General features: G+C 62.1%; 54 protein-coding genes (1 of these 54 running past the window's edge). 39 read left to right on the forward strand and 15 right to left on the reverse strand.

The features are described from left to right. Positions 1–104 precede the first annotated feature (104 nt). Positions 105–533 (reverse strand): carboxymuconolactone decarboxylase family protein, encoded by a 429-nt coding sequence (locus HWX76_RS11820; RefSeq protein ID WP_050017712.1) that lies wholly within the window; start codon positions 531–533, stop codon positions 105–107. A 172-nt stretch (positions 534–705) separates the two neighbouring features. On the opposite strand from HWX76_RS11820, the gene HWX76_RS11825 reads away from it, so the two are divergent. From HWX76_RS11825 to HWX76_RS11850, 6 genes are all read left to right on the forward strand, one after another. Continuing rightward, entirely contained in the window at positions 706–1680 is a 975-nt protein-coding gene (locus HWX76_RS11825) for a helix-turn-helix domain-containing protein (RefSeq protein WP_124631774.1), read from the forward strand. 268 nt (positions 1681–1948) lie between these two features. After that, positions 1949–2848 (forward strand): LysR substrate-binding domain-containing protein, encoded by a 900-nt coding sequence (locus HWX76_RS11830; protein WP_012337288.1) that lies wholly within the window; start codon positions 1949–1951, stop codon positions 2846–2848. Positions 2849–2999: 151 nt separating this feature from the next. Further along, positions 3000–3785 (forward strand): SDR family oxidoreductase, encoded by a 786-nt coding sequence (locus tag HWX76_RS11835; protein WP_012337289.1) that lies wholly within the window; start codon positions 3000–3002, stop codon positions 3783–3785. Between the two features lie 515 nt (positions 3786–4300). Continuing rightward, positions 4301–4498 carry a hypothetical protein gene (locus HWX76_RS11840; RefSeq protein ID WP_012337290.1) on the forward strand — a complete coding sequence of 66 codons (198 nt, stop codon included), beginning with the start codon at positions 4301–4303 and terminating at the stop codon, positions 4496–4498. Beyond that, a complete protein-coding gene (locus HWX76_RS11845) occupies positions 4495–4809 on the forward strand; it encodes a hypothetical protein (protein ID WP_012337291.1) in 315 nt (104 codons plus the stop codon). Before HWX76_RS11840 ends, HWX76_RS11845 begins: the two co-directional genes overlap by 4 nt. 11 nt (positions 4810–4820) lie before the next feature. After that, positions 4821–5375: a nuclear transport factor 2 family protein gene (locus tag HWX76_RS11850; protein WP_012337292.1), complete on the forward strand. Its 555-nt coding sequence runs from the start codon at positions 4821–4823 to the stop codon at positions 5373–5375. Between the two features lie 75 nt (positions 5376–5450). Here HWX76_RS11850 and folE read toward each other — a convergent pair whose 3' ends face one another. Then, positions 5451–6086 (reverse strand): GTP cyclohydrolase I FolE, encoded by a 636-nt coding sequence (folE, locus tag HWX76_RS11855; protein WP_012337293.1) that lies wholly within the window; start codon positions 6084–6086, stop codon positions 5451–5453. Positions 6087–6270: 184 nt separating this feature from the next. Between folE and HWX76_RS11860 the strand changes: the two genes are divergently transcribed. Then, on the forward strand, positions 6271–7248 hold the full coding sequence (locus HWX76_RS11860; protein WP_012337294.1) for a nitronate monooxygenase: 978 nt from the start codon (positions 6271–6273) through the stop codon (positions 7246–7248). Positions 7249–7335: 87 nt separating this feature from the next. Here the strand turns inward: HWX76_RS11860 and HWX76_RS11865 are convergent, their stop codons facing one another. Together HWX76_RS11865 and bktB are read right to left on the reverse strand one after the other, a co-directional pair. Continuing rightward, the gene (locus tag HWX76_RS11865) at positions 7336–7548 is read right to left on the reverse strand and encodes a hypothetical protein (RefSeq protein ID WP_012337295.1); all 213 of its coding nucleotides are present in this window, start codon (positions 7546–7548) and stop codon (positions 7336–7338) included. Between the two features lie 38 nt (positions 7549–7586). Further along, positions 7587–8768 (reverse strand): beta-ketothiolase BktB, encoded by a 1182-nt coding sequence (bktB, locus tag HWX76_RS11870; protein WP_050017708.1) that lies wholly within the window; start codon positions 8766–8768, stop codon positions 7587–7589. A 354-nt stretch (positions 8769–9122) separates the two neighbouring features. Between bktB and HWX76_RS11875 the strand changes: the two genes are divergently transcribed. From HWX76_RS11875 to HWX76_RS11905, 7 genes are all read left to right on the forward strand, one after another. Beyond that, positions 9123–11054, forward strand: coding sequence for an AMP-binding protein (locus HWX76_RS11875; RefSeq protein ID WP_176015850.1), 1932 nt, complete (start codon positions 9123–9125; stop codon positions 11052–11054). A 5-nt stretch (positions 11055–11059) separates the two neighbouring features. Next, positions 11060–12271, forward strand: coding sequence for an acyl-CoA dehydrogenase family protein (locus HWX76_RS11880; RefSeq protein WP_012337298.1), 1212 nt, complete (start codon positions 11060–11062; stop codon positions 12269–12271). Positions 12272–12349: 78 nt separating this feature from the next. Continuing rightward, the gene (locus HWX76_RS11885; RefSeq protein WP_012337299.1) at positions 12350–13510 is read left to right on the forward strand and encodes an acyl-CoA dehydrogenase; all 1161 of its coding nucleotides are present in this window, start codon (positions 12350–12352) and stop codon (positions 13508–13510) included. 20 nt (positions 13511–13530) lie between these two features. Further along, positions 13531–14268 carry an enoyl-CoA hydratase gene (locus tag HWX76_RS11890; protein WP_012337300.1) on the forward strand — a complete coding sequence of 246 codons (738 nt, stop codon included), beginning with the start codon at positions 13531–13533 and terminating at the stop codon, positions 14266–14268. A gap of 81 nt (positions 14269–14349) precedes the next feature. After that, positions 14350–15144: an enoyl-CoA hydratase/isomerase family protein gene (locus HWX76_RS11895; protein ID WP_012337301.1), complete on the forward strand. Its 795-nt coding sequence runs from the start codon at positions 14350–14352 to the stop codon at positions 15142–15144. Positions 15145–15199: 55 nt separating this feature from the next. Then, a complete protein-coding gene (locus HWX76_RS11900) occupies positions 15200–15979 on the forward strand; it encodes an SDR family oxidoreductase (RefSeq protein WP_012337302.1) in 780 nt (259 codons plus the stop codon). 21 nt (positions 15980–16000) lie between these two features. Beyond that, positions 16001–16993: a nitronate monooxygenase gene (locus tag HWX76_RS11905; protein ID WP_012337303.1), complete on the forward strand. Its 993-nt coding sequence runs from the start codon at positions 16001–16003 to the stop codon at positions 16991–16993. A gap of 86 nt (positions 16994–17079) precedes the next feature. Here HWX76_RS11905 and HWX76_RS11910 read toward each other — a convergent pair whose 3' ends face one another. From HWX76_RS11910 to HWX76_RS11935, 6 genes are all read right to left on the reverse strand, one after another. Beyond that, a complete protein-coding gene (locus HWX76_RS11910) occupies positions 17080–18219 on the reverse strand; it encodes a LuxR C-terminal-related transcriptional regulator (protein ID WP_012337304.1) in 1140 nt (379 codons plus the stop codon). A 300-nt stretch (positions 18220–18519) separates the two neighbouring features. Further along, a complete protein-coding gene (locus HWX76_RS11915; RefSeq protein WP_012337305.1) occupies positions 18520–19296 on the reverse strand; it encodes an enoyl-CoA hydratase-related protein in 777 nt (258 codons plus the stop codon). A gap of 43 nt (positions 19297–19339) precedes the next feature. Then, positions 19340–20104: a glucose 1-dehydrogenase gene (locus HWX76_RS11920; RefSeq protein ID WP_012337306.1), complete on the reverse strand. Its 765-nt coding sequence runs from the start codon at positions 20102–20104 to the stop codon at positions 19340–19342. A gap of 38 nt (positions 20105–20142) precedes the next feature. Continuing rightward, a complete protein-coding gene (locus HWX76_RS11925; RefSeq protein WP_012337307.1) occupies positions 20143–21396 on the reverse strand; it encodes a CoA transferase in 1254 nt (417 codons plus the stop codon). Between the two features lie 2 nt (positions 21397–21398). Beyond that, on the reverse strand, positions 21399–21875 hold the full coding sequence (locus HWX76_RS11930; protein ID WP_012337308.1) for a MaoC/PaaZ C-terminal domain-containing protein: 477 nt from the start codon (positions 21873–21875) through the stop codon (positions 21399–21401). A gap of 31 nt (positions 21876–21906) precedes the next feature. Then, positions 21907–23088 carry an acyl-CoA dehydrogenase family protein gene (locus tag HWX76_RS11935; protein WP_176015851.1) on the reverse strand — a complete coding sequence of 394 codons (1182 nt, stop codon included), beginning with the start codon at positions 23086–23088 and terminating at the stop codon, positions 21907–21909. 378 nt (positions 23089–23466) lie between these two features. Here HWX76_RS11935 and HWX76_RS11940 point away from each other — a divergent pair, with 378 nt between their 5' ends. The 15 genes from HWX76_RS11940 (at position 23467) to HWX76_RS12010 (ending at position 38679) form a co-directional block, all read left to right on the forward strand. After that, complete coding sequence (locus tag HWX76_RS11940; RefSeq protein ID WP_012337310.1) at positions 23467–23832, forward strand: OB-fold domain-containing protein; 366 nt, start codon at positions 23467–23469, stop codon at positions 23830–23832. Positions 23833–23892: 60 nt separating this feature from the next. Beyond that, positions 23893–25044, forward strand: a complete 1152-nt coding sequence (locus HWX76_RS11945) for a thiolase (protein ID WP_012337311.1) — start codon at positions 23893–23895, stop codon at positions 25042–25044. 92 nt (positions 25045–25136) lie between these two features. Next, positions 25137–25937, forward strand: a complete 801-nt coding sequence (locus HWX76_RS11950) for an enoyl-CoA hydratase/isomerase family protein (RefSeq protein WP_012337312.1) — start codon at positions 25137–25139, stop codon at positions 25935–25937. Positions 25938–25948: 11 nt separating this feature from the next. Beyond that, complete coding sequence (locus HWX76_RS11955; protein WP_012337313.1) at positions 25949–26755, forward strand: enoyl-CoA hydratase/isomerase family protein; 807 nt, start codon at positions 25949–25951, stop codon at positions 26753–26755. Between the two features lie 17 nt (positions 26756–26772). After that, on the forward strand, positions 26773–27588 hold the full coding sequence (locus tag HWX76_RS11960; RefSeq protein ID WP_012337314.1) for an enoyl-CoA hydratase/isomerase family protein: 816 nt from the start codon (positions 26773–26775) through the stop codon (positions 27586–27588). A gap of 40 nt (positions 27589–27628) precedes the next feature. After that, positions 27629–28483, forward strand: coding sequence for an SDR family oxidoreductase (locus tag HWX76_RS11965; protein WP_041492307.1), 855 nt, complete (start codon positions 27629–27631; stop codon positions 28481–28483). Between the two features lie 3 nt (positions 28484–28486). Then, entirely contained in the window at positions 28487–29629 is a 1143-nt protein-coding gene (locus tag HWX76_RS11970) for a CaiB/BaiF CoA-transferase family protein (protein WP_012337316.1), read from the forward strand. Positions 29630–29674: 45 nt separating this feature from the next. Then, on the forward strand, positions 29675–30874 hold the full coding sequence (locus HWX76_RS11975; protein ID WP_176015852.1) for an acyl-CoA dehydrogenase family protein: 1200 nt from the start codon (positions 29675–29677) through the stop codon (positions 30872–30874). After that, positions 30795–32060, forward strand: coding sequence for an acyl-CoA dehydrogenase family protein (locus tag HWX76_RS11980; RefSeq protein WP_244137966.1), 1266 nt, complete (start codon positions 30795–30797; stop codon positions 32058–32060). Before HWX76_RS11975 ends, HWX76_RS11980 begins: the two co-directional genes overlap by 80 nt. Before the next feature lie 31 nt (positions 32061–32091). Further along, positions 32092–33258 carry an acyl-CoA dehydrogenase family protein gene (locus tag HWX76_RS11985; protein ID WP_012337319.1) on the forward strand — a complete coding sequence of 389 codons (1167 nt, stop codon included), beginning with the start codon at positions 32092–32094 and terminating at the stop codon, positions 33256–33258. 16 nt (positions 33259–33274) lie between these two features. Further along, positions 33275–34081 (forward strand): enoyl-CoA hydratase, encoded by an 807-nt coding sequence (locus HWX76_RS11990; RefSeq protein ID WP_012337320.1) that lies wholly within the window; start codon positions 33275–33277, stop codon positions 34079–34081. A gap of 19 nt (positions 34082–34100) precedes the next feature. After that, the gene (locus HWX76_RS11995; protein ID WP_012337321.1) at positions 34101–34970 is read left to right on the forward strand and encodes a MaoC/PaaZ C-terminal domain-containing protein; all 870 of its coding nucleotides are present in this window, start codon (positions 34101–34103) and stop codon (positions 34968–34970) included. Between the two features lie 54 nt (positions 34971–35024). Continuing rightward, positions 35025–36233: an acyl-CoA dehydrogenase family protein gene (locus HWX76_RS12000; RefSeq protein WP_050016529.1), complete on the forward strand. Its 1209-nt coding sequence runs from the start codon at positions 35025–35027 to the stop codon at positions 36231–36233. Between the two features lie 9 nt (positions 36234–36242). Then, the gene (locus HWX76_RS12005) at positions 36243–37376 is read left to right on the forward strand and encodes an acyl-CoA dehydrogenase (RefSeq protein ID WP_050016531.1); all 1134 of its coding nucleotides are present in this window, start codon (positions 36243–36245) and stop codon (positions 37374–37376) included. Positions 37377–37449: 73 nt separating this feature from the next. Then, on the forward strand, positions 37450–38679 hold the full coding sequence (locus HWX76_RS12010) for a cytochrome P450 (RefSeq protein ID WP_012337324.1): 1230 nt from the start codon (positions 37450–37452) through the stop codon (positions 38677–38679). 68 nt (positions 38680–38747) lie between these two features. Here HWX76_RS12010 and HWX76_RS12015 read toward each other — a convergent pair whose 3' ends face one another. From HWX76_RS12015 to HWX76_RS12025, 3 genes are all read right to left on the reverse strand, one after another. Continuing rightward, a complete protein-coding gene (locus tag HWX76_RS12015; protein WP_012337325.1) occupies positions 38748–39698 on the reverse strand; it encodes an IS481 family transposase in 951 nt (316 codons plus the stop codon). Positions 39699–39844: 146 nt separating this feature from the next. Continuing rightward, positions 39845–40504 carry a TetR/AcrR family transcriptional regulator gene (locus HWX76_RS12020; RefSeq protein ID WP_041492362.1) on the reverse strand — a complete coding sequence of 220 codons (660 nt, stop codon included), beginning with the start codon at positions 40502–40504 and terminating at the stop codon, positions 39845–39847. A gap of 471 nt (positions 40505–40975) precedes the next feature. Continuing rightward, entirely contained in the window at positions 40976–41281 is a 306-nt protein-coding gene (locus tag HWX76_RS12025; protein ID WP_157062246.1) for a hypothetical protein, read from the reverse strand. Positions 41282–41853: 572 nt separating this feature from the next. On the opposite strand from HWX76_RS12025, the gene HWX76_RS12030 reads away from it, so the two are divergent. The 4 genes from HWX76_RS12030 (at position 41854) to HWX76_RS12045 (ending at position 48719) form a co-directional block, all read left to right on the forward strand. Beyond that, entirely contained in the window at positions 41854–43545 is a 1692-nt protein-coding gene (locus tag HWX76_RS12030) for a DUF1302 family protein (protein ID WP_226248655.1), read from the forward strand. A gap of 17 nt (positions 43546–43562) precedes the next feature. Beyond that, positions 43563–44912: a DUF1329 domain-containing protein gene (locus HWX76_RS12035; protein ID WP_041492363.1), complete on the forward strand. Its 1350-nt coding sequence runs from the start codon at positions 43563–43565 to the stop codon at positions 44910–44912. 246 nt (positions 44913–45158) lie between these two features. After that, positions 45159–46223 (forward strand): YCF48-related protein, encoded by a 1065-nt coding sequence (locus HWX76_RS12040; RefSeq protein WP_012337331.1) that lies wholly within the window; start codon positions 45159–45161, stop codon positions 46221–46223. Positions 46224–46235: 12 nt separating this feature from the next. Continuing rightward, complete coding sequence (locus HWX76_RS12045; protein ID WP_176015853.1) at positions 46236–48719, forward strand: MMPL family transporter; 2484 nt, start codon at positions 46236–46238, stop codon at positions 48717–48719. A gap of 126 nt (positions 48720–48845) precedes the next feature. On the opposite strand, the gene HWX76_RS12050 is transcribed toward HWX76_RS12045, so the two are convergent. Together HWX76_RS12050 and HWX76_RS12055 are read right to left on the reverse strand one after the other, a co-directional pair. Beyond that, positions 48846–49628 carry an SDR family oxidoreductase gene (locus HWX76_RS12050; protein ID WP_012337333.1) on the reverse strand — a complete coding sequence of 261 codons (783 nt, stop codon included), beginning with the start codon at positions 49626–49628 and terminating at the stop codon, positions 48846–48848. A gap of 17 nt (positions 49629–49645) precedes the next feature. Then, complete coding sequence (locus tag HWX76_RS12055) at positions 49646–50671, reverse strand: NAD(P)-dependent alcohol dehydrogenase (RefSeq protein WP_176015854.1); 1026 nt, start codon at positions 50669–50671, stop codon at positions 49646–49648. A gap of 137 nt (positions 50672–50808) precedes the next feature. Here HWX76_RS12055 and HWX76_RS12060 point away from each other — a divergent pair, with 137 nt between their 5' ends. The 6 genes from HWX76_RS12060 to HWX76_RS12085 all read left to right on the forward strand — a co-directional run. Next, on the forward strand, positions 50809–51558 hold the full coding sequence (locus HWX76_RS12060) for an electron transfer flavoprotein subunit beta/FixA family protein (RefSeq protein WP_012337335.1): 750 nt from the start codon (positions 50809–50811) through the stop codon (positions 51556–51558). Between the two features lie 2 nt (positions 51559–51560). Then, entirely contained in the window at positions 51561–52493 is a 933-nt protein-coding gene (locus HWX76_RS12065) for an FAD-binding protein (RefSeq protein ID WP_175803796.1), read from the forward strand. A gap of 171 nt (positions 52494–52664) precedes the next feature. Further along, on the forward strand, positions 52665–54023 hold the full coding sequence (locus tag HWX76_RS12070; protein WP_050016537.1) for an aromatic ring-hydroxylating dioxygenase subunit alpha: 1359 nt from the start codon (positions 52665–52667) through the stop codon (positions 54021–54023). Next, on the forward strand, positions 54023–55732 hold the full coding sequence (locus HWX76_RS12075; RefSeq protein WP_012337338.1) for an FAD-binding protein: 1710 nt from the start codon (positions 54023–54025) through the stop codon (positions 55730–55732). Before HWX76_RS12070 ends, HWX76_RS12075 begins: the two co-directional genes overlap by 1 nt. 16 nt (positions 55733–55748) lie before the next feature. Next, positions 55749–56735 carry a thiamine pyrophosphate-dependent dehydrogenase E1 component subunit alpha gene (locus HWX76_RS12080; protein ID WP_176015855.1) on the forward strand — a complete coding sequence of 329 codons (987 nt, stop codon included), beginning with the start codon at positions 55749–55751 and terminating at the stop codon, positions 56733–56735. Next, on the forward strand, positions 56732–57671 hold the 5' portion of the coding sequence (locus tag HWX76_RS12085; protein ID WP_012337340.1) for an alpha-ketoacid dehydrogenase subunit beta. 53 nt of this gene lie beyond the right edge of the window; 940 of the gene's 993 nt are visible here — the first part of the coding sequence; its start codon is at positions 56732–56734; its stop codon lies beyond the right edge, outside the window. The genes HWX76_RS12080 and HWX76_RS12085 overlap by 4 nt, the downstream gene beginning before the upstream one ends.

Here is a 57671-nt window from a genome sequence, read left to right on the forward strand (position 1 = left end):
CCCCGGATCATGACTGCGACTGGGGGCGAGAATCATGCCGGGCCTGGCTGGCCAAAGCCCCGATTATCGGGACGTGAAGATAGTAACGGGGCTGCGATGTCGGCTCACAGTAATCCGCGTTCTTCCGAGGTGCGCGTGGTCGTGTCGATGCCTAGTTCCCGCAGCGTCTCGAGTACGGCCGTGGTGGCGGACGCGACGGCCGGGAAGCCCGCATACGGCAGCGCCTGAATAAGCACACCTTCCAGTTCGCGTGCACTCAGGCCGTTGCGCACCGCGATGCGGACGTGATTCTTGAGTTCGAGCGTCTGCCGGCTGGCAATGAGGATGCCGAGCGTCACGAGACTGCGCTGCTTGCGCTCGAGCTTGTCGTCGCCCCATACGTCCGCGAACGCGTAATTGACGGCAAGGCGTGAGATATCGGCGCCGAATCCGGCCGACTCGCTTGCGGCGCGCAAGCCGGCGGCCTTGTCTTCACCCATGATTTCGCCGAATACCTTCAAACCATAGGCGTGCTTGTCTTCCAGGCTTTTCATTTGCGTCTCCTGTTTTGCCGCGATGGCGCGGCTTTTGATGGCGGCTAGTGGCTACGCCGTTCTTTCCGGTGGCAATGATGGCGATGATGCGTGCTAAGATCGCCGCGAAAGAGGATCGAATTCTGCATATAAGGGGATCGAAATTCGCAAACCTGCCGTTCCGCGTGAGCCGGTGAAGGACGTTGCTGCGCTCGTACTGCCTGGCAGCTACCTGTCGAGCGTGAGCGCGCTGGTAGACGGATTTGCGCTGATTGCGCGACACGTGTTTACGCAATTCGCGCCGCCGTACCGGCACAAGATGAAGACGCAGGTGCGACTGTTGAGTGCGACTGCGGGCGGCCTGGAATTCGCAGGCGGGCGAAAGATGGATTGCGACGGCGACTTGCTGGACGGCGCCGAGTACAGCATCGTTTTTATCCCGGCCTTTGCAGTGGCCAGCGAAGAGTCGCTCGCCACGCTGCTCGATCACGCGCAGCCGGTAACGGAGTGGCTGCGTTGGCAACGTGCCAGGGGCGCGGTATTGGCGGCCAGTGGCACTGGGGTATTGCTCCTCGCGCAGGCAGGCGTTCTCGACGGCGGGCCTGCTGCTGTCCCGAACGTGCTCAGGGGCTTTCTGCGGTCACGTTATCCGAAGGTGCGCGTGGCTGCGGGCGCCACGATTGCCGAGCACGACGGCGTATATACCTGTGCCGTACCGGCAAGCGAATGGCAACTCGTCGCGCGCCTCGTTGATCGTGCGATTTCACCGCATACCGCTCAATGGCTCGCATCGATGACAGGAACGGATGGCGCGCGCGACGAAGGCCGCGTGTCGAGCAATGATCCACTCGTAAGCAGCGCGCAGTTCTGGCTCGCACAGCGTTTCGCTCGTGACTTCAAGATCAGCGAACTGGCGGACGTTCTGGCAGTCAGTCACGCCACGTTGCTACGGCGCTTTACGCGAAGCCTCGACATGACGCCGCGGGACTATGCATGTTCATTGCGTATCGAAGCAGCGAAGCGAATGCTACGCAATACGCAGGTCTCCATCGAGCGGATCGCTGTCATGGTGGGCTACTCGGATGTGCGCGCGTTTCGCAACACCTTTCACAAACACGTTTCGATGAGTCCGTCTGCCTATCGTCGGCACGGCGCGGGCAACGAATAAGCGGGCAGGCATGCAGACCGAAAGTGTGCCGTGCGAGAAGGCGCACCTCGGCCGCCACGCCGGCCAATCCGCTTTCCCACGCTAGCGCGCCACCCTTGCAGGCGAAGGTAACGAGACCGCTCCATGGCTTGCCCTGCTTGACGGGGCTCGCACGGCCCGACCGGCCGGGGCATGCGTTCGAAAATGTGAGCAGGGTTCGCACCTAGTGCACCGCTATGGGACAAAGGCGGTATTCTGGCGGCATCCGATATCGAAGTCATATCACGTCATGGAATTGCGGCATCTCAGACACTTCGTGGCAGTTGCGGAGACCCAGCACTTCGGGCGTGCGGCCGCACGTCTCGGTATGGCGCAACCGCCGCTCAGCCAGTCGATCATGCGGCTGGAAGAACAGCTGGGCATCCAGCTGCTCGAACGCACGCCGCGCGGCGTTTCCCTCACTCCCGCCGGGGCCGCGCTGCTCGCGGAAGCCAAGCCGCTCATCGCGCAAGCGGAATTGGCCGAGCGGCGCGTGCGCCAGGCCGCCGACGAATTGGCTAGCCTGAGCGTGGCTTTCGTGCCGATGTGCGCGCTACGCATCATGCCGCTCGCCATTCAGGCGCTGCGCAGGCAATGGCCGGGTGTCGATGTCCGATTGATCGAGCGAGGCAGTGCGCTGACTGTCGCGAGCGTGAAAAACGGTAGCATCGACCTCGGCGTGGTGGTCACCAGCGCGGCGGACGTGTCGGGCCTGGAGAGCGTGGTCATCGAGCGTCTGCGCATCGTGGCCGCGGTTCCCGCGAAGTGGCCCGTCGCGGCGCAGCGGTCGATTCGCATTGCGGATCTTGCCCGATATCCGCTGATCATATTTCCACAACAGATGTCGCAACCGCTGTTCGCTGCATTCGAAGCCGCTCGACGCGAGGAGGGTCTGTCGCCGCGCGTGACTCAGCAAGCCCGCCACCCCTATACGATGCTCAACCTTGTCGCGCACGAACTCGGCGTCGGATTGATGCTGGACTCCGCGCGATACCTGCCGGTAGAAGGTGTCGCCTACGTGGACATTGAAGACGTTCCGGCCTCCAGCGAAATGGAAGTCTCGCTTGTGTGGGCGGATCGGCCGCAAAAGTCCTGGCACCGCTCGATGCTCGACATCATGCGCGAAATCGCACTGCCGACCGGGGTGTGATGCAAACCGTTGCACCGTCGTACTGACTGCGTTCTCGTTGCTCCTGACGTCGTTCGTTTTCGCGTTAACTTGACACCCGAAAAGCGGGTGTTTACGTTTACGAATGTCGTTCGAAAATAAACCGCTCGCTCGGCGAGCCAAAGGAGGCGCAGTGAGTACGAATGTGGCGAGTCTATTCAGTCTTGATCAGAAGGTTGCCGTGGTGACAGGGGCAGGTTCGGGCATCGGCCGAGAAACGGCGTTGCTGCTCGCATCCGCAGGCGCGGCTGTGGTGGCGGCGGATCTGAACGAGGAGGCGGCGCAGGAGACGGTCAAGCAGATCGAACTTTCCTCCGGTAAGGCGATCGCGGTCAAGGTGGACATCGGCAATGAATCATCAATTCTTGCGATGTACGAAACCGTACAGGCAAAGCTTGGGCGCCTTGATGTTCTCGTCAACAATGCAGGCATCTACCCCAAGACGCATTTCGTCGAAACGTCGGCGGAGAAGTGGGACAAGGTTCTCGGCGTGAACCTGCGCGGCACCTTTCTTTGCATGCGCGAAGCGATCAAGCGGATGCAAGCCACGGGGAACGGCGGTTCCATTGTCAATATTTCGTCGGTGGCTTCGCAGCAGCCCGTGATTTTCGATAACGGCGATTACGGTGCATCGAAGGCGGGCGTCAACAATCTCACCAAGGTCGCCGCTCTCGAATTCGCAGGAGACCGAATTCGCGTGAATGCAGTGCTGCCCGGCGGCGTGGCGACCGAGGGCGCGGCTGAATCGACCAAGGCGCATCAGGCAACTGGGCCGATTACACAGCCCGGCCGTATGCCGCTTGGGCGCATTGGCCTGCCCTCCGATATCGCGCGTGCCGTGCTGTTCTTCGCATCGCCGGCGTCGGACTATGTCACCGGCCAGCTGCTGGCCGTCGACGGCGGCTTCCAGGTTTCCTGACCGCCCATTTGCCGCCCGTTGTTTGCGCCGCGACACCGCGTCGGCGCAACTGCTTCGGGCGGCTCATCGCTTCCCCCGTTTGACGATAGGCCGGTTGCGCGCACGTAGCCGTATGCACAGCGCACGTCCGTTCGCGTTCTTGATGCCAGCCTTCGCGGGTGAAATGGCTCGCGGCCTCGACCACGATCGCTTTTTCGGATTTAAGTTGCGGGCCCTACCTGAGGGCAACGCAGCAGTACATCTCGACGGTGGATCGTTCCGATATCCGCGGGTTGAACATCGCATTACAACTGTTCGCCGAAGGCGCACGACGCTACCTGGTGCCGCAATAGCCGCAGGCGATGCCCCGTGGCCGATGCTGACATGCGAGCCTTTGACTGCAGGCGAGTCTAGTGAAAACACCGAGGCAGTTAATTGAACGAGTTGTTGCATAACGGTTTGGTGTCACCTACGATGTCCACATAGAGGCGCTGTACAAAAAGCCCGAAGAACTTGAGTCTGATCGGAGACATGCGATGTACCTTCTCGACAGCGATTTGCGTGGTCCTATCGCGGACTACACGTTCCACTATCGTCGTCAGTTTGCCGGCAAGAATGCTCCCCCGTTGGACAATCCGGATCGCGCGAAGCAATCGGACCGGGGAACGTGTGAGCCGGGCGCGATAGTGCCCCGCATCTTCGGCAAGACGCGCAGGGAGGGACAGGCACGATGAGAACGCTACCTCGCGAGAGCAACCGGGAAGCGCGCAGGGTATGGCTGCCGCTCGTGCTTCTGTCGATCCTGGCCGGTGCAGTCTGGATGCTACAGCGCGATCTGCAGATGGAAGAGCTGGGCCGTTCCGCGCTATTCGACATCGTAATGACGTTTGCCGTGCTCGGTGTGACGGGATTCGCGGGCATCGCTGGATGTGCGATCGCGAATCGCGTGCGGGGCCGCGAAAACGACTCGTCGACAGGCGAGGGTTATTGCTTCGTCGGTGCGGTGATCGGCACCGTGGCGTTTTTTGTCGCCATGATCTACTAACGATAGAAGCCATGAACGATGAGTTGAGAGCACGTGTGGAAGCGCTGTTGGACAAACAGGCCATACTTGAATGTGTGCACCGGTATTGCCGCGGGATCGATCGCATGGATCGTGAGTTGACGCTGTCGGCCTACCACCCCGACGCAGTCGACGACCACGGTGCATTCGTTGGCAATCCAGAGGAATTCGTCGACTGGGCCTTTGCTTACCATAGTGAGCATCAGCTATCGCACCACCACATGGTATTCAATCACTGTATCGAGTTGAGGGGCGAAGAGGCATACGGGGAAACGTACTGGCTGTTCTTCGGGGAGAACCGCGTCAAGCCGGACACAATTGCGGTGGGGCGCTATATCGACCGCTTCGAAAAGCGTAATGGTGTCTGGGCGATTGCCGATCGCGTTTGCGTTTCGGAGGCGATCAATGAACTTACACCAGCTGAAGTGCCTGCTGCCTGGCGCGAAGTTCTGATGAGCAATGCAGTCAGTTCACGAAATGGTGAAGACGTCTCTTACGCGCGGCCTCTCACGACGCGCCAGCCTAGCGAAGTCCAGGGATTCGCATAAGTGTCATAAGGCGCTTGCGGAAAATCGATCGGGAAGGTCTGAAAGCCAGTGTCGGCGAGGAGCCGACACTGGCTTTCAGCTATTCGGCAACGGCATGATCGTGCTGTGGCCCACGATCGACAGAAATTCGCGGCGCGTGGCGGGATCGTCACGAAACGCACCCAGCATTCGGCTGGTCACCAGCGACGCGCCGGGCTTATGCACGCCCCGTGTGCTCATGCACTGATGCGCGGCTTCGAGAATGACGGCGACCCCCTTTGGCTTCAGCACGGTGTTCAACGCATCGGCGATTTGAACGGTCATCTTCTCCTGAATCTGCAGGCGCTTTGCATAGACATCGACGAGGCGCGCGAGTTTGGAGATGCCCACCACATGGTGATCCGGCAGGTAGGCGACATGTGCGCGCCCGATGATCGGCACCATATGGTGCTCGCAATAGCTTTCGAAGCGGATGTCCTTCAGCACGACCATTTCGTCGTAGCCGTCCACTTCGGAAAACGTCGTCGCGAGAATCTGAATCGGGTCGGTTTCGTAGCCTGCGAAGAATTCGCGATACGCGCGCGCGACGCGCGCCGGTGTTTGAACGAGACCTTCTCTTCCGGGGTCGTCACCCGCCCATCGAATGAGTGTTCGAACTGCTTCTTCCGCCTCATCCAGAGTCGGGCGGGCCGGCGCTTGGGCAGCGTCGATCTCGGTGTCACGTTTGTTCATAAACTCTCCTGATCCTCCATGCATCGCGCAATCCGTCGCGTCACACATATGTGTCGCGCTCTTGTTGGGCAACGTGAATGAAGTGTATATAATTGCACGTAGTTCGTAAATGTAAACGGGCGGCGCGTGCTCGACAAGCGACGTGCTGGAAAGGCAGGTTGCCCTTACCTCGGAGGATCATGACGTGAAGACGCGGATTACAGAGCTGCTCGGGATTCGATATCCCATCGTTCAGGGAGGCATGATGTGGGTCGGCCGCGCGGAACTCGCCGCTGCCGTCTCCAACGCCGGGGCGCTGGGCACCATTACCGCACTGACGCAACCTACGCCCGAGGCACTGCGCAACGAGATTGGCCGTGTTCGATCGATGACGGATCAGCCTTTCGCCGTGAACCTCACCATACTGCCGACGATCAAACCGGTTCCGTACGATGAATACGTGCACGCGATCGTGGAGAACGGCGTGAAGATCGTCGAGACGGCGGGGCGCAATCCCAAGGCGTACATGCCCGCGTTCAAGGCAGCGGGAATCAAGGTGATCCACAAATGCACTTCCGTGCGTCATGCGCTGAAAGCGGAGGCGCTGGGATGTGACGCAGTGAGCGTGGACGGCTTCGAATGTGCCGGCCATCCCGGCGAAGACGACGTCCCCAACCTCATTCTGTTGCCGGCTGCAGCCGCGAAACTGCGTATTCCGATGATTGCATCGGGCGGCATTGCCGACGCACGCGGCATGGTCGCGGCACTCGCGCTCGGCGCGGATGGGATCAACATGGGCACGCGATTCATGGCCACGCAGGAGGCGCCGATTCATGAGAACGTCAAGCGCAGACTGGTCGAGAACGACGAACGCAACACCGCATTGATTTTCCGCACGCTGAAGAACACCTCGCGCATTTTCAGGAATTCGGTCGCGGAGAAAGTGCTCGAACTCGAGCACAAGGAAGGTGCGACGTTCGCGGATCTCAAACCGCTCGTGAGCGGCGAGCGCGGCAAACGCATGTACGAGACCGGGGATACGGAAGACGGCACGTTCCCGGCCGGTCTCGCGATCGGGCTCATCGACGATATTCCCACCTGCGAGCAACTCGTGAGCCGGATGGTCGCCGAGGCGCGCGCGCTCATTCACGGTCGCCTGGCCGCGTTCGCGGAAGAACGCTGAGCGTCGTCGGCGTGTTTGGAATACGCCTGCATGTACGCGGAGATCCGACACGCGCTTGCAGGCGGCTTGTATTGAACGGCCGTGAACTCAGTCGAAATGGCGACGGTGCTGATCGCCTGGCCGCTCGACGTGAGGGGGCAGCGGCCGGGCCACGTCATGATGCGTCTGCGGCAGCGCATGCATCGGCGAAACCCGTTGCTTTGCCGGCAAGGACGATGGAGTCAGTGCGAAACTCACGTGCGTCGAACGTCGTGCCGGCAGCACTTCAATGGCGAAGCCGTCCTTCGTGCTGCGCGTCATGCAGCACGAAGGACGCTTCCCGCAGCTCGCGCGCGGTGTCAAATGCGTTCGAAGATCGCAGCGATGCCCTGACCCCCGCCGATGCACATCGTCACGAGCGCATAGCGGCCACCGCAACGGTGCAATTCGTGAATCGCTTTCACGGCAATGACGGCGCCGGTTGCGCCTATCGGATGGCCGAGCGAGATACCCGACCCGTTCGGATTGACCTTGGCGCTGTCGAATTCCAGTTCCTTCGCAACGGCGCAAGCCTGTGCTGCGAAGGCTTCGTTCGCTTCGATGACGTCGAGATCGGCCACCGTCAGGCCAGCGCGCTGCAACGCCTTGCGAGTCGCAGGCACCGGGCCAATGCCCATGTACTGGGGATCGACGCCCGCATGTGCCCAGGAAACGAGTCGCGCAAGCGGGCGAAGACCCCGTTGTTCGGCGGTGCGACGCGCCATCAGCAGCACTGCCGCGGCGCCATCGTTGAGGCCGGACGCGTTACCGGCTGTCACCGTGCCGTCCTTCTCGAATGCCGGGTGCAATTTGGCGAGATCCGCGACGCTCGTGCCGGGCCGCACGTGCTCGTCGGTATCGAAAACGCTCTCGCCCTTTTTCGTTCGGAGCGCCACGGGCACGATTTGCTCGCGGAAGTGGCCATCATGGATGGCTCGGGCGGCGCGCCGGTGCGACTCGACGGCGAGCTGATCCTGATCGTCCCGCGAAACACCATACTTTTTCGCGACGTTCTCGGCAGTCACACCCATATGGCAAGCGCTGAACGGGTCGGTCAGCGCACCGACCATCATATCGATCAGACGGATATCGCCCATGCGCGAGCCCCAACGCGCGCTAGTCGCAACGTACGCTGCCCGCGTCATGCTCTCGGCACCTGCGCCGATGGCAATTTCAGTATCGCCGAGCGCGATAGCCTGTGCGGCGGAAATAATGGCCTGGAGGCCAGAGCCGCACAGCCTGTTGAGTGTCAACGCCGGAGCGTCCGCGCTGACGCCGCCCTCGAGCGCGGCGACGCGCGCCAGGTACATGTCGCGCGGATCGGTATGGATCACATTGCCGAATACCACGTGACCAACATCCGCGCCGGGCAGACTTGTGCGATCGAGCAACGCGCGCACGACGGTCGCGCCTAGCTGCGTGGGAGGAATACTCGCGAGCGCACCGCCGAAATCCCCTATGGCGGTACGAACGGCCGCGGTGACGACAACCTCGTCAGACATGATGGCTCCTTGATTCGGCGATCGACAATGATCAGTGTATGATGTTTAGAAATATGAATACCGTTCATAAAGTAGCGTATTTTTGGTCTGGTGTCCACGTGATTGTGCGGTGCGCAATGGGGTGACCGTGTCACGTATTTCGTTGGACATGCGCGCCGGAACCCGTGGTCGGCATCAGGCAATCTCGGTGGGTGAAAACGGATGGACGCGAGTTCGATTTCGCGCTATGTTTGTTCAAAATTACGATTGACGTTCAATTATTGGCGATTCGTGGCCCGCAGGATTTCCGTCGGATGGAAGCGGATTCGAGCGCTTGCGGGACGTGGCTTGCCAGATGACAACAGGACGATCTAGATGGATGCAGGTAAGGCTTCGCACGATGCCCTGATGGATGTACCGCTTCGCCCGATACGCCTTGGCAGCATGGATGCCAACGTCGAGCGAAGGCCCGATGGGAGCGTGGTGTATGAACTGAAGGAGGCGCTCGAGCCTTATCCGCTCCGCTTGACCGAGCGGCTCGAACATTGGGCGCGCGTTACACCAGAGCGCGCGTTGCTTGCACGGCGCACGCCGGACGGCAAGTCATGGGAGTCCCTCACCTATAAGGAGGCGCTCGACGGTGCACGCGCACTGGGGCAGGCGCTGCTCGATCGAGGTTTGTCTCCGTCTCGTCCGTTGATGATTCTTTCGGATAGAAGTTTCGAGCACGCGCTCTTCGCGCTCGCCGCGTTACACGTCGGGGTTCCTTATATTCCGGTGACGCCTGCGTATTCGCTTTTATCGCAGGACTTTGCGAAGCTCAAGCAACTCGCGACCGTGTGCACGCCTGGCCTCGTCTTCGCGGATGACGGCGCTCTGTATGGGCGCGCATTGCGCGAGGTGTTCGGCGACGTTGAATGTGTCGTCGCCGGTCCGTTGCCGGAGGGACGAGCGGGTTCGCGCATCGCGGAATGGCTGACGACGCCTGTCACGGCCGAAGTCGACAAGGCATTCGAGGCGGTCGGCCCGGATACCGTGGGCAAGATCATGTTCACGTCGGGAACGACGGGCACGCCGAAGGGAGTCATTTACCCGCAGCGGATGTTGTGCAGCAATCGACAGCAGGTCGCGCAAGTGTTCGCATTCCTTCAGGACGGGCCGCCGGATCTCGTTGATTGGCTTCCATGGCACCACACCTTCGGCGGGACGCACAACTTCGGCATGGTGCTGTACGGTGGGGGGACTTACTACCTCGACCCTGGCAAGCCGACGCCGGAGGAAATTGGCCCGACGGTGCAGGCATTGCGGGAGATCGCGCCGGTGGTCTACCTCAACACGCCGCAGGGGTTGGCCGCACTCATTCCGCATCTTCAAGCCGACAAGGCCCTGCGCGAAAAATTCTTCAGCAAGCTCGCGCTGATCTACTACGGCGGCGCAAGTCTGCCGGAGTACATCTGGGCCGAGCTCGACGAACTCGCCGTGCGCACGATAGGCCAGCGCGTGCTCATCATGTCGGGCATTGGCAGCACGGAGGCGGGCCCCACGCCGTTGTCGGCAGCCTGGGATCCGCGGCGCGAGGCGATTGCGGGATTGCCTGTGCCGGGTGTGAAGGTGAAGGTGGCGCCGGTCGGAGCCAAGCTGGAAATCCGCTTCCTTGGCGACTGCGTTACGCCGGGGTATTGGAAAGATCCCGAGCGCACCGCTGCGGCGTTCGACGAGGAGGGCTATTTCCGTTCCGGCGACGCCGCAACGTTCATCGACCCCGACCGCCTCGAACTCGGCCTGCGCTTCGACGGCCGCATTGCCGAGAATTTCAAACTGTCCACGGGCACATGGGTCAACGTTGCCGAGTTGCGTCTGCATGCGCTGAAAATTTTCGCACCGTACGCGCGCGACGTCGTTATTGCGGGGCACGACCGTGACTACGTGACCGCACTCGTATTCCCCGACGTGGAAGCGTGCCGCGGGCTTTGCGACGACCTTCACGATCCGGCGCCTGGTGCCGATCAGATCGTCAACAGTCGCGGCGTGCTGGCCCACTTCCAGACGTGCGTCGACATGCTTGCGTCGCGTGCTGGGGGCAGTTCCGCCCGAATCGCACGCATCGTGCTCGAGAGCGAGCAGCCCACGCTCGACAACGGTGAACTGAGCGCGAAAAGTGCGATCAGCCAACGCAATGTGCTCGAGCGGCGTCGTGGCGTCGTGGAAGAGCTATATCGCATGCCGCCGACGCCACGTACGCTCGTCGGCAACGTAGCGGCAGCCGACGCAAATCGAGTTCAACGTACCGAAAACGCTGGAAGCTAAACACTATGGATTTTCGCGTAGACCCTGCGGACATTGCGTTCCGTGAAGAAGTCCGGGCATTCCTCAAAGATCACCTGCCGGCTGACATGGCATTCCGTGGGCAGCAGGGCTTTCTCGCAGGCGACGACGATTCTCAGCGCTGGACCCGTATTCTGCATGAAACACGCGGTTGGTCGGTGCCGCATTGGCCCGTTGCCGACGGCGGCACGGGCTGGACCGCGATGCAGCGCTACATCTTCGAGGAAGAATGTTATCTGGCCGGTGCTCCCACGCAGAATCAGGCGGGTGTATCGCTCGTCGGCCCGGTGATTTGCGAGTTCGGCAACGAAGAGCAGAAGCGGCGATTTCTTCCGCCTATTCAGCGCGGCGAGGTGTTCTGGGTACAGGGTTTTTCGGAGCCGGGCTCGGGTTCCGATCTCGCGTCGCTGCGTACGACGGCGGTTCGCGATGGAGACCACTACATCGTCAACGGACAAAAGATCTGGACGAGCCTCGGCGCCTATGGCCAATGGAACTTCGTACTGGTGCGCACGGATAGCGAAGCGAAGCCACAAAAGGGCATATCGTTCCTGCTGCTCGACATGGCATCGCCGGGCGTTACGGTGCGGCCCATCGGGTCGCTCGACGGCTGCCATCACCTGGCCGAAGTGTTCTACGACAACGTGCGCGTGCCTGCTGAAAACCTGATCGGCGAAGTGAACAAGGGCTGGGGATATACGAAGTTCCTGCTGTTCAACGAGCGCGCGTTCCTCGGCGCCGAAGCGCCGGCGCTCAAGCGCTATCTGCGCAAGATCCGGCACTACGCGTCGCGTGAGCGCATGGCGGGCAAGCCATTGATCGAGGATCCGACGTTTGCGATGCGCCTCGCGCAGCATGAACTCGAGGTTCGCGCAATCGATATGGCAGTGCAGAAGATTCTGCATCAGGGGATAGACGAGCGCAGCGGTGGCATGGCAATCGGCTCCATGCTGAAGGTGCGAGGCTCGGAGCTTCATCAGAAGCTCACGGAGATGCTGCTGGAAGTGATTGGTGACTACGGTGCCGTGTTCTATCCGGATCCGAATGAAGACCATGCACTGCGCGACATGTCGTTTATCGGACCCGACTATGCGCCCGGCCTCGCTGCCGAGGTTTTCTATCGGCGCGCTTGCACGATCTATGGCGGGACGGCCGAAATTCAGCGCAACATCATCGCGAAGGCGATGTTCGACCTGTGACGCCGCGTCGAGTCACGACTATCCGTCGATCCCCATTGCGGGCGATCGTATCAATTGCCGGTACAAAGAGGGTGCAGCATGGACTTTGAGTTGAGCGACGAACAGCGGATGTTGCAAGAAAGCGCGCAACGCTTCGTGCAAAAGAGCTATACGTTCGAACATCGCCGTCATCTGGCTACGCAAGGCGGCGGCTTTTCGCGCAAGACGTGGCACACGCTCGCGGAAATGGGCTGGTTTGGCATCGCGGTGCCGGAGGAGATGGGCGGGCTCGGTTTCTCGCCGGTGGAAAGCGCCATCGTGGCCGAGCAGATCGGGCGCGCACTGGTGTTGGAACCCTACGTGATGTGCGGTGTGCTTCCGGCGTCGATCGTGATGCGATGTGGCCGCGAAGGGCAGCGCGAAACGATTCTCGGTGAGATCGCCTCCGGAGAGGCCGTCTACGCGGTCGCGCATAGCGAACGTGACGCGCGCGGCCAGCTGCATTACGTAACGGCCACGGCGAACCAGACGTCAGACGGCGCCTGGCGTCTCGACGGTTACAAGACGCTCGTGGTCGGCGCGCCGGTCGCCGATCGCCTGCTCGTCGTCGCTCGCACCGGGGGGGCGGTCAGTGACACGGGCGGCATCGGCGTGTTTCTCGTCGATCCAGAACAATCCGGCGTGACGCTCAAGACGTATGAGCTGCTCGATGGCACACCGTCGGCCGACCTGCTGCTCGAAGGCGTGATGGTCGCGCAGTCCGATGTCGTCGGCGACGCTGGTCGTGCATTCGAAGGATTGCAGGGCGCGGTTGACGAAGCGATCGTCGCGCTCTGCGCCGAGCTCGTGGGCGATATGGAAGACGCCATCGAACTCGCTTCCGAATACCTGAAGACGCGCAAGCAGTTCGGCGTTGCAATCGGCACCTTCCAGGCACTGCAACACCGGATGGCCGACATGGCGATCGAGGCAATGCAGGCGCGAGCAACCCTGCATCGTGCATTGGCCGCGCTCAGCGAGGACAGTGAAAAGCGAAGCGTTGAAATTTCGGGCTGCAAGGCGCAGACCACTCGCAGCGCGAAGTTCGTCACGCAGCAAGGCATCCAACTGCACGGCGGCTACGGCATCACCAACGAATACAAGGTGGGCCATCATTATCGCCGCCACCTCGTGCTCGACACGTTGTTCGGCAACATGGACTATCACCTGAATCGCTATGCCCGGCAGATCCAGCGCGAGGCCTTGGCTGCAGCTGCGTGAACCCCTATCGAGGCACTGACATGGACGCAAAGCGAGCCGATTTGCTGGACCTGACGCAAGAGGGCGTGGTTCTCACGCTGACACTGAATCGGCCCGACGCCCGCAACGCGTTGAACCTTGCGTTGACTGAAGCGCTCGTCGACGCAATCCACCGGTTCGAAGCCGACGAAAGCCTGCGTGTGCTCATCGTCACGGGCGCCGATCCGGCCTTTTGCGCGGGACTCGATCTGAATGACTTCTCCGCCCCCGATGCGCCGCGTGCGCGAGTCGCGGAAATGATCGATATGTGGGCGCGCATTAGCAAGCCCGTCATCGCGGCTGTGAACGGCGCCGCCGTCACCGGCGGGCTCGAGCTTGCGATGGGGTGCGATTTCATCATCGCGTCGGAGCGCGCACGCTTTGCCGACACGCACACGAAAATTGGCGCACTTGCCGGTGGTGGAATGACTGCGCGGTTGCCGCATATCGTGGGCTCAAGGTGGGCCAAGCAGTTCAGCTTCACGAGCGAGCCGATCGACGCGGCCACGGCATTGCGCATCGGCCTCGTCAACGAGGTGCTTGCGCACGATCAGTTGATGGAGCGTGCCGCGGCGGTAGCGAATACGATTGCGAGCCGCGATCCCGATCTCGTCGCAACAGTCAAGCGCGTGATCGATCAGGGTGCACTGGCAACGCTCGAAGAAGCATTGCGTATCGAGAAAGAGGCTTTGGCGGAACGAAGGCAACGCGGCGGCATGGCGTGGCAGGTGCAGAAGTAGCCGACCTTCCAGACAAACCGCATAACGCGGGCGCAGGCTCGCCCGCTCATCCAGCGACTTCGCCCCAAGTTGGCTACCAACATGACAAATCTCTACGGCCTTCCAGACGATATTCAGGTGAAAGCCGACGGCGGCTTGCGCATCATCACGCTCAACCGGCCGGCCGATCTGAACGCATCGACATCGGAGATGCTTTTCAGCTATCCGAAGCTATTCGCCGCGCTCGCTGAAGATGCCGATGCACGCGTGGCCATTTTCACCGGCGCGGGGCGGGCATTCAGCGCGGGCGGAGACATGAACCACTTCGTCAAGACGCTCGACGACGCTGATTTTGCCCGGCGCGTTCAAGAGAACGCGCGCCAGACCATACACGGTTTCATCGACGTACCGATCCCGATCATCGCGGCAGTCAACGGCCCCGCGGTGGGTTGGGGCGCGACGATGGCTACGCTGTGCGACATCGTGCTGATGTCCGAGAAGGCGTTTCTGGCCGAGCCGCATATCAACATCGGTCTCGTCGTCGGCGATGGAATTTCCGTGGCGTGGCCGCTCTACACGAGCCTTCTGCGGGCGAAGGAGCTGATCTTCACCGGCGATCGCATCACTGCGCACCAGGCGGTTGAATACGGCCTCGCCAATCGCGTCGTGGAGCCCGGAAAGCTGATGGACGAGGCGTTGGCGCTGGCCGAAAAACTGCTCAAACAACCGCGTCAAGCGCTGCGCGAAACCAAGAAACTGATGAATCTTCACCTTCATCGCAGCGCGGCGCAGATGCTCGATACGCCGCTTGCGCGGCAACTTGCTGCGACGCTCAGCAACGAGCATCACGAGATCGCATCGGCTTTCATCGCCCAGCAGAAACGCAACAAGGACTGATTCTGCCCGGCGATCCTTTTTCATCGGCACACCGCCAATTTTGTGTGGAGTACACATGCGCTCTTCGCTTTTCGACTTGACTGACAAGGTCGCCATCGTCACCGGATCGAGTCGTGGCATCGGGTACGCCAGCGCGCTCGGCATGGCCGAGCATGGTGCGAAAGTCGTTATTTCGGGCCGCAATGGCGACGTCTGCGAAACTGCCGCGCAAGCGATCAACGAAAGGATCGGCAGCCGCGCGGCCATGCCGTTTGCCTGCAACATCGGGCGGAAGGCAGAGCTGCAAAATCTCGTGGATGCAGCGAACGGCGAGTGGGGCAGAGTCGATATCGTGATGGCCAATGCAGCAATTCATCCGTGGGTCGGGTCCGTCCTCGACCTGCAGGACGAGACGTTCAACAAGTTCATGCAGGTCAACGTGCAGAGCAATATCTGGCTCGCTCAGATGACCATGCCCGGCATGATCGAGCGCGGCTATGGCCGCTTCATTTCTGTAGCCTCGGTGGTCGGCCTGTTCGGCGACCCCGTGACGGGAACGTATGGGCTCACCAAGGCCGCGGACATGCAACTGGTGCGAAATCTCGCGACTGAATTCGCCGCGAAGGGCATCACGGCCAACTGCATCGCGCCCGGAACCTTCAAGACCGAAATGGCGCGTTCGCAATGGGAGGATGACGCGATGGTCGAGTGGTACCGTGGCCGCAATCCTTCGCAACGCTTCGGCGAGGTTGAGGAGATCGCCGGGCTTGCCGTCCTGCTGGCTTCACCGTCGGGTGGCTATATCAACGGTCAGACGATCGCGGTGGACGGCGGCCACACGATCTCGTTTCGCTAACCTGAACCAGGAGTCGGCAACGTGCGCCCCCAGATGCTCAAGACGCGAATTACCGATCTGCTCGGCATTCGTCACCCCATTCTTTGCGGCGGTCTCGGGCCGCGGGTGTCAGACGCCCGATATGTTGCCGCCGTCGTCAACGCGGGCGGAATGGGGTTCATTGTCGGTGCCGGCTTTCCCGATGCTGACGAATTTCGCGACGAGTTGCGCACCTGTCGAGAACTCAGCGGCGCGAAGCGATTTGGCGTCAATCTCTACATATCGCGGCAAGCGGGCGGCATGGAGCGTGTCAAGCAACAGATCCGCATTCTGATCGAAGAGGGCGTCGTTTGCGTCGAGACGGCCGGCGCGAGCCCGGAAGCGATCGTACCGCTACTGAAGGAAGCGGGCGTCAAGGTTCTGCACAAGGTGCCCGCCGTGCGCTACGCGCATACGGCGATGCGCATGGGTGTCGACGGTGTGATCGTCGTCGGTAACGAATGCGGCGGCCATCCCGGCATCTATCAGATCGGCAGCATCGTTCAGGCCGCGCAGGCGCCGCGGGAAATTGACTTGCCCGTGGTGATAGGCGGCGGCATCGGTACCGGGCGGCAACTCGCGGGTGTTCTGGCGATGGGGGGCGATGCTGTCATCATGGGCACGCGCATGCTGGTTGCCGAGGAGCTGTGGATTCATCCGGATGTCAAGGCGAAGGTCGTTGAGGGCGACGGCAGCGAGAGCGTCGTGGTCAAGTCGGCGATTCGTGATCACCACCGCGTGCTGCGCAACGAGAGCGCCGAGGCGGTTCTGGAACTCGATCGCGCGCAGGTGACCGAGTTTGAGCGCTTCCGTCCCCACGTGATGGGCGCGCTTGCACACGAGGCGTACGTGACCGGCGACACCCGCAAGGGCATGATCGACTACGGCCATGCGGCGGTCTTTGCCGATGCGGTCAGGAGCGTCGAGGCAATCTTCGACGAGATGATCGACGACGCGGTGGCATCTGCGAATCGGCTCAACAAGCTCATGACATAGACGGCGTCATGGCGAAGATCGAGCGCCGCGGAATCGGGATCATTGGACAGTCCCTGATTTCATCGCCGTGAGCGCGACCCCTACCATTAGGCCGCGAGGGTTGCGACGCTGGTGAGGATAAGACGGACGAGATCCGCCTGTCGTCGGGCGCCTGTCTTGGCGAAGATCTGCTTGGAGTAGGTCCGGACGGTTTGCTCGGTCAGGCCAAGGGCCTGGGCGGCCTCGACCAGCGTACGTCCATGGCAAAGCTGCACGGCCAACTCCGCCTCCGTGCGCGAAAGCCCGAGCAGGGCCATCAGCTGGCGTTCGGGCGCCGTCCGTTCCATACGCGAGTCGCTGATGTGAACGGCGAGCGCAGGCGCGCTGTTGCTGATGCAACGTAATGGCCCGTCGACGCTGCGTACCAGCAACCCCAAATGCGGATGCCGCGGAAGCCGCATCGCGCGGCAGAACGTGCGGGCCCCGGCAGCCAGGCCCGACTGGATCAGTGCCTCGAACTCCTTGTTGGCCTCGCCCGAGGCAATTTGCAGCTGCTCACCGCGGATGGTGAGAACCGGATTTTCCGCCATGACGCGGGTGGCAACGTCATCGACATCGATCACCTTGGTGAGGCGGTCGAGGATGATGGTACCGATCGCAAAGTGGTTGACGGCATCCCGGTAGACGCTGCGCTCGATCTCCTTTCTCGTCAGCGTCGCGAACAGTTTGAGGGCGCTGGTCAAATGCGGAGCGATTGCGCGAATCAGTGCGCTTTCTTCATCGGCGAACGGCGGCGCGGGCTCCTTGCGAGCCACGCTCAACCATGCACGCATTCCGCCCGGCTCGGCCACGTACAGGATGATCATGCGGTCCATACCGGCGGGCTGCAGAAATTCTCGATAGAACCGGTCACCCGCTGCGCCAGCGCTGGCCAGCAGATCCTCGAGCAGATAGTGCTCACCGGGCTGCATCGCGAGGTAGGGAAGTGGGTCGAGCTTTGCGTAGGCATCCTGATAGCGCCGCCCGTGAGGCGAGCAATCCCAGTCGGCGTCCTCGATACCGATGATTTCCGCCGGCGCGGGCGCCACACCGTGGAAGGCCAGATTTGCATAGCCGCATTGCAGGCGCCGTCTGATCTCGCGCAGAAATATGCGCCATGGTTCGGGTTCCAGCGGGCCTTCATATATCAGGCGCAGCAATGCGTCGTAGTCTGCGCTCGGCTGCGCAGGATCGTGGATCGGGTCCATAGCTTTCCTTCGAGCGCGTACACATTGCCTCCCATATGGGAATGTCAACCGCGCGCCGGTTAGGCCAATATCGGAAGCATCAACACGGGTATCAATAACAGAAAGACGGCACGTGCACCGATCAGTTGCCGCGCAACCAGGACCGGATGGACATTCGGACCGCCGGCGGCGCGGAATAGGGCGCGCCGCGGTCTCCCCGCGTGATCTGCCCGTGCGTCGGGATCGCTGCACGAGCACAAGGTTTGAAATGCGTTGGGATGGCGACGGGTTACCCACCTGTCGCCATGTTGTTGCCTTATCTTATTTCACGTACTTGCGGAACTCCGGCTTGCGCTTTTCGCGGAACGCATTGCCGCCTTCCTTCGACTCGTCCGTGTCGTAATACATCGCGAGCGCCTGCATCGCGAACGCGCCGATGCCGCGAATATTCTCGGTGTCGATATTGAACGAGCGTTTTGCCAGCGCAATGGCGGTGGGGCTCATCTGCAGAATCTCGTCGCACCACTTCTTCGTTTCCGCATCGAGTTGCTCGGGCGGCACGGCCGCATTGATGAGGCCCCAGTCGAGCGCTTCCTTGGCACTGTATTTCCGGCACAGATACCAGATTTCGCGCGCGCGCTTCTCGCCGATGATGCGTGCGAGGTACGCGGTGCCGAAACCCGGATCGACCGAGCCGACCTTCGGGCCGACCTGACCGAAGATCGCGGTTTCCGACGCAATGGCGAGGTCGCAGATCGTCACGAGGACGTTGCCGCCGCCGATCGCGTAGCCATTGACACGTGCGATGACCGGCTTCGGAATGTCGCGGATGATGCTTTGCAGTTCCTCGATCGGCAGACCCACGGTGCCGCGCCCGTTGTAGCCGTCGCCGGACTGGTCACCACCCGTGCAGAACGCCTTTTCGCCCGCACCCGTGAGCACCACGACGCCGATATCCTTGTTCCATCCGGCGAGACCGAAGGCCTTGATGAGTTCTTCGCAGGTATTGGCGTTGAATGCGTTGTAGACGCTGGGGCGATTGATGGTGATCGTCGCGACACCATCCGCCTCCTTGTAGATAATGTCCTTGAATTCCATGTCGTATTCCGATGTGGGTTGTTGAAGAGGTCCGACGCGATGATTAGCCGGCCATCGTCAGACCGCCGGAGACGCTGATGACTTGGCCGCTGATGAAAGCGGCGTCGTCGCTTGCGAGGAAGGCCACCGCGCCGGGGATGTCGCCAGGCTCGCCCATCCGGCCGAACGGTACGGCCTTGACGAGCGCGGCCTTGATGCGCTCGCCTTTCTCGCCTTGCGCGAGATTGTCGAGCAGCGGGGTGGCGGTGGGGCCGGGGCAGACGACGTTGACGGGAATCTGCTGGCGGGCCATCTCGCGCGCCATCGTCTTCGTGAATGCGATCAGGCCGCCTTTGCAGAACGAGTACACCGCTTCCATCGAAGAGCCCACGCGCCCGGCATCCGACGAAATGTTGACGACGCGGCCACGACCGCGTTCGGCCATGCGCCGCAGCACGGCATGGTGCATGTTCAGCGGACCGTACAGATTGATCGCAACGACTTTGTCCCAGAACGGTTTCTCGGTTTGCAGGAAGAAAGCCCCCATGTCCCAGCCGGCGTTGTTGACGAGAACGTCGATCGGACCAAGTTCCTCCTCGACTTTTGCTACTGCGGCATGCACGCCTTCGTGATCCGTGATGTCGACGCGGTACGCACGCGCCTTGCCCCCTGCCGCCTCGATTTCCGCCGCGACACGCGCAGCGCCTTCTTCGTTCAGGTCGAACAGCGCGACCGTCGAGCCTTCCTCGCCGAATCGTTTGCTGATCGCGGTTCCGATCCCGCCCGCGGCGCCGGTGACGACGACGACCTTCTCCTTGAGCCCCTTCATTGATTCCCTCCGTGATGTGCGACGCGCATGCGCGCCAGTTAGTCTTTGCTCAACGCTTCGGTGGCGGTTTCGCTTTTTCCCGTGGCACGGGCAACGAGTGCGCTGGCTTCGCTTGCGCTATAGCCGGCCTCGATGAGCACTTCGATGCTGTGCTCGCCGAGATTCGGCGGCAGATAGCGAACGTTGCCGGGCGACTCGGAGAAGTGCACCGGGATCGACGTCATGACCATTTCACCCTCGGTCGGGTGGTCGACACGCTGAAAGAAGCCGGTCTCCTTGAGGTATGCATCGTGCATCAGGTCTTTGAGGTCGCGTACGGGGCCGTGCGGCACGTCCGCCGATGCGAAAATTGCATTCCATTCCGCCGTGGTCTTGTTGCGGATGGCATCGCCGACGATGCGGTACAGCTCGTTGATGTTGCGCATGCGCTCGGTCATGTGGCAGAAGCGCGGATCGTCGAGCAGGTGCGCCGCATCGATCGCGCATAGCACGCGGCGCCACTGATCGTTGTTTACCGCGAGCAAGCAGATGTGGCCGTCTTTCGTCGCATAGGGCCTGCGATACGGCGAAAACATGCGGGGATAGCCAAGACCCGTACCATCATTGGAGCCGAGCGCGCCTTCCCAAAGATGCTCGAAGAGATTGAACTGCAGCATCGTCTCGAACATCGGCACGTGGACGAGTTGACCGACGCCGGTGCGCTCACGATGGAAAAGCGCCATGCTGATCGACGACGCCAGCACGTAACCGCAGAACTTGTCGACGATCACCGTAGGGAAATAGCGCGGTGAGCCGTCGATGTCGCGGTTCATCGCGGCAATGCCGCTTTCGCCCTGGATCACGTCATCGAACGCGGGGCGATCCTTGTAGGGGCCATCGATGCGGTAACCCGCGCCCGACGCGTACACGATGCGTGGATTTCGCGCGCGCACGGCTTCGTAGCCGATGCCGAGGCGCTCGGCCGCGCTCGGTCGCATGCTGTGCACGATGACATCGGCCGTCTCGACAAGCTTGAGCAGCGCTTCGCGGCACTCGGCCTGCTTCAGGTTCAGCACGATACTGCGCTTGTTGCGGTTCATGATCGTGTAGAACACGGCCATGTCAGGGTTATGGCCGGGGCCGTTCTTGCGGTTCTGATCGCCGTCGGGCGGTTCGATCTTGATGACATCCGCGCCCATGTCGCCGAGCAATTGCGTGGCGACCGGACCGAGCACGTTGATGGTCAGGTCGATCACGCGAACACCGGCTAACGGGCCCGTGGCCCGTTCAAGGGGTTGTTGTGGATTTTCCATGCTCAGGCCTTGTACTCTTTTCCCTTCACGAGCCTGAGCGGCGTGTACACCATCACTTCTTCGCCGTCCTGCTTGATCACGCGGTTACGCGTGCGTACGAGGCCAAGTCCGGGGCGCCCTTTGCTGGGTCGGCATTCGATGACTTCGCATTCGACATGAATCGTATCGCCGACATAGGTTGGACCCTTGATATCCAGCTCCATGTTCAGGAACGCGAAGCCGACGCCCTGCATGGTGGCCTGTGTGAGCAGCCCTTCCATGAGCGTAAACACGAGCGCGCCCGGCGCGACGCGACCCTTGATGGCGGACTGCTCCTTCAGGAACTCGGTGTTGGTGAACAGCACTTCCAGCATGCCGGTCACGGAAACGAAGTTCACGACGTCCGTTTCGGTAACGGTCCGGCCCACCGTCTTGAATTTGCGTCCGACGGGCAGATCCTCCCAGTGGATACCCAAACCAACCGTTTCAATTTCTTCCATTGCCTGTTCCTCGGTGATTGTCGCTCGCTCGTCAGCCTGGCTGTCGCTCTTGGTTCTTCCTGATACGGCCCAGCACGTTGTCCGCGACGATATTGCGCTGGATCTGGTTGGTGCCTTCGATGATCTGCACCACTTTCGCGTCGCGGAAATAACGGTTGATCGGATACTCGTTGGAGATGCCTGCCGCGCCGAACAACTGCACGGCGTCGGTCGCGACTTTCATCGCGACATCGGATGCGAACATCTTCGCCATCGCAGCCATTGGAGCGAGTTCACGTCCGCTCACACCCGCGTCGACCAGTGACGCGGTGCGATAGACGAGCTGGCGCGCGGCTTCGGTCTGCGTCACCATGTCGGCGATCATCCAGCGCACGCCCTGGAAGTCGCTGATGGCCTGGCCAAACGCGACGCGGTCCTGAATGAATTTGACGGCGTGATCGATCGCACCCTGTGCGATGCCGACCGCACGTGCCGCGACAATGGGGCGGCTGGTGTTGAGTGCTTCCATCGCCACCTTGAATCCCTGGCTGCCTTCCGGCCCGAGACGATCATCCGCACGGATGAAGGCGTCGTCGAAATAGAGCGGGCACGACGGCACGCCTCGCGCGCCCATCTTGTCTTCTTCGTTGCCGATGGTGAGGCCCGGTGTGTGGCGATCGACGATGAAGAGATTGATGCCCAGCGGCTGACCTTGCTCATCGAGCGTCTTCGCGGCGACGAGAATGAAGTCGGCAATATGCGAATTCGTGCACCAGATCTTCGAACCGTTCAGTACATAGCCGCCGTTCTTGCGACGCGCCGTGGTGCGGATGCCGGAGACGTCGGAGCCGCTTTGGGCTTCGGTAATGGAGAGTGCGCCACGCAAGTCGCCGCAAGCGAGACCAGGCAAAAGGCGTGCCTTCTGCTCTTCCGTGCCGCCTTCGAGAATGGCGCCAAAGGGCGTCCATTGCACGACCAGCAAATAGCCGGTGTTGTAGCAAACCCGCCCGAATTCCTCGACGGCGATACAGGCGGACATCACGCTGCCGGCCCCGCCATAGGCTTCCGGAAAGGGCAACGTGAAGAGGCCGAGCTCCTTCAGCAGTGCGAATATGTCGTGCGGATATTCGGCGGTGCGATCGATCTCGTCGGCGCGCGGCGCCACGCGCTCTCTCGCGACGCGACGGATGAGATCACGGATCTGTATCTGGTCGTCTGTCAGTTCGTATGTCACTTGGAGCTCTCTTGCTGGCGGTTTTCCGGGCCGGCCCCGGATTCGTCTTATGGCACGGGCAACCGTCGCCCTCGCCGTTCACAGCCGAATCATCCGGCGCCTTCATAATATCGAACAATGTTCGGTAAAGTAAACGACGTGGTTGGCAGCCGTCAAGCGCTGAAACCGCTCGGCGCGGGTTTGTACGAGGTGTGTACGGAATTTCGCTGCGATGTAGTGTCAGCCTTATGGGGCGGGGCGCGGCATGCGTTTGTAGCCGTTGACAGGGCGCCCATGGTGCGTTTAGTATTTAGAACAGTGTTCGGGTATATGTTCAATTTGGTCTGGCGAGGCGGCTCGATTCGACGGAGCCCGGCAAAACGATTGGAGGAGCGGGGAATGGAGTCTCTTTGTCCTGAAGTCGACTATCAGAAATTTCTGGCCGAGGGCCGCTTGATGATTCAGCGCAGCCAGAGCAGCGGCCGCTATGTGTTCTATCCGCGCGTTGCCGAGCCGGTGACCGGCGCGCGGGATCTCGAGTGGGTCGAAGCCTGCGGAAAGGGCACGGTTTATTCCACCACGGTCGTGCGCCAGAAGCCGCCCACGCCGAGCTACAACGTCGCCGTGATCGACCTGGAAGAAGGTGTGCGCATGCTGAGTTGCGTGGAGGGCATCGAGCCGGAGGCGGTGTGCATCGGCATGCCCGTGCAGGCGAAGATCGTCTACCGGGGGGATGCGGCGCTGCTCGTGTTCGAACCGGCCTGACGCCCGCTAACCTGCAACCGGCTATCAAGCGCCGGTCGCTTCTGATGAAAGGTAGATCGAATGGAATTCAACTTGCGCGGGCGTACTGCATTGGTGGCGGGCGCCACCTATGGGATCGGGGAAGCACCCGGCCTGTCGTCGATGGACCTTGCCGCGCGTGCGAGCGTCGATGCGCTGGCCCAGGTCGGACTCACGCCGGGCGATGTCGACGGGCTGTTCGTGTGCACGCCGGACGACATGCTCTCCGGCCTGACGTTTGCCGAATACCTCGGTATTAACCCGAAGTTCACCGACAACAACCGAAGCGGCGGCTCGGCCTTTGAAATATACGTGCACACGGCCGCCATGGCGCTGTGTACGGGCCAGATCGACGTCGCGTTGATCGCCTATGGGAGCAACCAGCGCAGCGCGGCGGGCAAACTCGTGCAGTCGTCGCGGCCTTCGCCGTGGGAGACCCCGTACAAACCGATGAATCCGGTGTCGTCGTATGCGCTTGCGGCGGCGCGACACATGCACCAGTTCGGCACGAAGCGCGAGCATCTGGCCGAGGTGGCGGTGGCGGCGCGCAAGTGGGCGCAACTCAATCCGGACGCATACATGCGCACGCCCTTGTCGATCGACGACGTGTTGGGTGCGCGTCTCGTATCCGACCCGCTTTCCGTACGCGATTGCTGCCTGGTGACGGATGGCGCGGCAGCTGTCGTCATGGTGCGTGCCGACCGCGCGCGCGACCTGACCGGCAAGCCGGTGTATCTGCTCGGCGCGGCCTCGGCCACCTCGCATCGCGAGATCGCGAGCATGCCGGATCTCACGGTGACCGCCGCGGCGCAATCGGGCCGGCGCGCCTATGAAATGGCGGGCGTGAACGCAAGCGATATCGACATTGCGATGCTTTACGACGCATTCACGATCAACACCATTCTGTTCCTTGAAGACTTGGGGTTTTGCCCCAAGGGGGAAGGTGGCCGCTTCGTGGCCGACGGCGCCATTGCGCCGGGCGGCCGGCTCGCGGTGAACACCAATGGCGGCGGCTTGTCCTGCGTTCATCCCGGCATGTATGGGCTGTTCCTGATCGAAGAGTCGATGCGGCAACTGACGGGCCGCGCCGGCGAGCGGCAGGTCTCCGGCGCGAAGCTGGCCATCGCGCACGGCAATGGCGGCGTACTCTCGAGCCAGGCCACGGTGATTCTCGGCACCGAGGAAACGCTTTAAGACAGGCTGCCCGTCAGGGCCGTTGCCAATAGCAGTGCATGAGATCGGAGCAAGCGCCAAAGCGCCAACTCCGATCGACAGGAGACAGACAGATGAGCGAAGAGACCGGCAGCGATGCGGCTGAGATCGTCCAGATCCGGCAGGACGGCGCAATTGCAATCGTCACACTGAACTATCCCCAGCGGCGCAACGCGTTTTCTCTGAAGATGCGCGAAGCGTTGTACGCGCAACTTTATCGCCTGATGCATCACGAAGAAAGCTGCCGTGCAATCGTATTGACCGGCGCAGGCAATACATTTTGCGCGGGCGGGGATATCTCGGAGATGCAGGCGCGCAAGGTGCTCGAATACCGACAGCGCAACGAGTTGCCACTCGATATCTTCAGACTGATGGTCGAAGGCCCGAAAGCGGTTGTCGCGGCTGTCGAAGGTTTCGCATTTGGTGCCGGACTCTCTCTCGCCGCGGCTTGCGACTACGTCGTTACATCGTCTGCTGCGCGATATGCGAGCGCGTTCGTCAAGGTCGGGTTGCTGCCCGATACCGGCCTTTACTGGTCGCTGTCGCAACGCGTGGGTGGAGGCCTCGCACGTGAGCTCATGCTGAGTGCACGGGAGTTCGACGGTGCCGAAGCCGGCGAGACAGGCTTTGCCAATCGGGTCGTCGAGCCCGGCGAGGCGTTGAACGCGGCATTGAAGGTGGCGCAGCAGTACGCGGAATTACCCTCGGTGGCCACCGCGTACCTGAAGGCCGCGCTCGCAACCGGCATCCGCACGCTCGACGAAGCCATCGAAGCCGAAGTCAACATGCAGCCCATCCTGCGCCGTAGCCGCGAACACCAGGAGGCCGTGAGCGCCTTCATGGAAAAGCGCAAGCCGGTCTTCGTGGCCGACTGAAGGGAACCAACATGAGCGAAAGACAAGCGGTAGAGACCGAACCGGCATCGCTGATCGAGGTGACCCGCGAGGGGCCGGTCGCGATCGTGACATTGAACAATCCGCGTCGCCGCAATGCGATGGGCCGCCATATGCGCCAGTTGCTGCGCGACACGATCCACCGCCTGATGATTGATGACCCTGAATCGCGTGCGATCGTCCTCACGGGTGCGGGCGAGCATTTTTGCGCGGGTGCGGACATCTCCGAGATGACGAAGCGCACGATCCTGCAAAGTCGCGAGATTCTGGCGGAATCGTGCGCGGTTGTGCGCGACATGCTGGCGGGGCCGAAGCCCGTCGTGGCGGCGGTGGAAGGCGTGGCCTTCGGCGCCGGACTGTCGCTCGCGGTAGCGACCGATTATGTGGTCGCGGCGTCGACCGCGCGCTTTTGCGCCGCGTTTCTGCGCGTCGGCCTGATTCCGGATACCGGCATTCTGTGGACCCTTCCGAAGCGCATCGGCATGGCCCGCGCGCGCGAGATGCTGTCGCTTGCCACGGAGATCGATGGCAATCAGGCCGCCGCGATCGATCTGGCAAACGAAGTGGTCGAGTCGGGCGCGACGCGCGCCAGGGCAATCGAAGTTGCACTGGGCCTCGCGGCATTGCCGCCGCTCGGCGTGGCGCTGCTCAAGGAATCGCTCACGAACGCAGCGACCACGATGGAAGGCGCGCTGCGAGCCGAGATCGACTATCAGCCGATTCTGCGTCGGTCGAAAGACCATCAGGCGGCCTGCAAGGCATTTATGGAAAAGACTCAGCCGGTCTTCACCGGTGAGTGAGCGCGGAGATCCAGCCGATGAGTAACGAGCAGAAGGAAACGGCCGCGGGTGCGGACGAGATCGTTCAGGTCCACCGTGAAGGGGACGTGACCGTCGTCACGATGAACTATCCCGAGCGACGCAATGCGTTCTCCATGAGGATGCGGCTGGCGCTGACCGATGTCTTTCAGCGGCTGATGAACGACGACCCGGACACGCGCGCCATCGTGCTGACGGGTGCCGGCGGTCATTTTTGCGCGGGAGGCGACCTGTCCGAAATGCATGGGAGCACGCCCCCGTTGCTGGCATTGCGGGAGCGCATCGCGGTGGGCGTGCGGCTCTTCAAGCTGATTTATACGGGCACGAAGCCCGTCGTCGCGGCAGTCGAAGGCTCCTGCTATGGAGCGGGCGTCTCGCTGGCGGCGGCATGCGACGTCGTGGTCAGCGCCGACACGGCGAAATACTCATGTGCGTTCGGCAAGGTCGGCCTGCTGCCAGATACCGGAATTCTGTGGACGCTGCCGCAAAAGGTAGGCGGCGGCAAGGCGCGTGAATTGATGCTCAAGGGCGACGTCATCGATGCAACCACGGCGCGGCGGATCGGCCTCGTCAGCGAGCTGAGCGCGAGCGGACACGCGCGCGATGCAGCGATCGCGGCCGCGGCCCGCTTTGCGAGCTATCCGCCGGTGACGCTGGCGCTCCTGAAGGCGAGCCTCGTCAATGCGGGCAACTCGATCGAGGACGCCTGCCGTCTGGAGACCGATCTCAACCCGCTGACGCGTCAAACCAGCGATCACGTCGAAGCCGTGAAGGCCTTCATGGAAAAACGCAAGCCGGTTTTCACGGGCGAGTGAAACCGCCGTTCCTTTTGCCTCTACTGGAAGTTCAATGCGAATGTTTACGTCTGACCTGCTGAAGAACAAACGGATCCTGATCACGGGCGGCGGCACGGGACTCGGCAAGAGCATCGGCCGACGCTATCTCGAACTGGGCGCCGATCTCGTCATCTGCGGTCGCCGCGAGGAAGTGCTCAAGTCGACGGCCGACGAATTTCGCGGCCACGTGCCAGGCGCACGCGTGACGACCGTCCAAGCGGACGTGCGCAACGCCGAATCCGTCGAGGCAATGATGGATACGATCTGGCGAGACGGTCCGCTCGACGTGCTGCTGAACAATGCGGCGGCCAATTTCATCGCACGCACGGAGAGTCTCTCGCCGCGCGCGGTGGATGCCGTGCTCGACATCGTGCTGCACGGCAGCTTCTATTGCACGATCGCGGCGGGCAAGCGCTGGATCGACGCAGGCCACGCGGGCAACGTGATCAGCACGGTGTCGACTCCCACGATGACGGGCTCGGCCTTTACCGTGCCCTCCGCCGCGGCGAAGGCGGGTGTCCTGGCGATGACCCGAAGCCTCGCGGTCGAGTGGGGCCCGAAGGGGATTCGACTGAATGCAGTGGCACCCGGGCTGTTCCCGACGCCCGGCGCGTGGGAGCAGCTGTATCCGCCCGGCTCGCAGGTCGAACCGCAGGAGCGCTCCGTTCCGCTGCGGCGCTTCGGCGATCACTCGGAACTCGCCGATCTATACGCCTATCTGGCGTCGGACGGCTCCGGCTACATCACCGGCGACATGATCGTGATCGACGGTGGCCGCTGGATGCAGGGCGTTGGCGGGCCGACCTTCCGTGCCATGCAGGATTGGACCGAAGAACAATGGGACGCCATGCGCGCCCATGCTCGCAAGGGCTGAACGATGGGTCCTCTACACGGAATTCGAATTGTCGAGCTGGCCGGCATCGGGCCGGGCCCCATGGCGGCGATGCTGCTCGCCGATCTGGGCGCGACCGTGTTGCGCATCGAGCGTCGCCAACCGGTCAAGCTCGGCATCGAGCGCCCGTTGCGCTTCAACCTGCTGCTGCGTAACCGCAAGACGATCGCGCTCGACCTGAAGGACCCGGAGGCCGTGGAACTCGTGCTCTCCCTCGTGGAGCGGGCGGATGCCTTGATCGAAGGCTTCCGCCCGGGCGTGACGGAACGCTTGGGGCTCGGTCCGCAGATTTGCCTCGAACGCAATCCGAAGCTGGCCTATGGGCGTATCACGGGATGGGGTCAGGACGGCCCGCTTGCGCAGTACGCGGGGCATGACCTGAACTACATCGCGATTACCGGCGTGCTCAACGCCATCGGTCGCCGCGATCAGCCGCCGTCGATTCCGCTTAACCTGATCGGCGACTATGCGGGCGGTTCGCTGTATCTCGCGATGGGGCTCCTCTCGGCGATTATTCACGCGCGTAACGGCGGCACGGGTCAGGTCGTGGATGCCGCGATCGTCGATGGCACGGCCAATCTCGCCACCACTTTCTTCGGCATGCAGGCCGCCGGAATCTGGCGCGACGGGCGAGGGACCAACATCACGGACTCCGGATCCCACTTCTACGATGCATACGAATGCGCGGACGGCAAGTGGATCACGGTCGGCCCCATCGAGGACAAGTTCTATCTCGAACTGTTGCGCCTGCTCGATATCGACCCGCGAACACTAGGTGTGCAACTCGATGAAAAAAATTGGGCAGCCGCGCGTGCGTTGTTTGCGCTGAAGTTCAAGAGCCGCACGCGCGACCAATGGACGACGCTGCTGGAGCATTCGGACGCGTGCTTTGCGCCCGTGCTGTCGTGGACGGAGGCGCCCGAGCACGCGCATCTGAAGGCGCGCGGCACGTTCATCGAAGTCGACGGCATCGTGCAGCCGGCTCCGGCGCCGCGCTTTTCCGCCACCGTGCCGGCGAAGCCGACGGCGCCCGAAGCGCCCGGCGCCGCAACGGTCGACGCCGCGCTCGCCGCGTGGCTCGAACCGGATCTGATTGGCAAGCTGAAGGAAGCGGGAACGCTGGCCTGAACGGCACACGGCAGGCATGCCGGACAAAGACGAGACGAGACACTCATGGATCTGCGATATACCGACGAAGAGCTGGCGTTCCGCAACGAGGTGAGAGCGTTCTTCAAGGAAGCGCTGCCGGGCGACATTCGACGCAAGGCCAGCTTGGGGCAGCGCTACTCGTCGGCCGACCTGCGCCGCTGGCAGCGCATTCTCCACGAGCGCGGCTGGGCGACGCCGGCGTGGGACAAGGCGTGGGGCGGGACGGGCTGGAGTGCCGTGCAGCAATACATCTTCAAGGAAGAGTTGCACATGGCGCCAGCGCCCGAGACGCTGTCGTTCAACGTGAACATGATCGGTCCGGTACTGATCGCGTTCGGCAGCGACGAGCAGAAGCGCCACTTCCTGCCACGCATCGCGAGCCTCGAATACTGGTTCTGCCAAGGTTTTTCGGAACCCGGCGCGGGTTCGGACCTGGCGGCGCTGCGCACCCAGGCGGTTCGCGACGGCGACCACTATGTCATCAACGGGCAGAAGCTCTGGACCTCGACGGCGCATCACGCCGACTGGATGTTCTGTCTCGTGCGCACGGATTCGAGCGGAAAGAAGCAACAGGGCATCACCTACCTGTTGATCGACATGAAGACGCCCGGCCTCACGGTGCGCCCGATCGTCACGATAGACGGCCACCACGAGACCAACGAGGTGTTCTTCGACAACGTGCGTGTGCCGGTCGCCAATCGCATTGGCGAGGAAAACAAGGGCTGGGACTACGCGAAGTACCTCCTCGGCAACGAGCGCAGCGGGATTGCGCGCGTGGGCGTTTCCAAGATGCGCGTGCGCCTCGCAAAGGACCTCGCGAAGCGCGTGCCGTGCGGCGACGGCGTGCTGTGGGACGACCCGCGCCTTCGTGAGCGGATCGCGGCGGTGGAAGTCGAGTTGAAAGCGCTCGAAATGACGCAGATGCGCGTGATTGCCGAAAGCAGTGCGCGAGACGACCACGTGCCGGACCCGAAGACGTCGATCCTCAAGATCAAGGGTTCGGAGCTCCAGCAGCTTTCCGCCGAACTGCTGCTCGAAGTCGCGGGCCCGGATGCGCTGCCGCTCGACGTCGATTTCCTGCGCGGTCTTGGCGACGCGGTTCGCGAGCCCGAATGGGCACTCACGATCGCGCCGAACCATTACTTTGCGCGTCACGTTTCGATTGTGGGCGGCTCCAACGAGATTCAGAAGAACATTCTCGCCAAGTCGGTATTGGGACTTTGAGCGACGGTCGAACAGCGGAGAAGCATGGGCTATGGACTTTGATTTCACCAATGAGCAACGCATGCTCAAGGACAGCGTCGAGCGCCTCGTCAAGGACGGGTACGGCTTCGAGCAGCGCGCGAAGTACCTGGCGGAGGCCGACGGCTTCAGTCGTGCGCAATGGGCGCGCTATGCGGAAATGGGGCTGCTGGGCCTTTCATTCGACGAGGCGTACGGCGGCAGCAACTGCGGCCCCGTTGAAACGATGATCGTGATGGAGGCGTTGGGCCGCGGTCTCGCGGTCGAGCCGTACCTGGCCACGGTCGTACTGGGCGGCGGCTTGGTGCGCATTGGCGGCAACGCTGCGCAACGCGAGGCGATTCTGCCGAAGATCGCGCAGGGCGAGCTGCTGATGGCCTTCGCGCATGGCGAAGCGCAGGCGCGGTACGACCTGGCGGACGTGGCGACCACCGCGCGGCGCGAAGGCGACGCATGGATCATCGACGGCGCGAAGCGCATCGTGCTGCACGGCGACAGCGCTGATCTTCTCGTGGTGTCGGCGCGCGTGTCGGGCAGCAGGCGCGAGCGTGACGGCATCGGACTGTTCGTGGTCAGGGGCGACGCGGCGGGCGTGACCCGCCGCGGATATCCGACGCAAGACCGGCTGCGCGCGGCCGACATCGAATTGTCGGGCGTGCGCGTTCCGGATAGCGACGTACTGGGCGTCGCGGGTGCCGCATTGCCGCTGATCGAAACGGTCGTCGCGCACGCGATTGCCGCGGTGAGCGCGGAAGCCGTCGGCGCGATGGCCGCCGCGCACGAAGAGACCGTCGAGTATCTGAAGGTCCGCAAGCAGTTTGGCCAGCCGATCGGTTCCTTCCAGGCCCTCCAGCATCGCGCCGTCGACATGCTGGTCGCGGTCGAGCAGGCACGCAGCATGGCGCTCTTCGCAACCATGATGGCCGACGAGCCGGATGCGGCGGAACGCGACCGCAGCATGGCCGCGTCGAAAGTGCAGATCGGGCGCTCGGGCCGCTTCGTCGGCCAGCAAGGCGTGCAATTGCACGGCGGCATCGGGATGACCGAGGAGTGCAAGGTCGGCCATTACCTGCGACGCCTCAGTGTCATCGATATCCAGTTCGGCTCGACCGAGCATCATCTCGCCCAGCTCGCCGATGCCGGCGGGCTGATCGACGCAGCAGCGTGAGCCGCGCCAGCCAAGTAAACGGAAACCACTCATGAGCCGAATTTCCACTCCCGACCCGTATCAGGAACTGCGCGACGCGCTGCGTGATCTCTCGAAAGAATATCCCGATGAGTACTGGCGCCGCATCGATCACGAACGGGTCTACCCGGAGGCGTTTGTCGACGCGTTGACCAAGGCGGGCTGGATGGCCGCGCTGATTCCTCAGGAGTATGGTGGTTCCGGGCTCGGACTGACCGAGGCGTCCGTGATCATGGAGGAGATCAACCGCAACGGCGGCAACTCCGGGTTCTGTCACGGCCAGATGTACAACATGAACACGCTGCTGCGTAACGGCTCCGAAGTGCAGAAACGCAAGTACCTGCCGAAGATCGCGAGCGGGGAACTGCGCCTGCAGTCGATGGCCGTGACCGAGCCGACCACGGGCACGGACACCACGAAGCTGAAGACCACCGCCGTGAAAAAGGACGGCCGTTACGTGGTCAATGGTCAGAAGGTGTGGATATCGCGTGTCCAGCATTCGGACATGATGATCTTGCTCGCGCGCACCACGCCGTTGTCGGACGTGAAGAAGAAGTCGGATGGACTGTCTTGCTTCCTCGTGGATCTGCACCACGCCATCGGCAATGGCCTGACCGTGCGGCCGATTCCGAACATGGTCAACCACGAGACGAACGAGCTGTTCTTCGACAATCTGGAAATCCCGGAAGAGAACCTGATTGGCGAGGAAGGCAAAGGCTTCAAGTACATCCTCGATGGTCTGAACGCCGAGCGCGCGCTGATCGCGGCCGAGTGCATCGGCGACGGCTACTGGTTCGTCGATCGCGCGTCCAAGTACGCGAGCGAACGTATCGTGTTCGACCGCCCGATCGGCATGAACCAGGGTATCCAGTTCCCGATCGCGGAGGCGTATGTCGACGTGCGCGCGGCCGATCTCATGCGCTACAAAGCCTGCGAGCTGTTCGACAACCACCAGGCTTGCGGCGCCGAAGCGAACATGGCGAAGCATCTCGCGGCCACGGCTTCGTGGAAGGCGGCGAATGCCTGCTTGCAGACGCATGGCGGCTTCGGCTTCGCGTGTGAATACGATGTCGAGCGCAAGTTCCGCGAAACGCGACTTTATCAGGTCGCGCCGATCTCGACGAACCTGATTCTGTCGTACGTCGCCGAGCATGTGCTCGATCTGCCGCGTTCCTTCTGAACACCGAGGTCAATCCATGAACTTCGAGACCATTCTGTACGACGTCAAGGATCGGATCGCGACGATCACGCTGAACCGCCCGGAACACATGAACACCTGGAACGACCAGGTGGCGACGGAAGTTTACGAGGCGATGCAGGCGGCGGGCGCGGATCGCGGCGTGCGGGTCATCGTTTTCACCGGCGCCGGGAAGGCGTTTTGCGCGGGCGGCGATATCCACAGCTTCGGTGGCGACCCCGCGGCGCTCATGACCAAGCTGCCGCACCCGTTCGACATGCGAAAGCGTGCTGACTGGCAGACGCGTTGCTCCTACTATCCGGCGATTCCTAAACCGGTCATCGCGATGCTCAACGGCGCGACCGTCGGCATTGGCCTCATTCACGCACTCTTTTGCGATATCCGGTTCGCGGCGGAAGACGCGACCATTACGACGGCGTTCGCGCGCCGCGGCCTGACCGCGGAATACGGGATGGCATGGATCCTCGCGCGCCACGTAGGCCAGGCGCACGCACTCGATCTGCTACTGTCGGGCCGCAAGATCAAGGGGCGGGAAGCCGAACGTATGGGGCTCGTCAATCGGGCCATCCCCGCCGAGAAGCTGGTCGAAGAGACTTACGCCTACGCGCGGGACATGGCCGAGTACTGTTCGCCGCGCTCGATGCGCATCATGAAGGAGCAAGTCTGGGAAGTGCCGTTCCAGACGCCGCACGAGGCCGTGATGTCCGCCGGGCTCGACATGCCGATCGCGAACCAGTGCGATGACTACAAGGAAGGCATGGCGAGCTTTCTCGAGAAGCGCAAACCGAACTTCACGGACTACTGAGTACATACAGGAAACCCTCATGCTGAACTACGAAGTCGTCAAGAACTGGCCTATCGAAGATGTGACGCAGACGTACGACGAGCGCGACATCATGCTGTACTCGCTGGGCCTCGGCCTGGGCGGAGACCCGATGGACGCCGATCAATTGCGCTACGTGTATGAGAAGAACCTGCAGGCGATGCCGACTTGCGCGGCCGCGTTTGCATGGCCGAAGTCATGGATGCGCGATCCGCGTACGGGCATCGACTATCTGAAGCTCGTGCATGGCGAGCAGGACGTCCGTTTCGTGCGGCCGATGCCGGTGGCCGGCACCATCGTCAGCAAGACGCGTGTGAGCCGCATCTCGGACAAGGGCGCCGGCAAGGGTGCGATCGTCGAGCTCATGCGCGACATCATCGACGCTTCGACGGGCGAGCAGCTCGCTGAAGTGCGGCAAGTGTCGTTTTTGCGCGGCGACGGCGGGTTCAGTACGGAGTCGGGCGTCAGCGATGCGCCGCCGGAAGCACTCCCGCCGGTGCCGGAACGTGCGCCGGATGCCGAGTACGTATTGTCGACCGGCGCCAATGCCGCGTTGATCTACCGTCTTTCGGGCGATGCCAATCCGTTGCACGCGGATCCCGAGGTGGCGGCCAAAGCGGGATTCAGTCGCCCCATCCTGCACGGGCTCGCGACTTACGGTATGGCGGGCTACGCTGCAATTCGCCTGTTGGCCGGCAACGACGCAACGCGCTTGAAGCGCCTGGCGTTGCGCCTGACTTCGCCGGTTTACCCGGGCGAAGAAGTGCGCTTCCAGTTCTGGCGCGATAGCGATACACGCCAGCACGTGCGCGCGCGCGTGGATGCGCGCGACGTGGTGGTGTTGAACAACGGAATCGTGGAAATTGCCTGATACCGCGCCCGGCAGTGTCGACGCGACTTGCCGGGCGGCGACTGGAGCCTGACGATGGACCTGAAAGAGAGTCCCGCCGAGAAGGAATTTCGCGCCACGGTGCGCGAATTCGTGCGCACGCATCTGCCTGACGAGATTCGCGAACGCGTGTTGAACTTCCGCCATGTGCCACGTGAAGACTATGTGCGTTGGCAGAGAATTCTGGCGGAGAAGGGTTGGGGGGCGCCCGCATGGCCCGCGCATTTCGGCGGAGCCGCGTGGACTGCCGCCCAGCGCAACATCTTCGACGAGGAATGCTTCACCGCCGGCGCGCCGCGCCAGATGCCGTTCGGCCTTTCGATGGTCGGACCGGTGATCCAGAAATTCGGCACCGACGCGCAGCGCGAACGCTTCCTGCCGCGCATCGTCTCGATGGAGGACTGGTGGTGCCAAGGCTATTCCGAGCCGGGTGCCGGTTCCGATCTTGCCTCGCTCAAGACCCGTGCGGATCGCATCGAACGTGATGGTCAGTCCTTCTACGTCGTCAACGGCCAGAAGATCTGGACCTCGTTCGCGCAGTGGGCGAACTGGATTTTTTGTCTCGTCCGTACGGACAGCAGCGGCCGACCGCAGGAAGGCATCTCGTTCGTGCTGATCGACATGTCGACGCCCGGCATCACGGTCAGGCCGATCCGTACGCTGGACGGCGGCCACGACGTCAACGAGGTGTTCTTCGACAATGTGGAAGTGCCGGTGAGCAACCTGGTCGGTGACGAGCATCGCGGCTGGTCGATCGCGAAGTATCTGCTCGGACACGAGCGCACCAATATTGCAGGCCTTGGCAACTGCAAGCGTTTCATGCGGCGTCTCAAGGAGATTGCGAGCGCCGAGCGCAAGCATGGCAAGCCGCTGATCGAAGACGTGCGTTTTCGCGATCGCATCGCCAGCGTGGAAATCGATCTGATTGCTCACGAATGGTCGCTTCTGCGCGTGGTGTCTGCCGAAACCGCGGGGCGTCCGATCGGACCGGAAGCGTCGGTGCTGAAGATCCGCGGTTCGGAGATTCAGCAGCAGCTGACGGAACTGATCATGGAATGTGCGGGGCCCTATGCGGTGCCTTTCGTGAGCGAGGCGCTGGAGGCGGACTGGCAGGGTGAAACCGCCAATGGCGAACTGCTCAACGCACTCGCAGCGCACTACCTGGACTGGCGCAAGATTTCGATCTACGGTGGTTCGACCGAAGTGCAGAAGAACATCATCGCCAAGCAGGCGCTCGGCATCTGAGGACACGCCATGGACTTCACGCTGGTTGAAGAGGAACAGATGCTGGCCGATGTGGTCGGCCGCTTCGTCGAAAAGGAATACGAGTTCGACGCGCGGCGCCGTCTCGCCGCCACGCCGCAAGGCTGGTCGGATGCGCATTGGTCCACGCTCGCCGAGATGGGCGTGCTCGCGCTGAACGTGCCGCAGGACCATGGCGGACTGGGCGCCGGCCCGGTCGAGACGATGCTCGTGATGGAAGCATTCGGCCGTGGGCTCGTGCTCGAGCCTTTCGTTTCGTCGGCCGTGCTGGGCGCCAGGCTCATTGCGCGCGCGGGGCACGAGGCGCGCAAGGCGGAACTGCTGGCCGGTATCGCGGACGGCAGCCTGAAGACCGCGCTGGCGACGCTCGAACCCGGCGCGCGTTTCGATTTGTGGAACGTTGCGACGACGGCGGAGCCGACGCGTGACGGGTTCATCCTGAATGGACGAAAGGGCGTCGTGCTGCACGGTGATAGCGCGGACCTCCTGTTGGTTTCGGCACGCACCGCGGGCGAGCAGACGGACATGCACGGGATCACGCTCTTCGCTGTCGATGCGCGGCTGCCAGGCGTGAGCGTCAAGGGATTTCCGGCGCTGGACGGGCAGCGCGTTGCCGAGATCGTGCTCGATGGCGTTCGCATCGATGCACAGGGCGTTGTCGGCACCATCGATCAGGGTTACCCGCTGCTCGAATGGACCGTTGATCAAGGCATGTTCGCGTTGTGCGCCGAAGCCGTGGGTGCCATGTCGCGGCTGAGCGATCTGACCTTTGAGTATCTGCGCACTCGAAAGCAGTTCGGTTCGCCGATCGGAAAATTCCAGGCGCTCCAGCATCGCGCCGCCGATATCTTGACCGCGGTGGAGCAGGCGAAATCGATCGTCTACTTTGCCGCGGCGAAGCTTGGCGAAGACGACGTCGTCGCCGCCCACCGGGCGGTGACGGCCGCAAAGGCGCTCGTTGGCCGCAGCGCCCGTTTCGTCGCGCAACAGGCTGTACAGCTTCACGGCGGGATGGGCATGACGGACGAACTGGCGGTGGGCTGGTACGTGAAGCGCCTTACATGTATCGACATGACCTGGGGAAATACCGAGCACCACATCGAGCTATACGGCGCGTTTTTGTAACCGTCGCGCGGCACACCAAGGAAGGCCGATTCGACCGCGCGTTCCGATCCATCCGAAGAAAGGAGACAATCTTATGTCAGCAGTTGGCCATGGCGCGACTCCGGAGCAGGCGCCGGTACCTTCGCACGTTTCGCCTGAACGGGTATTCGACATCGATATCTACCACCCGCCGGGCGCCGAAGGCGACTACCATCTGTCGCTCAAGAAACTGCACGCGGAAGGTATTCCGGACATTTTCTGGACGCCCCGCAACGGCGGGCACTGGGTCGCAACGCGCGGCGACGACATTTATAACATCCTGAAGGACTACGAGAACTTTTCGTCGAAGCAGCTCACCGTGCCGCTGGTCGAGCATCAGCCGTTGCCGCCGATCTTCTTCGATCCGCCACAGCACACGGCCTATCGAGCGCTGATCGCGCCTGCGTTCATGCCGCAGGCCATCGGCAAACTGGAAGAGAAGGCGCGGGAACTGGCGATCGAACTGATTGAAGACTTCTACCCCGCGGGCGAGGTGGAATTCGTCTCGCGGTTCGCGCAGCATCTGCCGATCGCCATTTTCATGAACATGGTGGCGCTTCCCGCCGAGGATCGCGAGTACCTGCTCGGCCTTGCCGACAAGATGGTGCGCCCTGTGGACGCTAACGAGAAGCTTGCCGCGCTGGGTGCGATCTTCCAGTATCTGGGGGCGAAGATCGCCGAACGGCGCGCGAATCCCGGCGACGATCTGATCAGCAAGATCGTGAATTCGACGATCGACGGGCGTGCGTTGACCGATGATGAGGTTCGCGGCCTGTGCGGGCTCGTGCTGATCGGCGGCCTCGATACGGTTGCGTCCGCAATGGGATTCATCGCGAACTTTCTGGCTGGCAGCCCCGCACATCGCAAGCAGCTCATCGACAATCCCGCACTCACTCAAAAGGCTGTTGACGAACTGTTGCGCCGCTTCCCAGTGGTTAACCAAGGGCGGCGGATCACTCACGATTTCGAGTACAAAGGCGTGCAACTGAAGGCGGGCGACATGATCATCTTGCCGACCACGCTGCACGGCCTCGACGAGAGAAAGTTCGAAGACCCGCTCACCGTCGATTTCAGCCGCACGCCGCCGATTCATTCGACGTTCGGCAATGGCCCGCATCGTTGTCCTGGCTCCTTCCTCGCGCGCGTGGAACTCAAGGTTTTTCTTCAGGAATGGCTCAAGCGTATTCCGGATTTCCAAGTCAAGCCGGGTGCGAAAGCCGGGGTTCACGGTGGTGTGAACGGCACGTTGTACTACTTGCCGTTAGTGTGGAAAGTAACCCGCTGACGGGTGGTTGCAGGCGGGGAGCCGCACCGCGTTTATCAGTCGAAGGCGGTGGGGTGCATGGGAAGCGGCTAGCTGTGAAGCGTCAAGAGGTTGTTTCTCGACGCAGGAAGTCTCGCCATCGGCGCAATGCCGCCGATGGCGCTATGAGCTCGATGCCAGTTGTAGTGATGCTGCCAACTCGCCAAGGCTTCGATGCGATGAGCCGAGCTTTGGTACGTCCATGCATAGGCCCACTCACGTAAAGCCGATTGGATGAAGCGTTCAGCTTTACCGTTGGTCTGCGGACGATACGCCCGCGTAAATTTGTGTCGGATACCCAGTTCCTGGCAGGCCCGAGCAAATTCGTGCGAACGGAACGCCGAACCGTTGTCCGTCAGTAACCGGCGCACACGCACGCCGAACCCGGCGTACCACGCAACGGCGTCACGCAGGAACTGCACAGCACTACGTTTTGTCTCGTCGGGATGCATCGCCGTGAAGGCAACCCGGGCGTGGTCATCCACGGCGACAAAGAGGTACTCCCAACCCACGCCGTCCACCGTATCGCGCCGATTACCGGTGACACGATGGCCAGGACGCGCGATTCGACCGAGCTTCTTGATGTCGATGTGCAGCAAATCGCCTGGCGCCTCGTGTTCGTAGCGCTGAACGGGTTCGCGCGGTTGCAGGTCGCTCAACCGGGATAGCCCAGCACGCGCCAGTACGCGGCTGACGGTCGAAGCAGACACGCCTGCCTGTCGGGTGATCTGGCGCTGCAGCAAGCGCTGCTGGCGCAATTCCACGATCAGCAAGGCCGTTGCCGGGGCGATTGAACGCGGGGAGCGGGCCGGGCGCGACGAGGCATCAGCCAGCGCTGGTGCACCACCGACCAAATAGCGGCCCAGCCATTTACGCACGGTCGGCGCTGTCACGCCATGATCGGCTGCGGCCTGCTGCACACTCGAACCGAATTCAGTGATCTCCTGAACCATCTCAAGTCGACGCGCGAAAGTGAGTCGGGCATTCTTATGGGTGTTCATCCGGCTGGGTTCCTGGAAGGTTGGGTGTTTGGCGACTTCCAGTCTCCCAGACTCAGTCCGGATGAACCATCGATACAACCTATTGAAGCTTCACAGCTAGCGCGCGATCCCGGCCCGGCCATGGCGCGGTGGGCTGCTGACCAGGTTTACGGGGATGCCTTGCTCAATGCGCGCCAGACCACCTTCATGGCGTGGCGGAACGAATCAAGATCAGGTGTGTTTGCGTCGCATCGTCGAATAAAGACCACGAGCCCTTGCAGATGTGAAAGCAGCAGGGCGCCGCGCAGCGTACATTCCGCCGATGCGAGGTCTGGATTGATCTGCGAGACCAGGTTTGCCAGGAGATCCTGGAAATCGGCAGTGGTTTTCGCCATCAACGCGTGCAGGGAGGGCTCATGCTCGGCCAGGCTCCACGACTCCAGAACAAAGGCGCAAACGCGATTGCCGCCGGGCGACGTCAGCACGGAGAATGCTTCGTCGACGATGGTGTCAAGTCGGGCCTCTGGTGGCCGTGCCTTGTCCTGGGCGATCGTCTGATAGTGCTGGAAGTAGCGATTCGTGAATGCCTCGACCGTGGCGCGCAACAGCTCTTCGCGGGTGCTGAAATAGTGCTGCAAGGTTCTCAGCAGGATCCCCGCATCGCTTGCTATGCGGCGTTGGGTGAAACCAGCGTTACCTTCCGACGCAAACACTTCGATTGCCACCTCGATGATGGCGGGCACGCGCGTGGATCTGTTGCCTCGTCGCTTGGGCGTTTCTGCTCCCTTGTTGCCGAGATCTGCCGAAGAAATGGTCAGGTCTTTCATTTGCACTGCCCCCATTGGCGTTTGCTCTCCATCGCGCGCGGTGTCGCTTCACGATGGGTAAGCCCAGGCAAGCCCCACCTTGATCAGTGCACCGGTCGACTCCGGAGCAGCGCCGGCATTGATCGGATGATGCTGGTCAGGTGATGAATAAATAATACGTCCGTCGACCAATTAATGCGAGACAAACCCGCACCCGCGCGCAGCGTATGCTACCCAAACGGGGCGAGATCTTGTCAATATCAGCATTTCTCCCTAGTACGGGCAGTCTTGATAATGGGTCGAGCGACTACTAATATTTAGTCAACCGACACATTTTCAACATGTGGTATCGGATCACCAGCCAGCCGGGTTCGAGGCTGGCGCATGCGAAGCGCAAGTGTCGGAGCCACGCGCTCAAGGTTTCCCTATTGCGTGGGTGATGTGATTGCTCGAGGCGCGCACTGGGCCGTTGAAGGAGCAGGGCATGAAGCTTCAGGAAAGTTCTTTGCGTTCGCTGATCGAGAAGTGGCTTGCGCCTTCCGCGAGCGCCCCGGTGCACATCACCCGATTGACCTTCGCCAATTCGCGCATCAGGTGTGTGCTCGCGCGGAGATCCACCTCTCCGACATCCCTTTCCATTTTCTTCTTTCGGCACGCCGACGGAGTCTGGCGTGTGTTCCCGCCTGCTCCGCGAAAACCGGAGATGCGCTTCCGTACGGAAACGGGATAGCGGGTCGCGCCGCCAGAGTACGTGGCGTTTGAATATGAAAGGACTGCTGAGGAAATCGTTCCCATCATGTGTGCATGTCGTTCTTCGCCGTGCGTAGTCCGGTTGCTCTCGGGTTCGGTGCCGAGGCGCCGTTGCATCCATCACGCGGAACGCTACCGTGCCAGGGCGAAATCTTCCTATTGTGCGGAACGTATATCGACGTGCGCCGCGGACTGGCGAAGGGAGCGGAGATCGCCCAACGTCCGTATTGCCGGTGCTCATTCGATGCGTGCCGCTCGCAGATGCGTGCTTCGGAGAGATTCGCAGAGCAGCGCATCGCGCACACCGTAGACGCTCGTGCGTACCGCTTGTGCAACACCGTTTGACGTCCATCCAGATTACGCGTCCGCGTTTACCCAAACATGTGAACGACGTTCAAAAAAAGTATCGCCTAGGGGTGAGCGAGCGTTGACAGTCGTGTTTCGAGTGTTTATCTTTGCGAACAGCATTCGTATTGTGGTGATGGCGTGAAAGGTGTTCAGGACGCGATGCTGACGAGGTAGGCAAGCCGGCTTCGTTTCATTGCCAGATGTCTGTGGCGGCCCTACGGCGAGAGCCGCTTCTGCGGCACGTCGACAAAGACAAGAGGAGACACATGAAAATGACGAGTCTGAAGCCAAGTGCGATCAGCCTTGGCGTACACGCGACCTGCATCGCCGCGGCGTGCGGGTTGTGGAGTTCAAACGCCAACGCCTTCCGCTTCGATGTGCCGAATCCGGACATCGAAATGAACTGGGACAATACGGTGCGCGCCGACTATGACATCCGGCTGCAGAACCCGAGCCACTTCTACACGAACAGTCCGACCTACGACGAAGGCGACCTGTCGACGCCGAAGTTCAGCACGATTCAGTCGATGCTGAACCTCTACAGCGAATTCGATTTCAAGTACAAGGAGACGGCCGGCTTTCGCGTGAGCATGGACGCGTGGTACGACCCGACGTTCAAGAATCACAATTCGAGCAATCCTGCGTTTGCGCCGAACTATCCCAACAATCAATATACGGGCTATATCAAAAAGTATTACGGGGGGCCGAGCGCGGAGCTGCGTGATGCGTTCGTGTTCAACACGTTCGATCTCGGCGGTCACTCCGTGAACGTCAAGCTTGGCCGGACGGCGGTCACCTGGGGGCAGTCCGCGTTTGCCACGCTCGGTGGTGCCAACTCTGTCGCGATCGGGCAGCAGCCGCTCGACCTGATGAAGTTGACGCAGAGCCCGAGCGCATCGCTCAAGGAAATCGTCCTGCCGACGGCGCAGGCCGACGTGACGGCGAACATTACCGATACGATCAGCCTCGGCGCGCAGTACACCTTCGAGTGGAACCACGACAGAGTGCCTGAAGGCGGCACGTATTTCGGCGGCGCGGACGCGATCCTGTACGGTCCTCCGGTGGCCAGCTATGCGACGATTCCCGGCCTGGGTACGTTGGCGATCCCGCGCGTGGCGGCCACCAAAGGCCAGATCGGCGATTTTGGCCTCGACGGCAAGTGGCGGGTCGACTCGCTCGCAACGACCTTTGAGTTCACGTACCGTCACTTCGCGATGAAGATGCCATGGGCGGCGGTGCAGGTGCCCGGCGCGGGGCCGGCGCTCTTTCCCGGGGTCAATCTGCCCGGCGTGACGGCGAAGTACGGCAATAACGTCAACCTGATCGGCGCGGGCTTCAACGGCGCTGTCGGCAGCGCCGCAGTAGCCGGCGAACTGTCCTACCGCTGGAACATGCCCCTCAACGCCGTCAACGCGACGACGGTCAACGACGCACCGACCGGCCGCACGCTGCACGGGCTGCTGAACGTGACGCAGTCGCTGGGCAAGACCTTCTTGTGGGACAACCTGTTCCTGCAGGCGGAATTCGCGTTCAACCGGTTGTTGAGCGTGCAATCCCATCCAGGGAATGTCGCCAACTCGAGCTACGACACGACCGGCCAATGTTCGGCGAGCGGCAACAATCCGTATAACAACTGCTCTACGCGGTTCTGGGCGGGCTTCGGCATCGGTGCAACGCCACAGTGGTATCAAGTTTTCCCGGGCGTCGATCTGACGATGCCGCTCTTCGTCAACCTCAACCTGAAAGGCTATTCGCCGGTTATCGGCCCTGCGGCGGAATCCCAAGGCCAGAACACGTTCGTGGTCGGGCTCGATTTCAACATCTACAACAAGCACGAGATCGATATCACCTACACGTATTACATGAACAAGAGGGGCTACTCGAGCGCAGGTGCCGCGACGGCGCTCGGTGCGCCCTACAGCGACAAATCCTGGCTCGGTATCACGTATCAGACAACGTTTTGATAAAGATGGAGGCAGCTGTGAAGAGATTCCCAAAGCTTCTTAAAGTGCTTGCAGTACTTGCGGCAATCTGGGCTTCGCCATATACGCTCGGCGCCGATAGCAAAGTTACGCCTTTTGGTGCCGAGGTGGCCGGAAACAAGGACGGGTCAATTCCCGCCTACACCGGCGGAGTCACACAAGCTCCGCCGGGTTTCAAGCCGGACTCGGGGAAGTGGGTCGATCCGTTTTCCGGTGAAAAGCCCGTTCTGCAGATCACCGCGCAAAACTACGAGCAATACGCGGATAAGTTGAGTGCGTCTTCACTTGAATTATTCAAGCGCTATCCGACCTACCGGATGGACGTTTACCCGACACACCGCAGCGCTTCCTATCCCGACTGGTATCTCGAGAACTCCACCAAGAACGCTCAAACCGCGAAGCTCGAGAAGAACGGCCTTTATCTGACCGGGGCGTTCGGCGGGAAGCCCTTTCCGGTGCCGAAGAACGGGCAGGAAGCGTTGTGGGACTGGGAGTTGCGATACGTCGGTACGGCGCAACGCAACAACGTGAAGACATGGCTGGTGGACTCGCGCGGCACGCCGATCCTTGCCGCGCAATTCAAGAGTTCCCTGTATTACCCGTACTTCGATACCAAGAAGGAGGAGGAATTCCGGAAGAAGGGCGGCCTCGCAAACTGGTATTACGTGGCCAACGACTACGCGGCGCCGGCCCGATTGATCGGGGATACGACGCTGTTCTGGTACTTCATGGATACGGCGGATCACGATCAGCAGTCGTGGGAATACAATCCGGGGCAGCGCCGGGTGCGGGTGGCGCCGGATCTTGCATACGATACGCCGAACCCCGGTTATTCGGGGGCAATCACGATGGATGATATCCAGCTGTTCTATGGGCGCATCGATCGTTGGGACGCCAAGCTTGTGGGCAAGAAGGAGATGTACATCCCGTACAACGACTACAAGCAGCAATATGAAACGCCGGCGAGCAAGATCCTCACGCCGCACTTCATCAACCCGGATCACGTGCGCTGGGAACTTCACCGCGTATGGGTTGTTGACATGAAACTGAAGGCAGGCGCGCGCCATGTGTATAGCCGTAAGACGCTTTATTTCGACGAAGACGGTGGCGGCGGGATGATGGACGCGTACGACCAGTCGGGCAAGCTGTATCGCGGCGGATTCGAGACGACGGTCCCCGCCTACGACTACAAGATTCCGTACTCGCTCGGAAACTGGTTTTACGACTTCAACAGCGGTGTCTACATCTTCGGCAGCCACCCTGCGGAGACGTCGGGGATCATGTTCAATGTGAGCTTCCCGTCCGGGTACTTCACCCCGGAGCGCTTGCAGTCTTCCGGCGTGCGCTAGTTGTCCGCCGATGTCAGGTTGAAACAACCGGCGGCATCCTGCCTGTCTTGCCAGGCAGGATGCTTCGGCCGCGGGTGCGGGCCGCATTGCGCCGAAGCACATGTGGTCGACCGGTATTCGATAGTTGGCGTAATGCCGTAAGCGCACCGAGTATGCCGCGCCGGCTCGACCCGGCACGGCGTGAAAAAAACATAAAGTCCAGGACTGTTCGTGTAGTTGGTCGGCAGTAACTGTGAAGGAGACGTAATGCGCCATACCATGTTTCGTTGTCTCGCGTTGGCGGCGGCAGCAAGCCTCGCGAGCAGTACGGTTTACGCCGGGTTCGCCGACCCGATGCACTCGCCGGCAGTCGTCAATCCGCGCGCCGCGCACGAACCCATGATTGCCGTTGCCCGGGCCGGGCAACGACTTGTTGCAGTGGGGCCGCGCGGTGTCATCCTCTTCTCGGACGATGATGCTGCGAACTGGCGCCAGGCGAGTGTGCCGGTGAGCTCGGATCTCGTTGCGGTGACCTTCAAGTCCGCAACGCAGGGCTGGGCCGTCGGCCACGACGGCGAAGTGCTCCATACGGCCGATGGTGGCAGCACCTGGGTGCGTCAGCTCGATGGCGAACAGGCCGCGAAGCTGATGACCGACTATTACGCGCAGCAGCAAGGCGATTCGGCCGCACTCAAGGCGTCGCGAGAGGAGGCTCAGCGCTTCGTGGCCGATGGGGGCGGACGTCCGTTCCTCGATGTGTGGTTCGACGACGAGCACTCGGGCTGGGTCGTCGGGTCATTCAACATCATTTTCCATACCGAGGATGGCGGCCGCAGCTGGGTTCCATGGTTCGACCGCGTCGACAATCCGGAAGCCCTGAACCTGCATGCGATGCGCCGAATTGGCGGGACGCTCTATATCGTGGGTGAGCAGGGCCTTCTCCTGAAACTCGATCCCGACAGGAAGCGCTTCGTCGCGGTCTCGTCGCCGTCGAAGGGCAGCCTCTTCGGACTCGCTTCGGCTGGCAACGCAATGATCGCGTACGGGTTGCTCGGCAATGCCTACCGTTCCACCGATGGCGGCGCCACCTGGACCAAGATCACGTTGCCGACGAGCGCAAGCATTCTCGCTTCGGCAGAACGCCCGAATGGTCATGTGCTGCTCGCCACGGAGGCCGGCGAGCTGCTCGAAAGCAGCGATCAAGGCGCAACGTTTCACGCACTGGCCGTGCGCCAGCCGGGCGGTATCTTTGCGATGTCGCTGCGCGACGACACGGCGGTGCTGGCCGGCGCAGCCGGCTTGTCGCGAATCGGATTGGCGAAGTCGAAATAACGGAGAGCAGACATGGCTGGCGGCAATAATGCCCAATTCGACAAGATGCCTGTTGTGACGGATCTTGCCCAGTTCGATTTGCGCTCGGGCAATGCGCTCGAGCGCCTGATTTTCAACCGGCGTCCCTGGCTCATCGTCATCTGCGCGATCATCACCGCGGTGCTCGGGTTTCAGGCGATGCGGCTCGACGTGAATGCGAGCTTCGAGAAGATGATTCCGCTCTCGCATCCGTATATCAAGAACTATCTCGCGAACAAGGTGGACCTGAAGGGGCTCGGCAACTCGCTGCGTATCGTCGTCGAGAATCCTTCGGGCGACATCTACGATCCCAAGTACCTGGCGGCGTTGCGCCGCATCAATGACGCACTGTTCCTGATTCCGGGCGTCGATCGACCCGGCGTGAAATCGCTGTGGATGCCGATCGTGCGCTGGAACGTGGTCACCGAGAGGGGTTTCGCGGGCGGCGCGGTCATGCCGGACGGTTTCGACGGTTCGGCGCAGTCAATTGCTCAGCTCCGCACGAACGTTGCGCGCGCAAACATCGTCGGCAGCCTCGTCTCCAACGACCTGCATTCGAGCATGATCCAGCTGCCGCTGCTCGACCATTACGCCGACACCGGAAAGTCGCTCGACTATGCGAAGCTCTCGCATCAGATCGACGAAGTGATCAAGACCGAAGGCCATGGAGAAGTGAAGGTGCACGTGGTGGGCTTCGCCCGGCTGATCGGCGATCTCATCGAGGGCCTGAAGCAGGTCGCGATGTACTTCGGTGTTGCCGCGGCGATCGCGCTCGGGGTGATCTTTCTCTACACGCGTTGCTATCGCAGCACGCTGCTGGTGGTGGCTTGCTCGCTCATTGCGGTGGTCTGGCAGCTCGGCATCATCCGCACGCTCGGCTACGTGCTCGATCCGTATTCGGTGCTGGTCCCGTTTCTCGTGTTCGCCATCGGCGTCTCGCATGGCGCGCAGAAGATGAACGGGATCACGCAGGACATCGGGCGAGGCACGCACCGCTACGTGGCGGCGCGCTACACGTTCCGGCGGCTTTTCCTCGCCGGTCTCACGGCATTGCTCGCGGATGTGGTCGGCTTCGCCGTGCTGATGGTCATCGACATTCCAGTGATCAAGGACCTGGCGTTTACGGCGAGCGTGGGCGTGGGCGTGCTCGTCTTCACGAACCTGCTGCTGCTGCCGGTGCTGCTCTCGTACATCGGAGTGAGCCCGTCCGCCGCGCGGCGCAGCGTGCGCGGCGAGCAGAGCGATGCCTCCGGAGCTTCCTCGGCCGGCGCGCTGTGGAATCTGCTGGACCGCTTCACGGAGCGGCGCTGGGCCGTGGGCGCGATCGTGTGCGCGGCTCTGCTTACGGCGGTGGGCTGGTCGATCAGCCAGCATTTGCAGATCGGCGACCTCGATTCCGGCGCGCCGGAACTCAGGCCCAATTCACGCTACAACCGCGATAATGCCTATACGAATGCGCATTTCGGGTTGTCGAGCGATCTGTTCGTGGTGATCGGCAAATCGTCGCACGGCACCTGCGACGCGAATAATTTCCCGCTCGCACTGGAAGCGGACCGACTCGAAACCACACTGCGCGGCGTGCCGGGTGTGCAGACGACGACGTCGGTCGGCGGCCTCGTGCGCTGGATGACATCGGGCTTTTACGAGGGCTATCCGAAGTGGTACACGATCGACCGCGTGCCCTCGATCATCAACAAGACGGTCTGGCAGATTCTGTTGGATCATCCGGACCTGATCAGCCAGACATGCGGTACCGCGCCGGTAATCGCGTATCTGACGGACCACAAGGCGGCAACGCTTTCCCGCGTGATGAGCGTGGCGGAGGAGTTCGCGAAGACGCACAGCGATGCAGACCACCAGTTCCTGATGGTGGCCGGCTCAGCGGGTATCGACGCGGTGACGAACGTGGTGGTCGCGGAAGCGAACCGCACGATGCTCTTCATGGTGTACGCGGCGGTGATCCTGCTGTGCTTCATCACATTCCGCAGCTGGCGCGCGGTGGTGGTGGCTGTCGTGCCGCTGGGCATCACGTCGGTGCTGTGCGAAGCGCTGATGGTCAAGCTCGGTATCGGCGTGAAGGTCGCGACGCTGCCCGTGATCGCGCTGGGCGTGGGGATCGGGGTCGACTATGCGCTGTATTTGCTGAGCGTGCAGCTCGCGTATCAGCGCACCGGACAGCCGCTGCGCGTGGCCTACCGCCATGCCGTGCAGTTCACCGGCAAGGTCGTGGCGTTGGTTGGCGTGACGCTGGCGGCGGGTGTGGTGACATGGACGTTCTCGCCGATCAAGTTCCAGGCCGATATGGGCATTCTGCTCACGTTCATGTTCCTGTGGAACATGATCGGTGCGCTGATCCTCATTCCGGCACTGTCACATTTCCTTCTGCAAGGGATTTCGCGCAAGGCAGGGGCGAAGAACGCGTCCGCCGATTCGGCAAACGCCGAAGCCTGCAGCGGCGAGGCGACCCTGCGGTCGTGATCGTGTAGCGTGTGCCGCCTTGCGCGGCGCCACGTTCCGCGCGAATGAATCGGCCCGCCATCCGTGACGATGGCGGGCCGATTGGTTTGGAAGTCAGGCGTAGCCCGCGCGCGAAGGAGGCCGAATCTACACGACGGACATGGAAAAACTCAAGATCTCGGAGACGCCGCCGTCGACCATCAGCATCTGGCCGTTCATGTAGGAGCTCGCCTCGGAGGCGAGAAACACGGCTACACCTCCCAGTTCCTCGGGGTTTCCCCAGCGTCCGACCGAAATATGCGAGCGCACGATCTCCTTCATCTGCGGATTCGACGCGACGGGCTCGGCCATATCGGTGAGGAAATAGCCGGGGCAAATGCCATTGCAGCGAATGCCGTGCCGGCCGAGTTCCGCGCCGAGCGATTTCGTGAGCCCGGCGACCGCGTGCTTGCTGGCCACGTACGCTTGAAGTTTCTCGCGGCCGAGCACCGAAACATAAGAGCCCACGTTGATGATGCGTCCGTGCCCATGCTCGATCATGGGGCGTGCGACTTCCTGCGCGAGAAGGTACGCTGCCGTGACGTTCGTATCCATGGTCCTTTGCCACATCTCGACGCTCGACTGCAGAAAATCGCTCCACTCGCACATGCCGGCATTGTTGAGCAGGATGTCGATGCGTCCGTGACGCGCGAGAACGTTACGCACGCCGTTTCTGATCGCGTCCTGATCGGTGAGATCGAACGGTTCGATATCGACGCTTCCTCCGCTTCCACGAATGGATTCGGCGGCGGTTTCGAGGCTTGCGCGGGATCGCGCACACAGAATGACGGTTGCACCCGCCGACGCCAGCGCGCCTGCCATGGCGAAGCCAAGACCGCGCGACGCGCCCGTGACGAGTGCGATTTGTCCTTCCAGTGAAAACAGTTTCATGGTCCGACTCCTATCGATCATGCGGTGGCTGCCTGCGGGTGGCGAATGACGATCTTGCCGAAATGCCGCTGGCTTTCGAGGTGCCGCAGCGCATCCGGCACCTGCGCGAATTCATGGATCGAGTCGATGACCGGCCGAAGCTTGTGCAGGTCGATCGCGCGATTCATCGCTTCGAAATCCTGCCGGGAGCCAACGCGAATCGGCGCGATCGACAGCCCGCGCGTGAAGAACCCGTCGCCTGGAGAAGGGGCGCCCGTCAGCAGTCCCACGACACTGATCCGGCCGCCATCCCGCGTGGCGGCGACGGACTTGCCGAACGTTTGCGCGCCTCCGACCTCGACGACGAGATCGACGCCCAGTCCATCGGTGAGTTGCAGCACGGCAGCGTCCCATTGCGGCACTTCGCGGTAGTTGATCGTGGCGTCGGCGCCCAGTTCTGCGAGGCGTTCGAGCTTCGCGTCGCTCGACGATGTGGCAATGACCCGCGCGCCGAACAGGCGCGCAAGCTGCAACGCGAAAATCGATACGCCACCCGTTCCTTGCACGAGGACGGTTTGACCCGGCAGAAGCGGTGCGTGCTGGCATAACGCATTCCAGGCGGTGACGGCAGCACAGGGCAGTGTTGCTGCCTCTTCGTCGGAGAGATGAGCCGGAACGCCGACCCATTCTTCCTCGCTCAATACGACCTTGTCGCACAGCATGCCTTCGACGATCGCGCCGCGGCCGAGAACGTCAGCGTGTTGCGGGCGCGCGCCGCCGTGCCAGTTTTCCGCGAAGTTCGCCATGACCCGGTCACCGGGCTTGAAGCGCCGAACGCTGGGGCCTACCGCGAGCACGACGCCCGCGCCGTCCGAGACGGGAATGAAGTTGGGTGCCATCCAGTCGCGAAACGCACCGTTCATCAGCAACAGCTCGCGAAAATTCAGCGAACTTGCATTGACCTGCACCAGGACCTCGTGAACGCCTGGTGGCGACGGATCCGGTTCCTCGCGTAACGCCAGACCTGAAATTCCTTCAAACCGTTCGCATCGATAGAGCTTCATTCGTCGTCTCCATGGTGGTGAACGAGGCTGCCATATTTACTGTCGCAACACGCGTTGTTCATTCTTCTCGTTGACAGCCGTAAAAAGATGAGTTCAGAATATCGAACATTGTTCATCAAAGCGTTCGGAGCGTCAAATTGAAGATACTGGTCGCGGTAAAGCGCGTGATCGACTACAACGTCAAACCGCGGGTGAAGGCCGACGGTTCGGGTGTCGACCTGGCCAACGTGAAGATGGCCATGAACCCGTTCGACGAGATCGCGGTGGAGGAGGCGGTGCGCCTCAAGGAAGCGGGTATCGCGAGTGAGGTCGTCGTGGTATCGGCGGGAACCGCGCAATCGCAAGACGTGCTGCGCACGGCGCTGGCCATGGGGGCGGATCGCGCGGTGCTCGTCGAAAGCGAAGCCGAGTTGCAGCCGCTCGCGGTCGCAAAACTGCTGTGCGCCGTGGCCGCGCGGGAAAACCCGCAGTTGGTGCTGCTCGGCAAGCAGGCCATCGACAACGATGCCGGCCAGACCGGCCAAAAGCTCGCCGCATTGCTCGATTGGCCGCAGGCGACATTCGCGTTCAAGACGGAAGTCGACGGCCAGCAGTTGCTCGTCACGCGCGAGATCGACGGCGGCCTGGAACGCGTTGCGCTCGATCTGCCGGCGGTCGTCACAACCGATCTGCGCCTGAATAGTCCGCGCTATGTGACGTTGCCCAACATCATGAAGGCAAAGAAGAAGCCGCTGGAGACGCTGAGCCCCGAAGCGCTGAACGTTGATGTCGCACCGCGTTTGAAGGTTCTCGAGGTGACCGAGCCGCCGGCGCGCAAGGGCGGCGTAATGGTTCCGGATGTCGCGGCGCTGATTGACAAGCTTCGGAATGAAGCGAAGGTGATCTGATCATGACTATTCTCGTTATTGCGGAACACGACAACGCAACTCTCAAGCGTGCCACGCTCAACGCCATTTCGGCGGCGGGCGCGGTGGGCGGAGACATTCATGTGCTGGTGGCTGCCCATGGTGCTCCGGCAGTGGTGGAGCAGGCGGCGAACGTTGCCGGTGTCGCCGAGGTGCTGGTGGCGGACTCGCCGGCATACGCGCACGGGTTGCCGGAAAATCTCGCATCGCTCGTTGTCTCGCTGGCCAGCGGATATACGCATGTGATCGCCGCATCGACGGCAGTGGGCAAGAATTTCATGCCCCGCGTCGCGGCGTTGCTCGACAGCGCGCAGATTTCCGATGTCGTCGCCTTCAAGGCGCCCGATATCTTCGTGCGTCCGATCTACGCGGGCAATGCGCTCGCCACGGTGCAATCGTGCGATGCGATCAAGGTCATAACGATTCGCCCGACCGCGTTCGATGCGGCGGTCACGGGATCGAGCGCCGCGCCCACGCGCGCGGTTGCAGCGGCTCCGGCCTCCGACAGTACACGATTTGTCGGACAGGAATTGACGAAATCGAGTCGTCCGGAGCTTTCCGCCGCCAATATCGTCGTTTCGGGCGGCCGCGGGATGCAGAACGGCGACAACTTCAAGCTGCTCGACGCACTCGCGGACAAACTCGGCGCGGCCGTCGGCGCGTCGCGCGCGGCGGTCGACGCCGGCTTCGTGCCGAACGACTATCAGGTGGGCCAGACCGGCAAGATCGTCGCGCCGCAGTTGTATATCGCCGTCGGCATCTCGGGCGCCATTCAGCACCTTGCGGGCATGAAGGACTCGAAAGTCATCGTTGCGATCAACAAGGACAGCGAGGCACCGATTTTTCAGGTGGCCGACTACGGTCTCGCCGCGGATCTTTTCGAAGCGGTACCGGCGCTGACTGCGGGACTCGATTAATAGTCGCCCGGATTGACAGCAATCCAAGCGTAAGCCTAGCATCTGAACGCCGTTCAATTAAATTGAACAGATGGTTGCATATTGGTTGCCGGTCAGAGTGAGAGTCGAGCGGCCGCCAGATAAAAAGCGGGAACCGGCGCCTACGCCGGCCACATCACCAAGGAGATATCAATGGGTAACAGAGGTGCCGATTCGGGCGAATACACGGTCAGGCTCGATTTTGTCCCGAAGGACAGTTACCTGTCGAAGCAGTTTCTCGAGCGGGAGAACGAGCGCCTGTGGCCGCGCGTGTGGCAGGTTGCTTGCCGGCTGGAAGAGATTCCCGGTATCGGCGATTACGTGACCTTCGATGTGGCGGGCGAGTCGATCGTCGTCGTGCGCACGTCGGCCGAACAAATCAAGGCCTATTTCAACGTCTGCCAGCATCGCGGCCGCCGGTTGACCAATGGTTGCGGCAAGGCCGCAAAATTCCATTGCGCGTATCACGGCTGGCAGTGGAATCTGGATGGCAGCGTGGCGCGCGTGCTCGACCGGCAAGACTGGGAAGGCTGTCCGGAGATGGGCGATAGCAATCTCCGTCTCACCGATGTCCTGGTGGACACATGGGGCGGTTTCGTGTTCATCAACATGGATCCGAATGCCGAGCCGCTCGCCAAATTTCTCGATCCGGTGCCGGAAATCACGAACTGTTTCGAGTTCGAGAAGATGCGTTACCGCTGGTACAAGTCGATTCGCCTGCCGTGCAACTGGAAGGTCGCCCTGGAAGCGTTCAACGAGGGTTATCACGTGGCGGCAACGCATCCCCAGTTGCTCGACGTGGCCGGCGACGACGTAACGCGCAGCTTCGCGTATGGCCGCCACGGCATGTTTGGCTACTCGTCGGCCACGCGCATCATCGGTGCGCCCTCGTCGCGTACCGGCAAGCCGATGCCGGAGGACGTGCGCCAGGGCCTCGTGAACTTCTTCCGCGTCATGGAAGAAACGCTCAAGGCGATCAACACCGCTCGCGACTATGAAGCGGCCAAGCGGTTGATGCATGAAATGTCGCCGTCAGGCGACCAGTTCGAAGTGCTGGCGAAGGCGATGGAGTTCCAGCGTGAAGCGGCCATCGCCGAAGGGGCCGGTTGGCCCGAGATCACGTTCGAGCAGCTCGGCCGCGCGGGAGCGGACTGGCACGTGTTTCCGAACCTCGTGTTTCTTCCGTACCCGGACGGTGCGCTGTTCTATCGCGCGCGCCCGGACGGCGACAACCCCGACTCGTGCATTTACGACATCTGGTCGCTTCAGCGCTATGCGCCGGGTGCGGAGCCGCCGCTGAAACGCGAGTTCTATTACGGCGTGGACGACTGGAAAGAGAACGCACAGGAGAATTTCGGCCTGATTCTCTGGCAGGACTTCCAGAACATGACGAACGTGCAGCAGGGCATGAAGTCGCGCGGGTTCAAGGGTTCGCGCACGAATCCGCTGCAGGAAACGTCGGTGTCCAACTTCCATCGCGCGCTCCGCGAATTCATCGCGCAGGAGGAGTGATGTCGGGAACCTGGGACGCAACCTACGATTTCGTGGTGGTCGGAAGCGGTGGCGGGTCAATGTGCGCGGCGCTCGCATGCAAGTCCGCAGGCAAGGAAGCGCTCATCGTCGAAAAGCAGCCGAAGGTGGGCGGCTCGACCGGTTATTCGGGCGGAGTGTGGTGGCTGCCGAACAACCATGTGATGAAGCGCCACGGCGTCAGCGATTCGTATGAGCGCGCACGCCAGTACTTCGACGCCGCGGTGACGTATCAAGGGCCGGGCACATCGGAGGCGCGGCGTGAGGCGTATTTGCGCACCGGCCCGAAGATGGCCGAGTTTCTCGAGCAGCAAGGCATGGAGTTCGTGTACGCCGATGGGTGGTCCGACTACTACGACACGTTGCCCGGCGGCGAGCCGCGTGGCCGTTCGCTGCTGGCAAAGCTGTTCGATGTGAAGGAACTGGGCGAATGGGCGCCGCGCCTGTCGCGCTATAAGGGCCCCTCGATGCCGGCCAATTCGGACGAGTATCCGCAACTCTTTCTGATGAAGCGGACGTGGGGCGGCAAGCGCAAGGCGATGCAGCTCGGCGGCCGCATGCTCTATCAGAAGATCACGGGCAAGGAGCTGGTCTCCAACGGCGCCGCGATTCAGGGCCGCATGTTGCAGATGGCGCTGCGCGCGAATGTGCCGATCTGGACCGAGACACCGGTGCGTGAACTCATTGTCGAGGATGGGCATGTGACGGGCATCGTCGCGGTTCGCAATGGTCGCGAATTGCGCATCCAGGCTCGTGAAGGCGTACTGCTCAATACCGGCGGCTTTTCGCGCAACGCCGAAATGCGCCGCCAGTACCAGCCGCAACCGTCATCGGCGGATTGGACAAACGCCAATCCCGGCGATACCGGTGAAATCCTGCAAGCCGCCATCGCGCTCGGCGGCGCGGTGGACTGCATGGAGGAAGCGTGGTGGGTCGTGACGTCGCTCGGCCCCAATGAAGAATTGCCGGAAGGGGCGCGCGCGCCGGACGGTTCGCCGCTGCCCTTCATGCATCACCTCGATCTCTCGCTGCCATTTTCGATCATGGTCGATCAGGATGGCGAACGCTTCTGCGATGAAGCGGGCGCGTACATGGAAATCGGCCAGCGCATGTACCAGCGTCACAAGGAGACGGGCAAGGCCGTGCCCGCCTGGGTCGTGATGGACAGCCGGCAGCGCAAGTACTACCCGTGGGGCACGGCGATGCCCGGGCAGATTCCGCAGAAATGGCTCGACAGCGGCTACATGATCAAGGCCGACACGCTGGAGGAACTGGCGGTGAAATGCGATATCGACCGCGCGGGGCTGCTCGGAACGGTGAAGCGCTTCAACGGATTCTGCAAGACGGGTGTCGATGAAGACTACGGCCGCGGTTCGCGCGCATTCGATCGCTGTCACGGCGATCCGACCATCAAGCCGAACCCGAATCTCGGGCCGATTGAGGAAGGGCCGTTTTACGCCGTGCGCATGTATCCCGGCGACGTAGGCACCGCGGGCGGACTCGTGACCGACGAATACGCGCGCGTGCTCAAGGAGGACGGGTCGCGAATCCCGGGCCTGTACGCCACCGGCAACTGCACGGCATCCGTCGTCGGTCGTTGCTACCCGGGTGCCGGAAGCAGTATCGGCGCGTCGTTCGTGTTCGGTTATATCGCGGCGCTGCATGCGAGCGGCGCGACGAAAATCTGGTGAGACAGGAGAGAGTCGAATGAATGCCTATCAGCCGCCCAGCAGTGAAGTCCTGGTCGACATATACCGGCGCATGGCACTCATCAAGCAGAACGATGAGCGCTTTCGTGCCGTCATCAAGTCCGGCAAGCTGGTCATGCCTTACTACTCGCCGCGCGGCCAGGAGGTGATCCCGTCCGCGATGTCGGTGTGCCTCACCGACGACGATTACATCTGCACGATCTACCGCGGCGTGCACGACATGATCGCCAAGGGCGTGCCGCTCAACGAACTCTGGGCGGAGCTCGCCGGCCGCGTGACGGGCACCTGCAAGGGCAAGGGCGGCCCGATGCACGTCACCCATCCCGCCTCCGGTGTCATGGTGACCACGGGCATCGTGGGCAGCTCGATGCCGATCGCGAATGGTCTCGCGCTGGCCGCGCAGATTCGTGGCGAGCCGCGGGTCGCGGTGGCCTATTTCGGTGACGGCGCGTCGAATATCGGCGCATTTCACGAATCGCTGAACATGGCGTCCGTCTGGAAACTGCCCGTCATCTTCGTGTGCCAGAACAACGGCTATGCGGAGCACACCAAGTACGCGTATGGCACGTCGGTGGCGAACATCGCGCAGCGCGCGGTCGCGTATCAAATGCCGGGCGTCACCGTCAACGGCAACGATCCGATTGCGATGCACAAGGCGGCACGCGACGCCGTCGATCGTGCGCGAAACGGCGGCGGCCCGACGCTCATCGAAGCGAACACCTTCCGCTTCCACGGGCACGTGTTCGGGGATCCCGACGCGTACATGGACGAGCACGAAAAAGCGGCCTGGGTCGCCAGGGACCCGGTGCCGCTCTTCCGGCAGTGGCTCATCGACGCGAAACATGCGACGGAAGAGACACTGGTCGCGATGGAATCCGACCACGACGCGCGAATCGATGCGGCTGTCGAATTCGCGTTGTCGAGTGCATATCCCGATGTGGCGGAACTGGGGCGCGACATCTTCAAGGACGAGGTGATTGCATGAGCCAGGCACCCACGAACATCAACACCATCCAGGCCGTCAATCTGGCGCTCGACGACGCCATGGGCGCCGATGACAACGTTATCGTGCTGGGTGAGGACGTCGCCGACGGCCAGGAAGGCGGCATCGTCGGCGTGACGAAGGGACTATCTTCGAAATACGGCACGTCGCGCGTGCGTTCGACGCCGATCTCGGAGCAGGCCATCGTCGGCGCGGCGATCGGTGCGTCGATGGTCGGCATGCGTCCCGTTGCCGAAATCATGCTGATGAACTTCACGACGGTGGCGATGGACATGATCGTCAATCACGCCGCGAAGTTGCGCTTCATGTCGGGCGGGCAGACCCACGTGCCGATCGTCATCCGCACGATGACGGGGGCGGGATTCGGTACGGGCGGCCAGCACGCCGATTACCTGGAGGCATGGTTCGCGCACGTTGCCGGCATCAAGGTCGTCGCGCCTTCCAACCCTGCCGATGCCTATGGGCTGATGCTGTCCTGTATCCGGGACGACGACCCGTGCCTTTTCATCGAAAACATGCCGTCCTACTGGAATCCGGGAACTGCGCCGGAGCGCGGCGTGGCGATTCCGCTTGGCAAGGCCAACGTGGTACGCGCAGGCACCGACGTGACCGTGATCAGCTACAGCCGCCGGGTGCAAGACGCCATGGTTGCCGCGGATGCGCTCGCGAAGGACGGCATTTCCTGTGAAGTCATCGATTTGCGCACGGTTTCTCCGCTGGATACCGAAACGATCCTGACGTCGGTGGCGAAGACCCGGCGCGCGGTCGTCGTGCATGAAGCGGTGAAACCGTTCGGCGTGGGCGCGGAAATCGCATCGCGCATTTACGAAGCCCTGTTCCGGGAACTGAAGGCGCCGGTGCAGCGAGTGGGTGCGCGATTCTGCCCCGTGCCGTTCTCGAAGCCGCTCGAAGACGCGT

The sequence above is a fragment of the Burkholderia sp. BCC0398 genome (genome assembly GCF_902833245.1).
Classification (GTDB): Bacteria; Pseudomonadota; Gammaproteobacteria; order Burkholderiales; family Burkholderiaceae; genus Burkholderia; species Burkholderia sola.

Coding starts and splice junctions, on each gene's coding strand:
- HWX76_RS11960 (WP_012337314.1), top strand. CDS start 26,773: ATGAGTAACGAGCAGAAGGAAACGGCCGCGGGTGCGGACGAGATCGTT.
- HWX76_RS11865 (WP_012337295.1), bottom strand. CDS start 7,548: ATGACGCGCAGCACGAAGGACGGCTTCGCCATTGAAGTGCTGCCGGCA.
- HWX76_RS11875 (WP_176015850.1), top strand. CDS start 9,123: ATGGATGCAGGTAAGGCTTCGCACGATGCCCTGATGGATGTACCGCTT.
- HWX76_RS11990 (WP_012337320.1), top strand. CDS start 33,275: ATGAACTTCGAGACCATTCTGTACGACGTCAAGGATCGGATCGCGACG.
- folE (WP_012337293.1), bottom strand. CDS start 6,086: ATGAACAAACGTGACACCGAGATCGACGCTGCCCAAGCGCCGGCCCGC.
- HWX76_RS11830 (WP_012337288.1), top strand. CDS start 1,949: ATGGAATTGCGGCATCTCAGACACTTCGTGGCAGTTGCGGAGACCCAG.
- HWX76_RS11970 (WP_012337316.1), top strand. CDS start 28,487: ATGGGTCCTCTACACGGAATTCGAATTGTCGAGCTGGCCGGCATCGGG.
- HWX76_RS11930 (WP_012337308.1), bottom strand. CDS start 21,875: ATGGAAGAAATTGAAACGGTTGGTTTGGGTATCCACTGGGAGGATCTG.
- HWX76_RS11885 (WP_012337299.1), top strand. CDS start 12,350: ATGGACTTTGAGTTGAGCGACGAACAGCGGATGTTGCAAGAAAGCGCG.
- HWX76_RS11880 (WP_012337298.1), top strand. CDS start 11,060: ATGGATTTTCGCGTAGACCCTGCGGACATTGCGTTCCGTGAAGAAGTC.
- HWX76_RS11895 (WP_012337301.1), top strand. CDS start 14,350: ATGACAAATCTCTACGGCCTTCCAGACGATATTCAGGTGAAAGCCGAC.
- HWX76_RS11845 (WP_012337291.1), top strand. CDS start 4,495: ATGAGAACGCTACCTCGCGAGAGCAACCGGGAAGCGCGCAGGGTATGG.
- HWX76_RS12025 (WP_157062246.1), bottom strand. CDS start 41,281: ATGATGGGAACGATTTCCTCAGCAGTCCTTTCATATTCAAACGCCACG.
- HWX76_RS12075 (WP_012337338.1), top strand. CDS start 54,023: ATGTCGGGAACCTGGGACGCAACCTACGATTTCGTGGTGGTCGGAAGC.
- HWX76_RS12005 (WP_050016531.1), top strand. CDS start 36,243: ATGGACTTCACGCTGGTTGAAGAGGAACAGATGCTGGCCGATGTGGTC.
- HWX76_RS11965 (WP_041492307.1), top strand. CDS start 27,629: ATGTTTACGTCTGACCTGCTGAAGAACAAACGGATCCTGATCACGGGC.
- HWX76_RS11820 (WP_050017712.1), bottom strand. CDS start 533: ATGAAAAGCCTGGAAGACAAGCACGCCTATGGTTTGAAGGTATTCGGC.
- HWX76_RS11915 (WP_012337305.1), bottom strand. CDS start 19,296: ATGGAATTCAAGGACATTATCTACAAGGAGGCGGATGGTGTCGCGACG.
- HWX76_RS12045 (WP_176015853.1), top strand. CDS start 46,236: ATGGCTGGCGGCAATAATGCCCAATTCGACAAGATGCCTGTTGTGACG.
- HWX76_RS12055 (WP_176015854.1), bottom strand. CDS start 50,671: ATGAAGCTCTATCGATGCGAACGGTTTGAAGGAATTTCAGGTCTGGCG.
- HWX76_RS11925 (WP_012337307.1), bottom strand. CDS start 21,396: ATGGAAAATCCACAACAACCCCTTGAACGGGCCACGGGCCCGTTAGCC.
- HWX76_RS11940 (WP_012337310.1), top strand. CDS start 23,467: ATGGAGTCTCTTTGTCCTGAAGTCGACTATCAGAAATTTCTGGCCGAG.
- HWX76_RS11950 (WP_012337312.1), top strand. CDS start 25,137: ATGAGCGAAGAGACCGGCAGCGATGCGGCTGAGATCGTCCAGATCCGG.
- HWX76_RS12010 (WP_012337324.1), top strand. CDS start 37,450: ATGTCAGCAGTTGGCCATGGCGCGACTCCGGAGCAGGCGCCGGTACCT.
- HWX76_RS12050 (WP_012337333.1), bottom strand. CDS start 49,628: ATGAAACTGTTTTCACTGGAAGGACAAATCGCACTCGTCACGGGCGCG.
- HWX76_RS11910 (WP_012337304.1), bottom strand. CDS start 18,219: ATGGACCCGATCCACGATCCTGCGCAGCCGAGCGCAGACTACGACGCA.
- HWX76_RS12015 (WP_012337325.1), bottom strand. CDS start 39,698: ATGAACACCCATAAGAATGCCCGACTCACTTTCGCGCGTCGACTTGAG.
- HWX76_RS12070 (WP_050016537.1), top strand. CDS start 52,665: ATGGGTAACAGAGGTGCCGATTCGGGCGAATACACGGTCAGGCTCGAT.
- HWX76_RS12020 (WP_041492362.1), bottom strand. CDS start 40,504: ATGAAAGACCTGACCATTTCTTCGGCAGATCTCGGCAACAAGGGAGCA.
- HWX76_RS11975 (WP_176015852.1), top strand. CDS start 29,675: ATGGATCTGCGATATACCGACGAAGAGCTGGCGTTCCGCAACGAGGTG.
- HWX76_RS11945 (WP_012337311.1), top strand. CDS start 23,893: ATGGAATTCAACTTGCGCGGGCGTACTGCATTGGTGGCGGGCGCCACC.
- HWX76_RS12080 (WP_176015855.1), top strand. CDS start 55,749: ATGAATGCCTATCAGCCGCCCAGCAGTGAAGTCCTGGTCGACATATAC.
- HWX76_RS11920 (WP_012337306.1), bottom strand. CDS start 20,104: ATGAAGGGGCTCAAGGAGAAGGTCGTCGTCGTCACCGGCGCCGCGGGC.
- HWX76_RS11840 (WP_012337290.1), top strand. CDS start 4,301: ATGTACCTTCTCGACAGCGATTTGCGTGGTCCTATCGCGGACTACACG.
- HWX76_RS11985 (WP_012337319.1), top strand. CDS start 32,092: ATGAGCCGAATTTCCACTCCCGACCCGTATCAGGAACTGCGCGACGCG.
- HWX76_RS12065 (WP_175803796.1), top strand. CDS start 51,561: ATGACTATTCTCGTTATTGCGGAACACGACAACGCAACTCTCAAGCGT.
- HWX76_RS11890 (WP_012337300.1), top strand. CDS start 13,531: ATGGACGCAAAGCGAGCCGATTTGCTGGACCTGACGCAAGAGGGCGTG.
- HWX76_RS11955 (WP_012337313.1), top strand. CDS start 25,949: ATGAGCGAAAGACAAGCGGTAGAGACCGAACCGGCATCGCTGATCGAG.
- HWX76_RS12030 (WP_226248655.1), top strand. CDS start 41,854: ATGACGAGTCTGAAGCCAAGTGCGATCAGCCTTGGCGTACACGCGACC.
- HWX76_RS11995 (WP_012337321.1), top strand. CDS start 34,101: ATGCTGAACTACGAAGTCGTCAAGAACTGGCCTATCGAAGATGTGACG.
- HWX76_RS12040 (WP_012337331.1), top strand. CDS start 45,159: ATGCGCCATACCATGTTTCGTTGTCTCGCGTTGGCGGCGGCAGCAAGC.
- HWX76_RS12000 (WP_050016529.1), top strand. CDS start 35,025: ATGGACCTGAAAGAGAGTCCCGCCGAGAAGGAATTTCGCGCCACGGTG.
- HWX76_RS11900 (WP_012337302.1), top strand. CDS start 15,200: ATGCGCTCTTCGCTTTTCGACTTGACTGACAAGGTCGCCATCGTCACC.
- bktB (WP_050017708.1), bottom strand. CDS start 8,768: ATGTCTGACGAGGTTGTCGTCACCGCGGCCGTTCGTACCGCCATAGGG.
- HWX76_RS11850 (WP_012337292.1), top strand. CDS start 4,821: ATGAACGATGAGTTGAGAGCACGTGTGGAAGCGCTGTTGGACAAACAG.